The following is a 57,671-nucleotide window of genomic DNA, read 5'->3' as shown; positions in this document are numbered from 1 at the left end:
ATTTCCGAACCGACCATCATTGGACAGCAAGAGGCGCGTATTATGCCTATGTGGAATCTTCGAAGATATTGGGATTGCAACCATTCGAGATGACAGACTTTAATAATGAAATTGTTTCTGAAAATTTCAAGGGCACTTTTTATTCTAAAGCGAATGCCTTAAATGTAAGGCCAGACTATATAGAAGCATTTTTTCCAACATGGAAGGCAGAATATTATCTGATCTATGACTTAGAAAAAGAGGAAAACTCTTTATACGAATATGAGCATCTTCAAAAAAACGATCAATATTCCTTCTTTCTAGACGGTAATCACAGCTTAGTGAAGATTGCATCAAACGTTAATAACGGCAGAAAAATAGCAGTTGTAAAGGATTCTTATGCACATGTCTTTATTCCTTTTCTCGTCAATCATTTTGAAGAAGTACATGTTGTTGATTTGAGGTTTAACCAGAGCAATCTTACTGTTTATCTTGCAGAGAATGAAATAAACAATGTTTTGTTTCTATATAACATCGATCATTTTCTAACTGATAGAAATTTGATTTGGCTGCAACAATAAATGAAAATCTCTTCGTAATAAATAATATTTCTAATACAATATTAAGTGTTTGGACAAGAAGCCGATATAAATTTTGATATGTTTTTTTGGGTTCTTGCAGTTCTTTCTATATTATATATATTCATTTTATGGGAGCAAAATATAATAAGTCTTCTAAAAAGTAACGAACCATTAGCATGATAAATTGGGAGGTTTTGTTTTGTTTTTTAAAAAAGAAGAGAGTAGCAAAGATTCAATGAATTTTCAGGAAGGAATCGGCAGTCTGAGCGTTGCTGCAGAGGGGCTGATCGCGAATCAAATTAAAATGATTCAGCTTACTGAGGAAGATTTGAAAATAGCAAGTAAACTTCAACCACTTATTATTGAGCGAATAGAGGAAATTACAGAGGCATTTTATAATAATTTAATAAATGAGCCTTCTTTGATCGACACAATCAATAAATACAGTTCTGTAGGGAAGCTGAAGCAAACGTTTAAGCAACATATAATCGAGATTTTTGGCGGAAAAATTGATGAAGAATATATTTCTAGAAGGATTAAAATTGCAAAGGTTCATGTAAGGATTGGCTTGCAAACAAAATGGTATATGAGTGCTTTTCAAAAGCTGTTTGAATTAGTAACATCAATTCTTAATCAGAAAATTAAACGAAGAGATGAATTCTTTACAGCAGTATGCGCTATTTCCAAGCTATTCAATTTAGAACAGCAAATCGTTTTGGAAGCCTATCAAGAAGAAGAAGAACGGAAAATCCAGAAGCATGAAGAACAAAAACAATTAATAATTAATGAGGTGTTAAACGAATCGCAAGAGCTTGCAACTATATCGGAAAGCGTTAAGAATTCATTTGACGAGCTTGACCAGAAATCGGATGAAATTTTATCGCATGCATGTAATGGGACGGAATTATCAAATATGGCCGATGAAACAGCAGATGAAGGCAAACATCAAATAATTGTTCAAAATGAAATGATGAATAATATTGTTGTTTCTGTAGATGATGCTTCAAATGAGGTTCAACAATTTTTATCGAACTTAACGGAAATGCAAAGTGTCGTTAATATTGTTACCAATATTGCCAATCAAACCAACTTGTTAGCTTTAAATGCTGCGATTGAAGCTGCACGAGCAGGTGAATATGGAAAAGGATTCTCTGTAGTCGCTTCAGAGGTCCGCTCGCTTTCGGAAGAAACAAAGAAATCTGTTCAAAGCGTTTCAGATTTAATTGACCAAATGAATAAGCAAGTGAAGCAATTGGCTGATTCAATCGAGAAAATTAAAGAAAATGCCCTTTTAGGTAACGAGTCGATGCAAAATGTTGATGCACAGTTTGAACAAATTCTGTCAACTATGAAGAAAAGTAAAATTCAAAATAGTAATATAGAAGAAGAAATGATTGAATTCGTTAAGGTACTTCATCAAATAGGAAACTCATTTGAAGAAGTGGCAGCATCCGCTAAGGATCTATCATTAATTTCAGAAAAAATTCAGCAATAATCTAATGAAAGGTGCTTGAAAAGTTGTATTAGCTTTTTGAGTATCTTTTTTTATGCTTAAATAGAGTATTAACGAATCAACGTCCAGTATCAGTACCAAACACCTATTCCACTTTGGAAACCTCCCATTGATAAGTCAACGCTGAAAATGTGGAATCGGCCTGCAAGTAAGGATCAGTGACTAAGAGCGCTACGTCCTGTACTAACGGTGCTGAGACTCTCGGTCTTATTCAGGTCGCTTTCCGCATGTCTCTTTTTCCATTGAAGTGAATTCAAGAGGCGGATTCAAAAATAAAAAAGGATTGGTGGCGGTTTTTCTTGTTGACTCTAACGTTACGTGATAGTTTATATTGAACATAGAGGGAGGTCGATAGTGATGAAGATAAAGGAAGTTGCTGAATTGGCAGGGGTTAGCGTGCGCACTCTCCATCATTATGACGAAATCGGGCTGTTGAAACCGGATGAAACAACTGAAACCGGATATCGTATTTATACGGAGGCTAATTTAGATACATTGCAGCAAATTTTATTTTTTAAAGAGCTTGGCTTTCCTTTAAAGAAGATTAAAGAGATTATGGGCAAATCGGATTATGACCGACAAAATGCGTTGCAAATGCACAAACAAATGCTGATTGATAAGAGACATCAAATCGACAAGATGCTTTTGACGATTGATAAAACGATTGCTCACACAAAAGGAGAATTGGCGATGACAAATAAGGAAAAGTTTGAAGGCTTTGATTTCAGCAACAATCCATATGAACAGGAGGCGCGTGAACGTTGGGGAAGCGATCAAGTCGATGAGGCAAATGCCAATATAGCAGGTATGTCAGAAAATCAGAAGCAACAGTTTAATGACATATTCCGTAAGCTGGCAGCGATTCGCGATTTGTCACCATCTTCAAAAGAAGCGCAAGAACTCATTAAAGAATGGTATGATATGCTGAATACAATCAGCAAATATTCTCTTGATGCATTCAAAGGTTTGGGGCAATTGTATGTATTGGACGAACGATTCACAAATAATATCGATCAATTCGGCGAAGGATTGGCAGTATTCATGAGTGAAGCGATGGCTTATTATGCTGATGCTAATAAGTAAGAAATAAGTTACCGGTCTTCAGCTATCTACGTTCAAAAATATTCTTTCTTAAGTAGAAAAAAGATCATTGTCTAATGGTAATTTCACTTTTTCATTGCATTCTTACTCTATTTACGAGTATAGTTAAACACAGATTGAAAAAATAGGGGAATGTCTGCATGAGAAAGTTTAAAAAAGTTTATATTGAAATTACGAATATATGCAATTTGAAATGCAATTTCTGTCCGAGTTCCAGCTTGAAAAGAACATTAAAATTCATGAACCTGGAGCAATTTACGCATATAGTCGAGAAAGTGAAACCTCACACGAATCATATATATTTTCATTTAATGGGGGAGCCGTTCTTAAATAAAAATTTAGGAACATTTTTGGACATTAGTGCTGAACATGATTTGAAAGTCAACATTACTACAAATGGAACGCTCATTCAAAAGGTGAAAGAGAAGCTTCTGGATAAAAAGGCACTACGTCAAATTAACATTTCGCTTCACAGTTTTGAAGCGAATGACATTAATAATGATTTAAATACGTACGTGCGAAACATTACAGAATTCATTAAAGAAGCTATGGAAACAACAGATGTCATTTGTGCGATTCGGTTATGGAATATGAGCACGGAAGAATTGAAGGCCAGTAATAAGCTGAATGATGATATTTTGACGATGCTAGAAGAACAGCTTTCTTTAAATATTCGTTTAAGTGAAGAGCTGCAAAACTCGCAAAATATTAAACTGAAAGATCGTGTCTATTTAAATATGGCCGAGAAATTTGAATGGCCGGATATGGATCGCGACGTCATCGATGAGAATGTATTCTGTTACGGATTGCGTGACCAAATCGGTGTATTAGTAGACGGAACGGTCGTACCTTGCTGTCTGGACAGTGAAGGAAACATCCCGCTTGGCAATATTTTTGAGTCGACTGTTCAAGAAATCATCGAGAGTGAGCGTGCTAAAAATATGTACGATGGATTTTCGAGAAGATGCGCCGTAGAAGAATTGTGCAAAAGATGCGGATATGCAAAGCGTCATAAGAAATAGTAAGAAAAACCGTCATCGGTCCTTTTTCATTCTTGATTTCACTCCCTGATATTACTTCAATGAAAAAGGAGACATGCGGGAGGACTAAGACAAACCGAACGAGAAACCCGGTTTTGGTTTCTTGGTCGGGGTGGCTTAGGACCGAGCATGGCAGGTGTAAGGTTAGACAGCTATCCAAGTTCAAAATTTTATATTTTATTAAGAAGTCAAAAAGCGATCTGGCAGCAACATGTAAGTTGCGTCCAGATCGCTTTTTTATGTTATTTCATTTTATTAATTTCCTCGCTCACAATAAAAGCGAGATCATCATTGCCGAATAACGATAGAACGTTTAGTACTGTATCGTTGGCGATTGCACCAGCTTCCTCTTTCGGTACAGTTAATTCGAGTGCTTCTTTTAAAGCAGGATTCGCTGACTGGTGAGGGTAGGCGCGTAAATATAACTCTTCCGGGTTTAAATCATGGTTTACACACCATTGAGCGAAGACCAGAATCATCATCTTTTCATCGCTTTGATAATTTTTAATTATTTGTTGTTCAATTGCATTCTTGTTCATTCTTACTCTCCTTCATTTATGTATAGTGCTATTATATCAGGGTTGCAGAGAAGGAGAATAACCTATTATTTTAAAAGATCGTGATCGACGTACCGCTCGCCATTAAGTTCGCTGATAATGTTGATGGCAACTTTGGCACCATCACCGGCTGTTATTATTGTGTGAACGCTGACCCCGGCGCAAGTGCCGGCTGCCCAAATGCCGGGAATATTCGTTTTTCCGTCTGCATCAACAGCTATAACTGTCTTAATTCGCGGTTCCGTTCCGGCCTTTGTTTCAATGCCGGAAGCTTCAACTGCTTGCAATGATATGCCGGATGCAATTAATACATGCTTAGCCTCGAAATGACCATTGTCGTCAGTTACCACTTGAAAACCATGCTCTATTTTTTCTATTTTCTCGACTGTTGCTTGAATTACCTCAGCGCCGAATTTTAAAGCTTGTTCTTTTCCGATTTCGATTAAATCAGGACCGGAAATTTCCTTAACGCCATAATGGTTTTCAACCCATGCACGTTTTGTCATACTTTTGTCATTATCGATTACTATTGTCTTTTTGCCGGCTTTTGCAGCAAAAATAGCCGCACTTGCACCGGCAGGACCGGCTCCGATGATTATAAGATCATTCATTATTATCATTCCTTTCTTTGTTTCTCATTAGCAAGTATAAGTAATTGTAAGGAAATGTCAAATTATTAACCGCAATATTCTAAATTTTTAAATAAAAAATGTTTTTTAATTGTTGATGTATAATGAATGCAATAGAATATCATATGATTTCGTTGGAGGAATGTTTAAAAATGTACAGCTTTAAGAATGATTATAGTGAAGGGGCACATCCTAATATATTGCATGCTTTGTTGGAAACAAATTTGGTGCAAGAGGAAGGATACGGCTATGACCGTCATACTCGTGATGCCATTCATTATATCAAGCAGAAAATGAACCGCGATGATGTTGATGTTCATTTGCTTTCAGGAGGCACACAAACGAATTTGCTGGCAATCTCTGCTTTTTTAAGACCGCATGAGGCTGTTATTGCACCTAGTACAGGGCATATTTTTGTCAATGAAGCAGGTGCGATTGAAAGCACGGGCCATAAAGTAATAACAGTGCCAGCTTATCAAGGTAAACTGAATGCCGGGCAAGTGGAAGCGGTTTTGAATCTACATAGCGACGAGCATACAGTAAAGCCAAAGCTTGTGTATATCTCGAATCCGACAGAAGTGGGAACTATTTATAATAAGAAAGAATTAATGGAACTAAGAAAAGTATGCGATGACAATCGTATGCTGTTATACGTTGACGGCGCAAGACTGGCATCGGCATTAGCTTCTGAAGCGAACGATTTGTCGCTTGGTGAGTTAAGCAGTTTAGTCGATTGTTTTTATATTGGCGGCACAAAAAATGGAGCCTTGTTGGGAGAAGCGCTTGTTATTTGTAACGATGCCTTAAAAGAAGATTTTCGTTATCTTATAAAGCAAAAGGGTGCACTGTTGGCGAAAAGTCGGTTATTGGGCATTCAATTTTCAGAATTATTCAGAGAAAATCTATATATGGATTTGGCCCAACATGCCAATAAGATGGCAAAGATGCTGAAAAACGGTCTGGTGGAACGCGGAGTATCATTTTTGGCGGAGTCGCCTACTAATCAATTGTTCCCGATTTTTTCAGATGAGGAAATTGAAGAGCTGCAAAAAGATTTTTCTTTTTATGTATGGGAAAGGGTGGATGAAAACCGTTCAGCTATTCGCTTAATTACGTCATGGGCTACACTTGAGTCGGAAGTGCTGAATTTCTTGGCTGCTGTTACTAGAATTTGCGACAGCAAGACTGCTGCTCACCATCTGTAGAACACGGTATAAAATCATACTAATTTGTAAAAAATAATAATGATATTTTATAATATCACCCTGTAATCGAATATCCAATCACATTCATGAAGAGGTGACTTTGCAATGAGTTATATTGATCAGTTAGATCCGCATTCTCAAAAATTTCACCACAATTGGACAAGGCCTAAGCGGCAAAAATCTCAAGTGAACGGTCATACTCAAATGTCTCAAAACAACATTATCTTGAGAAGTAACGCAAAAGCGCATAGGTGGTAAACTGGATATTTGATACGAAAAAAGGTCGGCTAACGCATAATGGCATGCATAGCCGGCCTTTTTCTTATATGTTACACAATACTTTTAGAAAATATTCACTATATTCATATAAATTAAATGATAGAATAGCACAAATGATACTTTTTGAAAAGAGGAAAAGTAATGATTTATGGAATTGTCGATGTCGGTTCGAATACAATTAGATTAACGATATATCAATATGAAAACGGCGAATTATCATCTCTTTTACATAAAAAAACAATGGCCGGATTAGCGGGGTATGTTGAACAAGGAGAGATGTCGCAAAAAGGTATTGAGAAAGCATGCGAAATTGTCTCAGAATATAAGGAGATCTTAAATAATTTCTCAATCTGTAATTTAAATGTTTTCGCTACTGCTTCTTTGCGCAATATTGTTAATACAAATGAGGTAGTGAGGACTATACGGGAGCTGACCGGCGTGCATGTGGATGTCATTTCAGGAGAAGAGGAAGCGCAGCTTGATTTTATTGGCGCTACTCATGTAATAAACATGCAAGATGGTCTTTTGGTGGACATCGGGGGCGGCTCTACCGAATTAGTTTCATACAGAAGGGGGCAAATTGTCACGGCTGTCAGCATGCCGATCGGTTCATTAAGCCTTTTTACAAAGCATGTATCAAAACTGCTCCCAAAAAAGAGCGAAAAGCATGCAATTGTGGAAGAAATCAGATTTGAGCTCGATAAGCTATTCGAATTTGATGAAAATGAGTTATTTCAGGAAATATGCGGTGTCGGAGGAACCATTCGTGCTGCTTGTAAATTGAACAATGATCTACTGGGATCTGAAGCAAGAAATTCAATTGATTGCAAACACCTCGGAAAGATGCTGAAAATTTTAAACAAGCGAAAAAAAGATACATACCGCAGAATTTTACGGGTTGTACCGGATCGAATTCATACAATAATACCGGGCATGCTCATTTTAAATGAAATAGCCACTTATTTCGGCAGTGAGGTTATTCGAATTAGTAACTATGGTGTTCGTGAAGGATATTTGTACAGCAAAGTATTAAAGGATGGTGGGCAAAGTGCCAAAGGGTAAGGTAACGCATGATATTAGTTATACGACAAATAGGGAGCTATCTTGGCTGAAGTTTAATCAGCGTGTGTTGGAGCAAGCTTATGATGAGAATGTTCCTTTATATGAACGATTGAAATTTGTCAGCATTTTTGAAAGCAATTTGGATGAATTTTATATGGTCCGTGTCGGAAGCCTTTATGATCAATCGCTGATAAAAAATAATCGTGTTGATAATAAAAGCGGTTTGACACCTTCAGAGCAATTAAAACGGATATTTAAAGAAACCATCCCTTTGTATAAACAAAAAGATGAGATTTTATCGAAACTGGAAAAACAATTGCGTCTTTATAATATTGAACGTTTAAAAGTGAAAGATTTGTCAGGCGCCGGCCAAAAATATGTGCACCAATATTTTAAAACCAATATTTTGCCGGTGCTTTCGCCGCAAATTGTCGACTATCATCACCCGTTTCCTCACTTGGCAAATAAGTCATTAAATATCATTTTATCGATGGAGAGGGAAGCGGAGGAGTCAATCGGACTTATTCCGGTACCTCAGCTGCTGCCAAACATTTTATATTTGCCCGGAGATGTGCGGTTCATCAATATGGAGAATATCATTTTTGAATATGCTCATGAAGTTTTTGAACTGTTTGAAATTAAACATAAAACAATTGTTTCGGTTACGCGAAACGCTGATATCAGCCCGGAAGATGAATTATTTGATGAAGATGAAGACTATCGCCATCATATGAAAAAAATATTGAAGAAACGAAAGCGTCTTGCGCCTGTCCGTTTAGAAATTCAACATGGCGCGTCTGAACAGCTGATTGATTATTTATGTGATCGTCTAAATATAAAGAAACACCAAGTTTTTGTGAGCGAATCACCGCTTTGCATGTCCTATGTATTTGAATTGCAAAATAAATTCTCAATTGATACGATTCGGCAAATTACATATCCGGCCTTTGAACCGCAGCCTTCACCGCTTGTTGATAGACATGAGAGTGTTCTTTCCCAAGTGACTAAACGTGATATTGTTCTTCATTACCCTTATGAACAGATGGAACCGTTTATTCGTTTGTTAAAAGAGGCCGCTGCTGATCCGACGGTTATGTCTATTAAAATTACAATCTACCGATTAGCGAACAAATCAGACATCGTCAAATACTTAATGGAAGCGGTAGAAAATAATAAAGATGTTACCGTTTTGATGGAACTGCGTGCACGTTTTGATGAAGCTAATAATATTAATTGGGCTGAAGAATTGGAAAGAGCGGGCTGCAATGTCATATACGGATTTGAAAACTATAAAGTTCATTCGAAGATTTGTTTAATTACGAGATTGGAAAACAATCAAGTTCACTATATTACCCAAATCGGCACAGGTAATTATAATGAAAAAACGTCTAAAATATATACTGATTTATGCTTGATGACAGGCAATGAAAAAATCGGCAAGGATGCCGCCAATTTCTTTAAAAATATGGCGATTTCTAACTTGAATGGTCATTATGATTACTTGCTCGTTGCACCGATTAATATGAAGACAACAATCATAAAGCTTATCGATGAGGAGATTGCAAAAGCGGAGGCGGGAGAAACAGGCAAAATCACGATGAAAATGAACTCGTTGACCGATCGTCAAATCATTACGAAACTATCGGAAGCGTCTTGTGCCGGCGTCAAAATACAACTCGTCATTCGAGGGATTTGTTGTCTCGTGCCCGGAATTCCCGGCAAAACGGAAAATATAACAGTCATCAGTATTGTCGGCCGATTTTTAGAGCACTCGCGTATTTTTTGTTTTGGTGAAGGCGCAAATATGAAGATGTATATCGGCTCGGCTGATATTATGACTAGAAACATGGAAAAGCGTGTCGAAATTGCCTGTCCGATTTTTGATGAGAACGTGAAAGAGCAAATCAATGAGATGCTGGAAGTTCAACTGAACGATAACGTCAAAACGAGAGTAATGCAAAATGACGGTTATTATGTGAAGCGCTCAGGAGCTGAATATACAGCAGTCGATGCGCAAAAATTTTTAATGGAAGCTGCTATAAAGCAGGCAGCGATTCCGGTAAACAGACCGTCTGAGTACACAGAACGAAGCGGGTTATTAAGGCAAGCAATTTTGAGGTTGCGTGATCGACTACAAAAAACTGAATAATCGTTTAAAGATTAAAACTGATTAAGTATGTCTCTTCCATCAGGATAGACAGCTTAATCAGTTTTTTTGTCTAACCTTATTCCTGCATTTCTAAATTAAGAGAAACTTAAGATTTACGCTATCTGTTTATTAAGATTTATCCATTAATCTGATAACTGTAAATAGAGATTGGATGCAGGAGGAATTGAAATGATAGAGCTGCGGAATGTAACGAAGAAATATGGAAAGAAAATTATTCTTGATGATTTAACCGTTACTTTTGAAAAAGGGAAAATTACTTGTTTATTAGGATTGAATGGCGTCGGAAAAAGCACAACGATGAAGGCGATCATGAAGCTGATTCCGATTAATAAAGGCGAAATTTTGCTTGAGGGTGAACTGGTAAACGAGAATAATATCGACAAAATCGCCTACTTAGCTGATTGTCCGACACACGACTTGAACTGGACAGTGGAGGAAAATTTGAAGTTTGCCAATATATACTTTGATAGTTTTGATATGGATAAAGCGGAAAGAATGGTGGAGTTTTTTAAATTGCCGAAAGATAAGCGGTTGAAAGATCTCTCAAAAGGGAACTTGGCCCGTTTTACAATCGTTGCGGGACTTTCTCAAAACGCTCCTTACGTCTTAATGGATGAGCCATTCAGCGGAATCGATATTTTTTCGCGTGAAGAGTTCATTGCCGCTCTGAAGTCAGAGTTCATGATTGACAACCAAACAATCATTATTACAACCCATGAAATTGATGAAATTGAAGGAATTGCCGATGACATCATATTAATTGAAGAAGGAAAGATGCTGCAGAAGTTTTCTAAATCAGAGGCAGAGCTGGAAGGCTTAACGGTAGTGGAGAAAATGAGAAAGATTTATCGAGGTGCTTAATTATGAAATTTTCAACTTTTATCGAAACTGATTTACGGAAAATCATCCCTTTTCTAATCGGGTTATATGTACTGGCGACAGCTGGATTTCAAGCAATTTTTATGAAGCTTGTAGGTAATGTGAATGAAGGATTAGTGCAAATGACGTTGCAAAATGGGATGACTATGGAAGAACTTTTGAAAGATATTGATCCGATTAGTTTGACTGCGATTATAGATGAAAATCCTTTTCCGATTCTAGCACTGTTCTTTGTAGGTTTATTGCTAATTATCATCGGTTTTTATTTATGGTATAAAGAGTGGTTTGGTGCATCTAAGCGCATTTATTTATTGTTGAGTATGAAGGGTAGCCGCTTTCGTATTTTTTTCAGTAAACTGATTGTATTTTTATTTGTCTTCTTAGCTTATTACGGCATCATTTTGTTAAATTTAATCATTGGCAGCCAAATCATGAAACTAATGCTACCTGATGGAGCGGTAGCTGAACATCTTGTACAGAGTTTTTTACTGCATTCTCAATTCATTGGTTTTGTTTTGCCTACAAGTCTTTCGGCACTTTTCTATCATATTTGTTTTATTGTAATGATCTTCAGTATTTTGTCAGTGTTTGTTTTAATGGATCGTTCAAAAAGAATTGCAGGTATGTTTTCTGGCTTCCTATATGTATCTGGCAGTATAGCAATATTTATTTATATAAATACGTTAGAGCTGTACACATCTGAAAAAACGATGGCGGATTGGGCTTTTACTTCCGTCTTTATTCTGCTCAGCGCAATGATTAGTCATTATTTGTTGAAACGAAAAGTATCGATTTAGGGGAGAAGAAGATGAAATTTACGAGATTAATTAGTTTTGCTGTCATAGGCGTATTATCTGTCGGAACATTAGTGACGGTTGCTGAGGTGAATAAAGCCCCGGTTGACCGTGTCATGGAAATAGAAGATTTAACAGGGGATCGCAGTGTACTTGATGGAGTAACATTAGAAAATGTTATAAAAACAGATGAGAATGCTTTTGAGAAAGTTTATTTAAAAAATGAAGATGTTGTTTTTGAAAAAACAGAGTTTGATTTAAGACATGGTGTAGGAGAGGAAGTCTTGCGGCATAAGGATTTGTATAGAGGCATGAATAATGCATTAAAGGCAGAAACCGATGCGGTAATATTTATAGCAAGGTTTAATAGCTTATATCCTTATGCTTCAAATGATCCGTTTGTAGAATTAGCAGTTAAAAACAAAAGTACAAATGAAATCATGAAAGAGAAAGTAACAGTGCCAGACCTTAAGATGAGCGAGAGCATCTATAATGAGTCTGTATTAGAGATTGACGGTAAGATTTATTATTGCCTAGCTTTAGGAGACATGAATGGGAACTCCGCGAAACAATCCATTAAAATATATGAGGTCAACCAGAAGACGCTTCAGTTGCAAGTTGTGAATGTCAGTGAACTTTCATTAGACGGTGATTATGCGAATTCGACCAATATTATCGCTCTCGATAACAATATATATACAATCGCTTATAATGACCGGGAGTATAAGCTGGCAATGTTCAATCCTGCAACGAAAGATACGGAGATTATTAATTTGTCATCACTATCAGGGATGTCGGGTTATATTCAATTTTTCGATATGAATGAACAAACAATTTTCCTTCAAACAGAAGAAAAAATGCTGATTATCGATCGTGACACAGATGCTATAGTAAACGAGGATGATGATTTCCCTAGCTTTGCCGGCGATTATGAGTATGTCTACAGTACAGAACATATAATGAACGACAAACTAATATATGTGTTATATGGAACTTACACAGGAGGGCTTCCGTCAGATCAATTATTGGTTGCTTATGATGTGAAGGATGGAAGCCTTATATATGGAGGTAAGTTGCCTTCGATGGCTGACCGCGGTGTCGGGATCAACTATTCTTTTTATAATAATTAATGATATAAGCTGCCGGCAAAATTGTGCCGGCGGTTTTTCTGTTTAATTTGCCGGGTAAAAATATCATTGTGAAGATTTAGACTGTTCCATATGTATCGATAACTTTTAAAAAAAACAAATAAAAAGGTGAGGAAATAAATATGAGCATTTCAATATGTGACGTTGATTGTGATAAATGTGAGTTAAAATACACTTGCAGCGGATGTGCCGCAACAAACGGCCGCCCATTTAATGGTGATTGTGTTATTGCGCTATGTTGTCATAGTAAGGGAAGAGATTATTGCAGCGAATGTTCTGATATGCCTTGCAAGCTAAAGGAAAAGTTAATCACTGAGCTTAACCAGCTCGGCATTGAGGATATGGAAGAAGTCACTAGTCTTAATGCGCTCAAAGGTTCCTATATTAATTTGGAATACACACTCTCAAGCGGGCAAGTCGTTAAATTCCTTGATGATAATAAAATATACTTGGGAAATCAAATGTGTAAAATAGGAAGCCGCAGATGCTATGGCATCGCTGCTGATGAAAAAAACCTCATGGTATGCGAATACGGTGAGGGCGGTTGTAATGCTGAGGTAGTTGTTTTTAAGCGTTGGAATAATAATGGTTTTTATTTTTAAAATAGTGGGTCATAAAGTTACAATATATATGAATGGTTTTGAGATAACAAAAAAAGGAGTGGTGTACCTTGTTAAATAAAGCAGCAGAATTAATGAAACAGTCTCGGTATATAGTTGCGCTGACGGGTGCAGGAATGTCGACTGAAAGCGGATTGCCGGATTTTCGCTCAAACGGCGGATTGTGGGCCGGCAAAAAGCCCGAGGAAATAGCCCATATCACAGCAGTCGGCTCGGAAGCTTTCAAAACCTTTTATTCGATGCGCATGAAGGACTTGGCAGCTCATCAGCCGAATAAAGGTCACCGAATTTTAGCCGAGTGGGAAAATGGCAACATTGTAAAAGCCATCGTCACACAGAATGTTGACGGCTATCATCAGCAAGCAGGAAGCAAACGAGTCATTGAAATGCACGGGCATTTGCGCAGCCTATATTGCGATGAATGTTACAGGGAGTATTCTGTTGATAAATATATGAAAAATCATGATGATTGCTGTGAAACACCCGGATGCAACGGAACCGTTCGCCCTCCGATCATCTTATTCGGAGAAGCTTTGCCTGAAGGGGCTTGGGAGCAAGCAACTGAAGAAATCAGCAAGGCAGATTTAGTGCTGGTCGTCGGGACATCCTTAAATGTCTTCCCGGTAAATACGTTAGTGGAAGCGGCTAAGCAGTCCGGTGCGCATATTATTTTAATGACGAAAAGCGACACGCCATATGACTATTTGGCAGATGTGCGCATTCATGAATCGATTGGAGAAACGCTGACGGAACTTGATCGTCTGCTAACCAACAAAAAGGAGTAATAATGAAAATAGTAACAGTAAGCGATATACATCTGGATATGAATTCAAAATATGCAGGCGTCGATTTGCTTCCTGTCTTTATCCAATGTTTGAAAAGTCAGGAAGCAAATTTAATTATCATTGCGGGAGATTTGTGCGATAACGCCGATGATACAATTCAAGTGTTAGACAGATTAGAAGCAGAATTGGAAGTTAAGGTTCTGTTTATCCCCGGCAATCATGACATTTGGGTTAAACAGAAAGACCGTACTTCTTGGGAAAGCTATCATCTATTGCAACAACATCCATCCTCGTTGCTAGACAAGCCATATGACTTGAAAAATGGTTATGTTGTTATTGGTGAGATGGGCTGGTATGATTATTCATTTGTGAAAGAGACTATCCCTTACCAAACTATGATTGAGCATTTGGAGCAATGGGGAGATTATAAATGGACCGAATGGCAAATGGATGATCAGCAACTGAATGCGAAAATGTTAAGCCAAATGCAAAATCAGTTAAATAGATACAAAGATAAAAAGATTATTCTCGTTCATCACTTTGTGCCGTATAAAGATTTCCTTTCTGATCGTACAAAATACATGGATTGGGATTTGTATAATGCCTTTATGGGTTCGCAGTCTGCCGGTGACCTGATTAATACATACAGCAATATCGAATATGTCATCTTTGGGCACACTCATGATCGGTTTGGTATAGTGAACAATTTTTATGGTAAAACAGTCATCTGTAGCCCTCTCGGTTATATAGCTGAACCAAGCGAAACATTTTTTAAGAAAGAATTGTTGCAATCAATTACGATAATTGAGTTGGAAGATTAATCGTTTCCAAGATACTAAAAATTACGATAATTGACACCTTTTATCCATAAAACCTGTATAAAAGGTATTGTAAAATATCTTTATAGGAAAAAGGAAGGTTGGTGTGCAACATGTTGAGTCATAAAGATTTTGTGGAAAAAGTATATCAATATCAAAACCTGGCAAGAGAAACTGATATTGTCGAAAACGAAATAAAAAGTTATATCTTGAAAGATATTGAATTAGGCTCTGAAGTAGAATCCGAAGTATTAAGAGAGGTTCACTCTTTTTTGAGAGAAGCGGCTGTTTCGAGTGATTCTGAACTATGCATCGCCAGATTGGATTTGATTATTGCGCAATTGCGCGTAAAAAGATTATCCGCTAAATCTCAAGATTTAAATGCGGACAATGTATTTGTCTTTGAGGAACTAAGACAAACTGAATAGTTTTTAGTCATTATAAAAACAGAAGGCACCTGAGATTTACGGGTGCTTTTTTTTACTTTATTAGAAAGCATAAAATCTTTGAACCTGTATAGCTTTCTAACCTTATACCAGCCATGCTCAGTCTTAAGCTTCTCCTTTTTCGTTGAAGTGAATTCAGGAGGCTGATTTTAAAATGAAAAAGGACCGGTATTGATTTTTGGAAAAAATGTAAATTTAAGAAGGAGGAAACGGATGTTTGGGCGAATGATTTTAATATATAAAACGAAAGCAGGGGATCAAAATGGATTATATGATCAACGAATTAAAGCAAATCTGCCATATGGAACCATTGCGTGAGAAAATTTTGATTGCTGATTCGTATTATATCGGAAATCAAATTGTAGAAGCCTACATGGAAAAAGAACGTTTCGTCGTAAACCTGCATGTTAAAACAGTTCATGAATTAGCAGTTGAAATTCTGTCTTCTCAAAAGATCTTTTTAGGGACGATTGCCGACAAAGTTATAACGGAATACTTCATTTATGAGACGGTAATGAATTTGAAAAAGAAGAGTCAGTTGTATTACTTTAACAGCATTGAGATAACCTCGTCTTTTTGCAAGTCTATTCATAATACAATTATGCAATTGCGTCTTGCGGGCTATGATGAAAATAATATCGATGAAACGAATTTTTTATCAAGCAATAAAGGGAACGATTTTAAAAAGATTCTTGCACATTATAAGCAAATGCTCGACAGCAATCAGCTTGTCGATTCGGCAGAAGTTCTTCAGCAAGCGTTACAGATTGTGTCGGAAAATAATAAGAGCTTATACATTTTACAGCCGAACTTGCAACTGACAAATCTGGAGCTTCAGTTTTTACAAAAGCTTCTGCCAGAGAAAAAATATAAGCTATCACTCGCGAAAGTTTACGGTGTCAACCTTCCGGAAAATCCTTCTATAGAGACGATAAAATGGGGCCCACCTGTGCCGTTAAGTTATATATACTGCCCGAACAACTATACAAAGCCTATAGAAACAATAGATGTACATATCGCTAAAACAGTAGAGCTTGAAGTAAAGGCAGTCCTGCAGTCTCTTAAACAGAAAAAAGCACCTCTCGATCAATCTACTATCTTCTACACGAGCTCTGAACCCTATATTTCAGCCATTTATCACTTAAGCCAAAAGCTAAATATTCCCGTTACTTTCTCTGAAGGTCTTCCTATTTTATATAGTAGACCGGGCAAATTAGCCGGTGGTTTATTGAAATGGCTTCAATCCGACTATCATATCCATACATTTCTCCCATTATTACGAGATGGATTAATTTTATTTAAAGGAACTGCTGCACCAACTAATTCGCAGGCGATTAAACTTTTGAAGGACTTGCAAATCGGTTGGGGAAAGGAACGTTACCTTTCACTGTTTGACAAAACAATAAACGCATTGGAAGAACAAGAACGAGACTCTGAGCATAAAGAGCGGGTCGGGAAACTGGAAAGCTTACGTTACATGAAAAACTGGTTTCGGAATGCTTTGGAAAGCCTTTCTATTGATAAAGGGAAAATTTCCTATAAGAGCTTGTTGACCGGTATTCGTTCAATCTTAAGCAATCAATCTGCAGTCATAACAGAGTTGGATTATGCGGCGAATAAAGAATTAATGGGTAAAATCGAAGCTATTTTACCATATTTGAAAGAGGAAACATTGGCCATTTATGATGCTGTGCAACGAGCTTCAGAATTACTCCTTGCCGGTCGCATTTTTGCATCAGATCCAAAACCGGGATGTTTACATGCAGCAAACTATGAAGACGGTATTTATAATCGACGAAAGTTTACTTACTTTGTTGGATTGGATAATCAGAGTTTCCCGGGAAAAATAATGGAAGACCCGCTCCTGCTTGACAATGAGAGGGCCCGTTTAAGGCTGCAAATGCCGTTATTGAAGGAGCAAGCGGAGAAAAGATTATATACAATTCTGCAGGCGCTTGCGCAATGCAACGGGCATATAACTGCGAGTTATTGCAATTTTGATGTGACAAATAACCGGATATTAAATCCATCCTATTTGTTTTTGCAATTGTATCGGGCTGCCAACGGGAACAGTTTAGCTGATTTTAAGGAAATCAATGATGTTCAAACCCGGATTTTCAGTGAAAAGGCTATAGAAGAGTATGATGTTTGGGCGCTACAATTTGCCGGCGGACAAAGCTATAGTCCGCAAAGTGGTTTGTTTGAGGCGCATCCGAATGTTATGAATGGTTTAATAGCGGAGCAAATGCGTCATACAGAATTGTTTACTGATTATGACGGTAAAGTCAATATTGAAGGGACGGAGGCTAGCGCTTTATACAAACATAAGACACTTTCAGCCAGTAAGCTGGAAATGCTGGCGACCTGTCCGTATGCGTATTTTCTCAGTGAGGTGCTGAAACTTAAACCTGCTGAATCGAAAGAATATGATGCTAATAGATGGCTTGATGCAAAAACGAGGGGAATATTGCTGCATAAAATATTTGAGCTTTTTTTGAAACGCCTAAAGGAACAATGTGAAAAACCGAACTATGTGAAACATAGAACGTTAATGATGGAGTTGGCGCAACAGATTATAGATGAGGAGAAACAAAGGGTAACGCCACCGAACAATAGTGTGTTCCAAGCGGAATCAGCTGACATTTTATATTGCTGTGATATTTTTCTGAAAGAAGAGGAAGTTTTTTGCGAAATATATGAACCGTATGAATTTGAGTATACGTTCGGATTGAATGGTATAGAGCCGGCTGTGTTGTCATTGGATGATGAGGAATACATTCTCGTTTCGGGGAAAAGCGACCGTGTCGACTTTGATCAATCCGGGAAAATGCACATTATTGACTATAAGACAGGGAGTGCATACAAATTTAACGAACGGAATGTATTCAATGGAGGGAGACAATTACAGCATTTCATATATGCGTTGGCTATTGAACAGCATATGGGATTGGAAGCCGGCACAGTTATCGAGAGTTCGTACTATTTTCCTTCCGCGAAAGGATTTGGAGAAAGAATTGTCAGAAAGCAAACTGCTGATGCAAGAAAATCGGGCACTGTCATATTGACAGATTTGATTAACATCATTAAACAAGGTGATTTTATGATGACGGATGATTTGGAAGACTGCCGATACTGTGATTACAAATCTGTCTGCCGCAGGGCATCATATGATTCAGTTACTTATCATAAAAAACTGACTGATGAAAGGTATAGCGGTTTAGCAAGCCTTAAGGAGGTAAGAGGATATGACTGAGAGGATTATCGATCAAGATGCTCGAGAAAAAATCGTAAGCCAATTGGAAAAGAATTTTCTCGTTGAGGCAGGAGCAGGATCAGGAAAAACAACGAGTTTAGTGGAGCGAATCATTAATATCATTATAACGGGCAAAGGGAAAATCAATGAAATTACGGCGATTACTTTTACACGAAAAGCAGCGGATGATCTGAAATTGCGTTTTTTAGGTAAACTCGAAGAAAAGTGGAAGCAAGAACAGAATGCTAAAAGAAAGCTAAGGTTAGAAGAAGCGATGAAAAACATCGATTCTTGTTTTCTCGGCACGGTTCATGCTTTTTGTTCAAGAATGCTTCGCGAGCGTCCGGTTGAAGCCGGGCTTGATCCTAATTTTACAGAGTTAGAGGAAGAAGATGATCGGCAAATTATGCTTGAAGCTTGGCAATTATATTTAACCGTTCTTCCGTCACAAAATCCGAAACTGCTTGAACAAATGAATGAAATTGGAATTCATACTGAACAGATACAGACGTTTTTGCTTGATTCCAAGGACGATCCTGATGTCGATTGGATTGTTCATCACTCCGATAAACCTTTAATTCTCTCTGCTTATGGTGAATTTATCGACTTGCTAAAGGAAGCGGAAAGCTACCTGCCTGCTGCAGAGCCTGATGGAGGATATGATACACTGCAGCAGTTAATTATTAAAGTATTGAAAAAAGCGAAACATATTGATGAGAAGAATGACAGCAAAATCATCGAAATATTTGAAATGGCCAATAAAACGATAAAAGTAAAATTAAAAAATTGGCCAAACAAAGAATTGGGCCGCCATTACGAAGACAAAGTTAAAGATTTCATAAACGTAACATTGAAGCCGTTGCTACAGCAATGGAAGGAATATTGCCACCCGATAATTGTCGATATTTTAAAAGGCGGATTGGAGCAGTATGAACGATTAAAGAAAAGTCGTTCATTAGTGAACTTTCAAGATCTATTAATAGTGACGACTAATTTGCTGAAAGACAATTCGGAAGTTAGGCAATATTTTCAGCAAAAGTATCGATTTCTCATGATTGATGAATACCAAGACAGCGATCCTCTTCAAGCAGAGCTGATGTTTTTACTAACGGCAGCCAACCCGGAAGAAAAAGAGTGGACGAAATGCAAACCGAAGCCGGGTTCCTTATTTATCGTCGGTGATCCGAAACAAGCCATTTATCGTTTTCGCCGAGCCGATATTGATACATACAATCGGGTGAAGCATCTAATTTGTGAGCATGATGGAGAAGTGCTTCAGTTAACGATGAATTTCCGTACTATAGGTGGCATAACGAAAGTATTAAATGCTGTATTTGAAAAAGAGTTGCCCGAAAAGGAAACGAAGTACCAGGCTGCTTATCGTCCGTTACATTCATATTTTAACAACAGCGGTAAATGCTTGGAAGGAATTAAAACATTGACTGTCCCGGGTGAATATACGAAAAAAGATGATATTATTCGGAAAGATGCCGATAATATAGCACGCTGTGTACGGCATTTAATGAATAAAGGGCATGAAGCGAAGGATTTCATGATTTTAAGCCGTTATTCGGAATCCATTCCCGTATATGCAGAAGCCTTAGAAAGACTTCATATACCGGTAAATATTAGCGGTGAAGTCATTCTTGGCGATCATAAAGAAATTAAGGAATTAAAGTTACTCTTGCAATTCTTATCCGACCCGGGCGACGAATTGACGTTAGTTGCGGTTTTGAGGGGAATCTTTTTTGGAGTCAGCGATCAAGATTTATATGAGTGGAAACGCAGCGGAGGCAAGTTTTCTATTTACCGTCATGCCTATATATCAGACATCAATGAAAACGCAAAAGAAAAAATTATTGCCAGCCTTGAAATGCTGAGAAAATATGATGATTGGGTACGTTTGTTTACTCCTGCCGTTGCACTTGAAAAAATTATGACTGATATCGGACTTTATCCGCTGTTTCTAATTAACAGTCATTCTAAGCAGTTATTTAAAAGTTTGCTGCAAATAATTGAAATGTTGAAGAAACAAGAATCTGCAGGGACCGGAACGTTTTTTGAGTTATTTGCTAATTTCTCGAAAATGGTTGAAGAAAAGACTACGGTAGCTAATTTTGAGAGCGGAGGGAATGCGGTAGCTATTATGAATGTTCATAAATCAAAAGGGCTTGAGGCGAAAATTGTATTTTTGGCTAATCCGGTCAAAAAAGTCGACCCTGCTCCGATGATTACGAAGCACATCAACAGAGAAGACCATGGTTCAATAGGACATATCGCATTTTTATCTAAAAAAGGATTTCAAAAAGCATCAGTCGGTTTGCCGTTGAATTGGGAAATGCATAAGGCTGAAGAGTATGCATATTTATTGGAAGAAGAGAAGCGAATCTTATATGTGGCCGTCACTCGAGCTGAAGAAGCATTGATTATAAGTTTAAGTGAGAAATCGAATAAAAATAATCCGTGGGAACGTTTTTTGCATATTGAGAAAATAGAGGAGATGTCTCTGCCAGATATGGTTGAATCATCGCCGGAAAGGGAAGCTGCTGTCTCGTTCTCTGCAGAATTTTCAGCGGATATTAGCTCTATGCGTTTTTGGCTCGATAATAGCCAAGAGAGCTCCTATGTGAAATGGAGCCCGACAGAGGAAAAGGATTATACAGAAATTGCTGATTTAGAGCGGGATCATGGGGGGAGTATGAAGTGGGGAAGCTTCATTCATGATATATTAGAAAAACTAGTAAATAATCAAGATATGGATATTTATATGGCACAGGCCATGTTTAAACATCAAATACCGTATTCAAAAATTGAGGAAGTCAATGATTATATTAAGACTGTGAAGAGGTCCTTCATATGGGGCGATTTGAAAATAGCGGATGAAGTATACACTGAAGTCCCGATTCATTTAGTGGTTGATCAACAAAGTTCTTTGCGTCCCTATATTGATAATGATACTGCAAGTGAGAAAGTGTTTGTAAAGGGCGTTATCGACCTTGTGTATCGGATTAATGATAATTGGATGATTATTGATTATAAAACAGATCGACTGCACAATTGGCAGGAGGAAGATAAACTTCACGCATTTTATCAAAAACAGCTTACTTTTTACCGGGAAGTATGGAAGCAGATTGTTAATAGCCAATCCGTTCAAGCAGAGCTGTTTTTCTTAGAAAAAGAGAAGAGTGGTTTTTATTGACAGAATTGTTAAAATTATATATCCTTTTCTAGTGCCTTGTGCAACTTGAAGTTGCCGGTGAAAGGGGAGGGATACACTTGTCAGCGGAACAGCGTAAGAAGATTGTTATTTTAATGGTGAACATGTTTATAGCGCTTGCCAGCTTTGGGATCATCATTCCAATTTTGCCCCAATATTTAGAATCAATCGGTCAAGGGGGGAAAGCGGCAGGTCTCATAATAGCAATATTTGCCGCTGCTCAATTTTTGATGTCGCCGATTGCGGGAAAATGGGCTGACCAATACGGTCGCAGGAAAATGATCATTTTCGGTCTTGCAGGATTGGCATTATCAATGTTTATTTTTTACTTGTCTGATTCAATTTGGGTATTATATGGATCTCGTATTATCGGAGGAATAGGTGCCGCTCTGTTAATACCGGCGATCTTTGCTTATATAGCGGATATTACGACAATTGACCAAAGAGCGAAAGGTAATAGTCTTGTCTCAGCCGCGATGTCATTAGGGATTGTTATTGGACCGGGAGTTGGCGGTTTTATTGCCGATTTCGGCTTGAAAGTTCCTTTATTGGTATCAGCTATCGTGGCAGTCGCTGCGGTCATATTTTCAATTGTGATGCTTAAGGAAAGCAAAGAGGATTTAGGGGATGCGATTGCAGTTCCAAATGAAGCGATGATCGTAAAAATCTTCAAGTCAGTAAAGACGCCATACTTTATTTTGTTGATCATATCGCTTGTGATGAGCTTCGGGTTAATGGCGTATGAATCGGTGCTTGGACTTTTTGTCGATTATGAGTTCAGTGCAACACCGCAAGACATTGCGCTTATGGTTACATCTACAGGAGTTATTAGTGTAATTGTACAATTATTTGTTGTCGATCGTCTCGTTCGCAAGTTTGGAGAAAGTGCCATTCTTTCTTTTTTTATCGGTTTGACAACGGTAGGGTTTTTATTTTCAATAGTGGCCAACAATTATTTTCTGTTTTTTGGCATTACTTTGCTGATTTTCTTGGCAACATCAATCTTAAGACCAGTTCTTAATACATTAATTTCGAAGTTGGCAGGAAACGAGCAAGGTTTTGCGATGGGGATGAATAATGCTTATATGAGTATAGGAAGTATTTTAGGCCCGACATTAGCAGGCTCATTATTCGATGTAAATATCATCTATCCCTTTGTACTCGGTTTTTTCATTTTAGCGATTACGTTTGTCATTTCGTTTATATGGAAGCAGAAAGCTAACGGCAAAATGGCAAAAGCAAGCTGAAATAGGTGAATTGTAACGAAATTGTATGCACAGGCATTTTGCTGCTGTCCGAAAGGCAGGGAGGCTATGTCTGTGCTCTTTGTTTTGTCGATAAAATTCTTAGGTATATTATAAGCAAGAAGAGGTGATTTAGATGAGATGAGGGAATTTTGGAAAGGCTGGACGTTATTTGAAATCATTTGGTTAGTAATATTTATGGCCAAAAATGTCCAAAGCGGCAGTTATAAATGAAGACAAGGAAGTGGCTATTAATGGGTAAAACAGTTGGATTTTACGGCGGGAAGTTTACGCCTCTTCATAACGGGCATGTATATGCGATGTTAATGGCTTCTGTAATGGTCGATGAATTGCATGTTATCGTCTGTTATGACGAAGATTCGGAAAAGAATGAACTTCACAAAGATTCACTAGCTCCATATTTTTCTTATCAAATTCGCGCAAGATGGTGGAAAGAAATTACAAAGCATATGCCGCATGTTCAAGTACATACGGTCTACAATCCCAATACGATGAATATTAAAGATTGGCAAATAGGAGCGGAGGAGATAAAAAGAGTCATCGGAAAGCCAATTTCGCATGTATTCTCTTCTGACTCCAGCTATGATGTCTTTTTTGAAACACTTTATCCTGAAGCAAATCATATTGTCTTAGATGAAAAGAGAGAAAGATTTCCGATATCATCTACTGTCATAAGAAGGGATGGCGTTTTTGCTCATTGGGATATGATTCCGAAAGCAGTGCAAAGATATTTTGTTAAAAAAGTAGTTGTGATTGGCAGTGAAAGCTGCGGGAAATCTACCTTAGTGAAAAACTTGGCACTCATATATGGAACAAATTATGCAGAAGAACAAGGGCGGACTTACTATGAAGAATTAAATGACTATGATTACTTTTCTGATGAAGATTTAATAAGAATTGCTTATCGACAAAAATACTTCGAAGAAAAAGCTGTTTATCAGTCTAACAAACTGTTGTTTTGTGATACTGAAGCAACTGTCACAAGACGATTTTATAATGAATATTTAGGGAAAGATCATGACTTGCTTCGAGAAATTGCTATACAGCAACATTATGACTTATGGCTGTTTCTCGAAGATGATGTATCTTTTGTTGATGATGGGACTAGAGGTTATGTTGGAGATCGAACTTATAGTAGTCAATTATTAAAAAGGTTATTGTCAGAGCAAAATATTTCTTACACGATACTTCAGGGGAGCTACGAAGAACGATTGAAAAAAGCAATAATAGAAATAGACAAATTGTTGATTTAAGATTCTCGCTCATTCGGGCAAGAGTCTTTTTTCTTAGTTTTGGAAGAGAACGATAGAAAATTATATAATTTTGATTTTATTTTATTATCGAGATAAAATGACAGATGTTAAAAATTGCTATAAAGAGTTTGGTATAATGAGAACTATCTTTATAAATTTGTGGTATCTAAATATTATTATATTTTAACTATAAAATGCAGTCAGCAAAGACAGGAGGTCATTCACGTGAGTAAAAAAGTAGGATTGGTTCTTGAAGGTGGAGGGATGAGAGGGATTTATACGGTTGGCGTTCTTGATCTGCTGTTGGACTATCAAATACATACAGACTACGTGATCGGAGTTTCGGCAGGAGCTTGTCATGGTATTTCTTATGTATCGAATCAGCGTGGGAGAAGTTTTAAAATCAATACAGGTTATTTGGACGACCCACGCTATTTAAGTTTCAAAAATTATTTGAAAACAAAATCGATTTTTGGAATGGATTTTATTTTTGATGAAATACCGAATAAACTGGATTTGTTTGATTATGACCAGTTCAAATCATCTAATTGCGAATTTGTGGCGGGAGTGACAGATGTCCAAACGGGCAAGCCGGTTTATTTCGGGAAAGAGCATTTTGATAGGGATACAACCATTTTGCGGGCGTCCTCATCAATCCCCGTTTTTGCTCCGATTGTTGAGTATCACGGTGGGAAATATTTAGATGGAGGAACATCTGACCCTATCCCTGTGAGAAAAGCGATGGAGGACGGTTGCGATCAAGTAATTGTCGTATTGACAAGGGATCGAAGCTATGTAAAAAAACCGGAATCATTTCGGATGGTTTATAAACGGGTATTTAAAAAATATCCTGAAATGGTCCGTTTGCTTGATGAACGTCAAAAAATTTATAATGAAACGCTTCGGTACATATGGAAACTGGAGGAAGAAAATAAAGCGATTGTTGTTGCTCCAACACAGCCAATTAATATAAGCCGTTTCGAAAAAAATATTGATGTATTAAAAGGTCTTTACGATCTGGGAATGCGCGATGCTTCTGCACTTTTACCTGTTATCAGCAAAACAATGAATTAAAATGTGTAAAAGATAGTTGAAAAACATATATTAATTAAAATGTTAAACTGTTATTATTAGTATGATTTTATGCTTTTGTAAAATGCAGCAATTATATATTATTTCATGTTAAAACAGGAAAATGTGTTGGAGGAGACATGTAGTGAAAAATAAATATCGTGATGACAGCTATGCATTGCATACGGACTTATATCAAATCAATATGGCTGAAACATATTGGGAAGACGGCATCCATGATAAAAAAGCAGTTTTCGAAGTGTATTTCCGAAAACTGCCGTTCAATAACGGATATGCGATGTTTGCAGGATTAGAAAGAATTATTGATTATTTGAAGAACTTTCATTTTTCCGAGACTGACATCGAGTATTTGAGTGAAATAGGTTATAAGGATGATTTTCTTGATTACCTGAAGGAAATGCGATTTACAGGAACAGTACGGGCGATGCGTGAGGGAGAATTGGTATTCGGCAATGAACCGATGCTCCGTATTGAAGCACCGCTGGCGGAAGCGCAAATTATTGAGACTGCCCTATTAAACATTGTGAACTATCAAACATTGATTGCTACAAAAGCATCCCGCATTAAGCAAGTAATCGGTGATGATGTGGCGATGGAATTCGGTACAAGACGCGCGCAAGAATTTTCTGCAGCTATATGGGGTACGCGTGCGGCATATATCGGCGGTTTTTCAGCGACATCCAATGTGCGCGCAGGGAAGATGTTCGGCATCCCGGTGTCCGGTACGCATGCGCATGCGTTAGTTCAAGCATACCGTGATGAATATACTGCTTTCCATAAATATGCGCGTCGCCATAAAGATTGCGTATTTCTAGTCGATACGTACGATACATTGAAATCAGGTGTGCCGACAGCCATCAAAGTAGCGAAGGAATTAGGTGATTCCATCAATTTCTTAGGCATCCGATTAGACAGCGGAGATTTGGCTTACTTGTCTAAAAAAGCAAGAAAGATGCTGGATGACGCAGGTTTTCCTGATGCTAAAATCATTGCTTCTAATGACCTGGATGAAGAGACAATTCAGCATCTGAAAATGCAAGGAGCTAAAATTGACAGTTGGGGAATTGGAACGAAACTGATTACTTCCTATGATCAGCCGGCTCTAGGCGCTGTCTATAAAATGGTTGCAATTGAAGATGAGAACGGGGAAATGATCGATACAATCAAAATTAGCGGTAATCCGGAAAAGGTAACGACTCCGGGCTTGAAGAAAGTATATCGTATCATCAGCAACTATACCGGCAAAGCAGAAGGCGACTATATTGCTTTGGAAAATGAACAGCCGGAAGAACAGGAATTCCTGAAGATGTTCCACCCGGTTCACACATATTTAGTGAAATTCGTTACAAACTTTAAAGCAATTGATTTACATCATGACATTTTCAAAAACGGTGAGCTTGTATATGAATGTCCGGATTTGAAGGAGATACAGGCATTTGCGAAAGAAAACTTGAACGTGCTTTGGGATGAATATAAGCGTACTTTATATGCGGAAGAATACCCGGTTGATTTGAGCCAAGCGTGTTGGGATAACAAAATGGAGCAAATTAATAAAGTAAAAAACCAATACGAATAATGGAATAAACATATTAATTGAAAGATAGTTTTTAATTGACATTCATTACTTTCATGTTCATAATAAGTAACAATAATATTGAACGTTAACGAAGGAATAGTATTTGGATGATGATGTGAAACAGAGAATGGAGCATATCGCTGGAAGCTCCTTCACATCATGCCAATGAACCTGCCTTCTGAGTCCTATGCAAAACATAGGCGCCTAGCTGAGCGTTAACAGTAGAGTGGAATGCAGAAGATTGCATTCAATGAAGGTGGTACCACGGAAAGATTGCCCTTTTCGTCCTTGTTTTAAGGATGAGAAGGGCTTTTTTACGTTTGAAAAGAAAGTATATAATTTTGAACTTAGTTAGTTGTCTAACCTTATACCTGCCATGCTCGGGCCTAAACTGCCTCGCCCAAGAAACCAAAACCGGGTTTCTCGTGCGATTCATCTTAGTCCTGCCTAGCTGCAGCGGCCAGCCCCTCGAGGTCATAAGCCAAATCACTCCGGAAATTTGTCAATTTCCTGCATGATTCGTCTTATGCAGGTTGGAGGTTCTCAGGACGAGAGTCACAGCGACGAAGATATGCGGACGTAGCGTCCTTAGTCGCTGTTCCTTACTTGCGGGCCGCTTCCGCATTTCGGTTCCCGCATGGCTCCTTTTTCATCGAGGCGAATTCAAGTAGCATATTCATGATGAAAAAGGACCGGTAACGGTTTTTCTTAAAAACAGGAGGAAGCATAATGGAAAAGAAGAGAATTGTCATAAAAATCGGAAGCAGTTCCTTAACAGATGCTAAAGGAGGAATTGATCAAGAAAAGTTCAATGACCATATCGAGGCGATAGCAGCTTTAAGACAATCAGGACATGAAGTAGTTCTCGTTTCTTCTGGTGCAGTCGCGGCAGGCTTTGCGAAATTAGGATATCCGTCAAGACCTGTTACGTTAAAAGGAAAGCAAGCGGCAGCGGCAGTCGGTCAGAGTTTGCTCATTCAATCGTATATGGAAAAACTGAGCAAATTCAATATCATTCCGGCGCAAATTTTATTGACAAGAAACGACTTTTCTAAAAAGGATCGTTATCGCAATGCATATGCGACAATAACAGAACTACTTAGCAGAGGAATACTGCCAATCATCAATGAAAATGATACGGTTTCAGTTGAAGAATTGACATTCGGCGATAACGATATGCTTTCGGCTTTAGTAAGCGGGCTGGTGCACGCTGACCATTTAGTCATTCTAACAGATATAAATGGCTTTTATAGTGAAAATCCGAAGAAAAATCCTAATGCGAAGCGCATCGATTTTATTGAAGAGATTACGGAGGATATGCTTGCGAATGCGGGAGACGCCGGTTCTTCAGTTGGTACGGGAGGCATGTTGTCTAAATTATTGGCTGCCAAAACGGCATTATCTTTAGGTGTTCAAGTGTTTATCGGCAGCGGTAAAGGAAGCGAAAAGCTTAATGTCATTGTAGAAGGAAAAGGTGACGGAACGTACTTAGGCAATGAAAGTATGCGGGCTGTTACGAATAATAAGCAATGGATTGCATTGCATTCTGATGTTTCTGGTAAAATTTATATAGATGAAGGCGCAGAAGAAGCGCTGCTGTTGAATGGAAGCAGCTTGTTGCCTGCTGGTGTATATCGGATAGAAGGTTCTTTTGAAAAAGGTGATGTTGTAGAAGTACACAGTTCACAAGGCTTGCTCGGCAAGGGCGAAGTTTTATGTTCTTCTGATAATCTGCAGCAAATGATGGGGAAAAGAAGTAAGGAACTTAATCAGCAATCATTTATGAAAATAGAAGTGATTCATCGAAATCAATGGGTGAAAGCGGAATAAAGGGAGGAATCGAAAATGAGTGAATTAACGATTAAAGGTAAAGCGGCAAAAGCAGCCAGTTTTGAAATGGTCAGCAAAACAACAAGCGAGAAAAATGAAGCACTTTTGAAAATTGCTGAGCAGTTGATTATCGATCAAGAACAGCTGATTGCAGAAAACAAAAAGGATCTGCAAAAAGGTGAAGAAGCAGGATTGCCGGCTTCGACTTTGGACCGAATCATGCTGAATGAGAAAAGAATTCACGATATGGCCGATGCGTTACGCCTTTTAGTCGATTTAAAGGATCCAATTGGCGAGACACTTGAAACAATTACGAAAGACAATGGACTTGTCATCGAGAAGAAGCGTGTTCCTTTAGGTGTAATCGGGATGATTTACGAAGCCCGTCCAAATGTAACAATTGATGCCGCGACATTGTCTCTGAAAACGGGCAATTGCGTTATTTTGAAAGGCAGCACATCGGCGAAATATTCTAATGAAGCGCTTGTTGCATCCATTCATAGAGCATTAGAGCAAACGACAATTCCAAAAGAGGCTGTACAATTAATCGAAGATACGAGCAGAGAAGCGACAAAAGAACTGTTCCGATTAAATGACTATCTGGATGTGCTGATTCCCCGCGGTGGAAAAAATTTGATTGATACTGTTGTAAGAGAATCAACAGTGCCAGTGCTTGAGACCGGAGCAGGCAATTGCCATCTTTATATTGATAAAACAGCGGAACTTGAAATGGCATTGAAAGTCGCATTGAATGCTAAAACACAGCGTCCTAGCGTATGCAATGCGATCGAAACATTGCTGCTGCAAAAAGATTGGTTCGACAAACATGGAAAAATGATTTTATCTTCATTACATGACGCAGGAGTCGAAATCTATGGCGACTCTTATGTGAATGAAGCAGCTTCATTTGTTTTAGAAGCAACAGAGGAAGATTGGCATACTGAATATGTTGATCTGAAAATCACTGTCGGGGTCGTTAACGATGTAAAAGAAGCAATTTCACATATTAATAAATACGGAACGAAACACTCTGAATCAATTATTACAGAAAGTAAAGAGAATGCCGAATTATTTTTACAGTTAGTTGATGCGGCTGCGGTTTATCACAATGCGTCGACTCGTTTTACAGACGGATTTGAATTCGGATACGGAGCGGAAATCGGCATCAGCACTCAAAAACTTCATGCAAGAGGGCCGATGGGGCTGCAGGCGATGACATCAAGCAAATATTTCATTTACGGAACAGGACAAACAAGAGGTTAAACAAAGTATACGCAATTGCTAAAAATTTTAGGTTTGTCGGGAGTGGTCTTTCATGATATCGGTTGAGAATCTGTCTGTTTTTAGAAATAAAAAGCCGCTTATACAAAAAATCAATTGGCAGATTAATAGCGGAGAGCACTGGTGCATTTTAGGCTTGAACGGATCGGGTAAAACAACTTTGCTTAATATCATCAACGGATATATGTTCCCGTCAGAAGGAAAAGTCGAAGTTTTAGGGAAGAAATTCGGCGAGACAAATTTGCCTGAACTAAGAAAAGAAATCGGTTGGGTGAGCTCATCAATTCAGCAGCAAATTCCGGAAAATGAATCAGTACTTCGAATTGTGTTAAGCGGAAAATTTGCCTCGGTCGGACTTTATGAAGCGGTAGAGGAAGAAGATTTACATCTGGCTGCCCATTATATGAAGCTATTAAAATGCGAGCATCTGCAAAACGAAAGTTACGGAGTTCTCTCTCAAGGGGAGCGACAACGCGCATTGATTGCGCGAGCGCTTATGGCGCAGCCGAAACTTCTGATTTTAGACGAGCCTTGTACAGGTTTGGACATGATTGCTAGAGAAGAATTGCTGCAATTCATTGAAAAACTTGCTCTTGAACCGGCTGGACCGACGCTCATTTTTGTCACACATCATGTTGAGGAAATCTTGCCTTGCTTTTCTCACACATTATTGTTAAGACAGGGAGAGGTATATAATCAAGGTCCTACGAAAGAGCTTTTGACACAATCAGTTTTAACATCATTCTTTGATTGTCCTCTTACGGTGCAAACCGAACAAAATCGTACATGGATTGCGTTAAAAACATAAAATATATGAGAATAAGCTGCCGGGAAGGCAGCTTATTTTGTGTAATATTATTTTTCTACACCTTTAATTTCGATATGATGAGTGCTGCCTATTTCAGCTTTTGGCACGCTAATATAAAGCATACCGTTTTTATTTTCGGCAGTAATGCTTTTTACATTAATGTTGGCAGGCAAAGTAAAAGAACGGTAGAAAGAACCGTAGCTATGTTCAACTATGCGCATTTTATCACCTTTGCCGTTTTTCTCTTCATGTTTTGTTTTTTCGCCCTTAATTGTCATCACGTTTCCATTTAATTCAATGTCGACATCTTTAGGGTCTACACCCGGAACCTCTACTTCAAATAAGTAGGAGTTATCTCTTTCCTCGATATTCATTGCCGGTACAAGCGCTTCTGATTTAAATAAATCACTGCCGGAAGAAAGCGGAGTGTCTTCAAAGAAGTTATCGAACACTTCGTTTAATTCGTTTCTGAATTGTTGTAATGGTAATAGTTCTGAGCTGCTCCAACGATTATTTCTTTTCATAACCAATCAATCCTCCATGATTATATTTTTGGTACGGTTAGTGTATACCCGTCTAATAAAATACAAAACATTTTGTATACTTTTTAGTTCGTCCATTATTCAAAGACGTATTGTTTTCTGAGCACACGGAAGAATTGTTGAATATTAAAGATGAGAACAGCGAAATCATTCCGGATGAAAAGCGGCTGTGCTACGATCTCTACTTTGAAAATGAACGAGATGCATTACGATTGAATTGGATAAGCGGGAAAACCGCTGACTTTCCATTCGATCAGCTTACTCCTTTCGAGAGAACCATCCTCTCCCTTCATGACGATAAAGGATATACATACGAAAAGATTGGCTGCCAATCGGGTTATCATCGAGACACTATTTGGGGCAAGAGAAAGCAAATAAAAAATAAATTGTAGCTGCTATTATAGCGCTCCATTTATTTTTAGAGGGATATCGCTTTCACATTGCCACCATATAATGAATATTGTAAGAAATGGGTTCTACCATTTATATATCAAATAGTAAGGAAAGGTGATTTTGTGAGCACTAGCGATAATAACTCGAAGAAGCGCAAACAGAAGCATCGCCGTCTCAAATCTTCTGAACAGAAGAAAAGGAGTTGCCAATGCGAATCCTGCCGAAATGGAAACAGTGAAGAGTTTTTTATCATCTTGAATAGAACTATTGGAATTCCCGGGCCAGCAGGACCGAGAGGACCCGCTGGAGCAACCGGAGCAACCGGGCCACAAGGACCGGCAGGACCCACCGGAGCAACCGGGCCAGCAGGACCGGCAGGACCCACAGGGGCAACCGGACCAACCGGACCAACCGGACCAACCGGACCAACGGGCGCAGCGGGAGATCCGGGAGCTATAACGGAAGTTGCTATTGGAACAAATGGCGGTATAAGCTTTCCGGTCACGCTCCCTGTTAGCACGGATGAAACGCTGTTAGCTGTTGTGGAAGTTATTGTACCGAATGCAGATGATATCGTCCGTATAACCGCCACAATCAATTCGCAAACATCCAATTCTAGTGTCAGAAGCAGTCCGCTTGTTGGCAATCTGCTTCGCTATGAGATACAGCGGGTCAATCCGAGTACCACAATTGGAACATTTGGCGATACCGATTTTGACGAAATAACTACTACGTTTAACGTTCTCGATCAGCCGGGAGTCGGAACATGGGTCTATACATTACAAGGCTCTCTGCCTTCATCGACAGTTGCAACCTCCTCCGAAGAAATCATAAATTCAGCCGTACTGATAGCGGAAGTCCTAGCGTGAACATTAGTAGGGCAACCAATCAACCTTTATTTTGTATATGTTGCCCTACTAAACTAAAGAAACAGATTCTATTGTAATGTTTCTTTTCTATTTAATCGGAATGTGAGATATAGATATTTTATTGCTCTTCAAATTAATATGCGATATAGTAGTTTTAATTTAGAAATAACACAATTTACAGCAGAAATTGGTAGAAAATAATTGGTTAATGCTTGGAGAATGGATTATTTTGTTGAATGAGGTGTTAAGTATGAAACCAATTATTTTAGGAATATGCTCCGCCTTCTTTTTTGCGTTTACATTTGTCCTGAATTCGGCGATGGAATTGTCAGGGGGGAGTTGGATTTGGAGCGCCTCGTTAAGATACATATTTATGGTTCCGTTTTTACTGATGATTGTCTTGTTGAGGAGCAATTTGCGGCAGCTGCTACAAGAAATGAAGAGCAATCCATTATCGTGGATAGGGTGGAGTTTTGTCGGCTTCGGTTTGTTTTATGCACCTTTATGCTATGCGACGGTATATTCACCCGGATGGCTCATTGCCGGCACTTGGCAAATCACAATTATATCCGGCACGCTATTGGCGCCTTTGTTTTATGAAACAATCCGTACCCATAAAGGTCCGGTCACAGTCAGGGGCACGATACCTATTAAGGGATTACTGATGTCATCCATTATATTGCTCGGCATTTTGCTGATGCAAGTCGAGCATACAAAAAGCATTGCGTTTTCCAATGTATTATTAGGTGTTGTGCCTGTAATCGTCGCTTCTTTTGCTTATCCTTTAGGCAATCGGAAAATGATGCAGCTCACGCAAGGAAGATTGGATGCGTTTCAACGTGTTCTCGGCATGACATTAGCAAGCTTGCCATTTTGGTTTTTACTGTCCGGATACGGTTATTTCACAGTTGGATTGCCGACTGTTGAACAAAGCTTCCAAGCCTTTCTTGTAGCCATCAGCTCAGGGGTTATTGCGACTGTTTTATTTTTCAAGGCGACTGATTTAGTGAGCGGCGATATGCAAAAATTGGCTTCTGTAGAAGCTACGCAATCGATCGAGGTGCTGTTTGCGTTACTGGGAGAAATGATTTTTCTGTCTATCGCTGTTCCGTCAGCTTTATCGTGGCTTGGGATCGTTGTTGTGATCGCAGGAATGACATTGCACAGTTTTGCTTCGTATAAAACAACAGAGTTGATTGCTGATAAGAAAAAAATTGCAGCAAAGTAGAAAGTATATTGGAAGCGTATTTTATCGCATCATAGTAAAATAGCAAGAGAAGACAGTCATGAAAGGTGAAGCAGAATGAATAAAAAAATAGGATTTATCGGTTGCGGCAACATGGGTAGAGCGATGGTCGGTGCTTTAGCGGAAAGTCCCATGATAGAAAACCATCAGATTATGGTATCAACCAAGTCAGAACAGTCATTGAGTGAAATACAAAATATGTGGGATGTTCGCACGACATTAGTCAATCAAGAAGTAGCGACATTTGCAGATATCATTGTTATTGCAGTTAAACCGACAGATCATAAAAAAGTAATTATGGAAATTAAAGATATCATTTCAGAGGAACAAATCATTGTGTTGATTGCAGCAGGAATCACTTTGGAGCAGGCGGATGAATGGTTCGGCAAAGAAGTGAAGCTGGTCAGAACAATGCCGAATACTCCGGTTTTGGTGAATGCCGGCATGTCCGCTATTTGTCCGAATTCACATATAGAAGAAGCAGAGCTGCACGACATTTGCCAAATCTTTAAGGTGTTTGGAGAATATGAGCTGTTGGATGAGAATGATTTCCATGCGTTTATTGCCTTATGCGGCTCATCGCCGGCATACATATTTATGCTGATTGAAGCGATGGCGGATGCAGCTGTGAAGCTTGGATTGCCAAGAGCCAAAGCTTATAAAATGGCGGAGCAAAGCATTTTAGGCTCAGCAAAAATGGCGCTTAATACCGGGTTGCACCCGGCGCAATTGAAAGATATGGTATGTTCGCCGGGCGGATCAACAATCGAGGCAGTTGCCGAGCTTGAGAAGAAAGGATTCCGCTCAGCAATGATTAGTGCAATGGAAGTTTGTGCAGAAAAATCAAAGAGCATGCAGGAAGACTCCAAATAAGTATAAGGGCATTTCGATAAGTCTTATAAGACAGCCGGAATGCCCTTTTCAATAATATTAAGCAAAAAACATGAATACATTTAGAAAAGAGGGGGTGTTGGCTATTCAACGGCAATTGGTACAAAAGAATCTACATGACAGATGCAATCGATTATCCACTCGCCAAAGTGAGGAAGGCAGCTGGCAATTTAATTTTGAAGGACCGATTTTAACTGACTGTTTCATGATAATCGTGCTTCGAAGTTTAAATATGGAAACGGAAATGATAAGAAAACTGTTAAAAAGACTGGTCTCTTTGCAAAATGAGAATGGCAGCTGGAGTATTTACAGCGATGAGAAAAATGGCAATTTATCCGCTACTATACAAGCCTATACAGCAATGCTCATTTCCGACGAATACGACCGGAGTCACAAATCTATGAAAAAAGCAGAAACGTTTATTTCAGCTAATGGAGGATTAAAGAAGGCTCACTTTATGACAAAAATGATTTTAGCTGTAAACGGTCTGTATGCATATCCTTCATATTTTTATTTTCCGATGACGTATTTTTTAATTCCGCCGTTTATTCCGCTGAATATGTATAATTGCAGCAATTATGCGAGAGTTCATATGACTCCGATAATCATCGCTATGAACAAAAAATTTTCCATTAAGCATGATGTCGATACAAGTTTCTATACGCAACAGCCAAATGAGAGTTGGTTTCGGGAAGACCGGGATTACTGGACCAATTATTTTATTGATACGATGAAATCAATTGCTCTTACGCCGCTTCATTTGCACAAGGCCGGCTATAAAAGTGCCGAGAAACTGATGCTTGACCGTATCGAAAAAAACGGCACCTTATATAGCTATGCTTCTGCAAGCTTCTATATGATATATGCATTAATGGCATTAGGTTATGAAAAACAACATCCAATCTTTCAAAAGGCGATAAAAGGAATCCTCGATTATGCCACAGATACGAGAAACGGAATTCATATTCAAAATTCCCCATCTACAGTTTGGGATACGGCTTTGCTCTCTTATGCACTGCAGGAAGCCGGTATGTCCATCAACCATCCGACAATCATTAAAGCTAATCAATATTTATTGCGCAAACAGCAAAGACAAAGAGGGGATTGGATTGTCAATGCGCCGGAAGCGAATGTAGGCGGGTGGGGATTTTCCGACAGCAATCACTACATCCCTGACAATGATGATACCGGTGCGGCTCTGCGTGCACTCAGCAAACAAAGAAAGACACATGAAACCGTAAGAAATGCCTGGAGAAAGGGATTAGCGTATTTACTGGCTATGCAGAACCGTGACGGAGGATGGGGGGCATTTGAAAAAAATGCCTATCATCCGATTTTAGCTTATGTTCCGATTGAAAATGCCAAGGATGCATTAATTGATGATTCAACAGCGGATTTGACAGGAAGGGTACTTGAGTTGCTCGGCAATTATGGTCATTATCGCATAGAAGAACCGATTATAAAAAGGGCGGCCGATTGGCTTATCCATCAGCAGCGAGAAGACGGCAGCTGGTACGGTAAATGGGGCATCTGTTATATTTATGGTACTTGGGCAGCGGTGACTGGTCTTTTGGCAATCGGTTTGAGTAAGGAGCATCCGGCCATTCAAAAAGCGATAAAATGGCTGCAATCCGTACAGCAAAAGGATGGAGGTTGGGGGGAATCGTGCGAGAGTGCAGAACGGGAAAGATATATTCCTTTACGGGTAAGCACTTCAAGCCAAACAGCTTGGGCGTTAGATACGCTGTTAACAGTTCTCGACCCTCGCGAAGAAACGATTCAGAGAGCTGTGCATTTTTTGCTGAATAAAGACGGCAGTAATGATGAAGCAACTTATTATCCTACCGGGCTCGGATTAAGAGGGGGATTTTATATTTATTATGAAAGCTATAATGAGATTTTTCCATTGTTAGCGTTAGGACATTACTTAAAAAAACTCGGGCAAATAGAAGCTTGAACACTAATGGCCTGAAAAGTCGGTTGCTACTGACTTTTCAGGCCATTTATTAATGACGTGACGAACTATTAGAGCGGATACAATGTTCTTCTGTATGCTTGGTGGCATCTGTTATGATTTTGCATGATCCATCTTCTAAAGTGCAATCTTTCTCAGCAACCTGGACAACATTGTAGTTTTCTTTAGAAACACTGTAGTAGTAGGCAATATCCGGTTCGTCCTTGAAGACGACCATATATTGACCCTCACAATAATCGAAGTCATCCAGATTGCTTTTATGCACATAATGAGCCTCTAATAAATCGTCCTCAGAATATCCGTTATTTTGCAAATGAGCGGCCGCTGCTTTATTAATGACATACATATCAAACGGATGCCCATCGCTGATAATAAAAATTCCTGCGACTGGTACTGCTATAACAATAAGAATAACGATACAAATCAGAAAGAGTGCCGGTTTGTTGCTAGTATTCTTTCCCATAATAATCCCCGCCGTTTTTATTATATTTATTGCACTAAAACAGTCCGGGTAAACTCTTTACAGGATTTTTATGTTTATATTAGACTTGTTATTTTTAATCTGTTTAGTTGTTGCAGATTGTTTTTTGATCAAACTTATAGCCTACGTACGCTCTAAGCGATAAAGTAGTGATTGACATTGTTAGAAAAATCAATCCGAGCTGTACAGAAAAAATCATTAGCCCGAAAGAAATGCTCAGCAGCAATAGAGAATAGAAATCAACAATTTTCATACGCTTCTTTGCCATTTTATTAACTCCTCCATTCAAAGTATTTTCCTTATCTCTAACTATAGCAAATAAATATTAACAAATTATTACCGAATTAGAACAATTTAAAGAAAATTTTAAAAAAATCAGAATTAAAGGAAAGCTGTACCCCTAAATGTGATAGGTACAGCCTGCTGAATGGGAGAACTAAAAATTATCCTTGAGAAACATCACTTTTGACAACTGCAATTTCTTCTGGAGTCGCTTGTTGAGCCGGTTTATAATAACCTTTTTCCTTTGCTTTTAAAAACCAAGCATATTGTCTTGCTTCATCTTGATTGCGCATTTGAATGAAAGTCTGGCGCAGCTGTTCGTTTTCAGCCTGACTGATTGCGCTGGCATAAGTCGATAAACTGCTGTTTAAGCATGATAGATAATCGTTTACAATATCTTTTTCTTCCATCAAAAATCCTCCTTTATTGTAAGTAGCCCATTAAGTTTTGTTTACTTGTTCTAGCATCTTGAGCGTCTTTTCGGAACATCTCTGCAATCGTTTGATCCGAACATTGCTGTGCGTAATAATCTAATTTTTTGGCGATTGTGTCATGGGCACCGATCATGTGCCGTAAATTTTGCAATTCGACTTGGTTAATATTTGCCATTAACAAACAACTCCTATCCTAATTACTTCATTCTTACTTTCTGCAAAAAGAGAAAAGATATGAATAAAGAATACATCTTCCACATATTTACATGTTTTAGTTAGTGAATATGCTTTTCATAATGGAAGTAATTTAACCATAGGAGGGGTCCAGCTTTTGTATTGTATGTGAGGGAGCCAGAATGAAGAGATACTTGTATTTTAAAGGTTAAAGAGGAAAGATTTCTTTTTAAGGGCCATTCATGCAAGAAAAAAAGCGTATCCGAACTCAAGATGTCGGATACGCTCTTGTTAATGTATATATTTAGAATTTCTTTTTGAGAATAAGTCTATAGTTTTTACTAGACCGTATCCTGCGAATAAAATGAATGCTGGAATAATAAAGTAACGGTATCTTGTTTGAATTTCTATCAATAAATGTACCAATATATATCCCACAATAAGCAATATATATAAACTATATGGATATTCCTTTTGTTTTTCTATCAATAGGAATACAAAGCCAATTAAAGAGAAAAATATAATAAGCACGTATACAACTTGGTCAGTTTTATTAAGTAGATTCATTAACTCATGGCGATCAATGTTGAAAATAGTATTTGAGTCAACTTCCCCTAAGCTCCAGTATATGGATGCATCATTGCCACCCCACATCGCCCCGAATTTATTAACAAATAATCTAGATAGCTGTGATTTATCTTCCAAACGTTCCATTATTATCTGTTTCGATATTTCATCACGTTCTTCACCTAGAGGTAAAGACATTATTAATTCTGCATCACTAACTGAATAGCCGCCATTTGTTTCATGATTAAAACCTAAAACGAATTTCCAATAAGGGTCGCGATTTTCAAGAGGATAATCTGTCAATCCACCTGCTATAAATGCAGCACTTATTAGTTTTCCAACAAGAATAAAAGTAGCCAAAATACCGATGATATTTTTAGCGGCGCATAATGATTTTTCTTTAACTGAAATCTGATTTTTAGTAAGAATATACAACACGAAATAAATTATTATAGCGATTATAACAACAGGAGCTAGCGGTCTCATAAGATTAGCTAACGCAAGCATAATACCGATATATAACCAAGCGATCCGACTAGTCCGGGAATTTTTAATCAATAAGTAAAATGATAAGTAGAAAATAAATGTCGCGATATGCTGATTAGTCAACACTGATGTATATAAAATATTTGGTATGTAAAGCGCATATAATATGGCACCAATTCTGCCAACAGTTTCATTAAATAGTTGTTTACCGGTAAAGTAAATGCAAACGATTATGCCGAGACTAAATAGTATGTTAAATATTTTTAATGCGAATACACTATGGTTAAAAACGAAAAGGATGACAGCTTGGTAAAATGTAAAACCTAGCTGGTATGTCCAGGTTGTGAAGTATGGACTAGAAGAAAAATCATAAACTCGATTAGTAATGTCCATTGCTGCATTGTACATTACGAGAAAGTCAGACGTGATAGGGGTGTCAACGTTTAAAACCCAAATTAGACGTATAGCAAATGCAACCAAAAGCAAAATAGCCAGAAACCAAATTTGCTTAATTGATTTGCTACATAATTTAGTGATACCCAGTAATAATAAACCTGCAATTATCATCTGAAAAATAGTTACTATGTAATTGTTGGAATTATTATAATATAACGTTTCTGTAGACATGATAAATGCAAAAAAACTAATGATTAATCCTAAAAAGATTAATGACTTTGATAAAAAATTATTAAACATGTTTCCTCCGTATCCATTAAAATTTCATCTAAATATCATTTCTGTATAATTATATACCATCTTTTGGGCTTTGAATACATTAAAAACATACAACATGTTATTGATTAGCTAATGGTTCGTCCAATTCCGTTGCCCACTTGTATCAGAAAAAGTGTTAATGGATTATATTGAACGCTAATTTCCATTTCACCCGATTTTCTGTTCGCGGACTGTTGAAGGTTGAAAACGAAATGGGCTTAGCATTATTGGCCGCGAATTTCCGTAAATTCATGGTCAGTAGCTAAGGATTTATAGAGAAGAACGGAAAAAAAGGGAAATGGACCAGTTCCATTTCCCTTTTTTCGTTATTTGAAGCTAGTTATGTCCAAGCCTCATTTGTTAACTTATATATTTTTTAGAACTTTTTTTTGAGAAATAGTCTACAGTTTTTACTAAACCGTATCCTGCAAATAAAATGAAAGCTGGCATAATAAAATACCGGTATCTCGTTTGGATTTCAATCAAAAAGTGAACCAATATATATCCTACAATAAGCAATATATATAAACTATAAGGATATTCCTTTTGTTTTTTTATCAATAAGAATACAAAACCAATAAAAGAGAATAGCATAATGAGCAAGTATACAATTCGATCTAATTTGTAAAGATTATTCATTAATTCAAGACGATCAATGCTGAATACAGTATCTTTTTCAAGTCCGTCAAGACTCCAAAAAATTGATGAATCATTGCTTCCCCACATCAAAATAAATTTATCTTTGAATAATTGAGGCAACTGCGATTTATCTTCCAAACGTTCCATTATTAACTGTTTCGACAATTCATCTCGTTCTTTTCCTACAGGCAATGGTATTAATTCCACATCGCTTTTTGACCATTGACCGGTTGTTTCGTGATTAAAGCCCACAAGGAACTTCCAGTACGGATCGCGATTTTCAAGAGGGTATTCTGCCAATCCGCCTGCTATAAATGCAGCGCTTATGAGTTTTCCAACAAGAAAATAAACAGCCATAATACCGATAATATTTTTGGCGGCATAAGAAGTTTTTTCTTTAATTGAAATCTGTTTATTGGTCAGATACAACACGAAATAAATAATAATAGCGATTAAAATAACGGGAGCTAATGGTCGCATAAGATTTGCTACTGCAAGCAAAACTCCTATATATAACCAAGCGATGCGACTTGTTTTAGCCTTTGTAACTATTAGATAGAATGATAAATAGAAAAGAAATGTTGCGATATGTTGATTAGTTAACACAGATGTATACAGAATATTTGGCAGGTAAAGTGTATACATAATGGCCCCAATTCTGCCGACAGTTTCATTGAATAGTTGTTTGCCGGTAAAGTAGATGCAAACGATTATGCCGAGACTAAACAGTATGTTAAATATTTTTAATGCCAATAAATTATGGTTAAAAACGAAAAGCACGACTGCTTGGTAAAATGTAAAACCTAGTTGGTATACCCAGGTTGTGAAGTATTGACTCGAAGAAAAATCATATACTCCATTAGTAATGTCAATTGCCGCATTATACATTTCGAGAAAGTCAGAAATTATAGGGGTGTCAACGTTTAGAATCCAAATTAGACGTATGGCGAATGCGACTATAAGCAAACTAAACAAAAACCAAGTTTGTTTGAATGATTTATTGCATAATTTAGTAATTGCCAGTAAAACTAGGCCAGCAATGATTACTAAAAGCAACAAGAGTATGTAATGGTTAGAAAAATCATTAGATATACTTTTTGCAGTTACAATAAAAGTAAAAAAACTAATGATCAATCCGAAAAATATTAAAGTTTTTGATGATACTTTATTAATCATATAACCTCCGAAATTTAATTTTTCACCGAAATTATTTCAGTATTATTATATACTATCTCCATTTGATTGAATACATGAAAAGATGAGTATTTGAATTATATTGTGAAAGATGTTTAAAGTAAAAAAGACTGCCTTTATGGCAGCCTTTGATTATTTTAAATTGTAGTGGAAGGTTGCTTTAATCTTACTTTTCTCATGGAAAATAGATTTGGTTTTTTTATAGTAACTGTTCTCTTTTCTCGTCGCTCCCCGAGATTATTAGCTTATCTGTTTTACTTAACTTGTGCTTATTGCGGAAGTAGTAATCTAAGCACGTATTTTTCAAATCATTGACTTGCACATTCAGTTACTGTATTTACCAGTGTCACATAACATCTTACATGAGCTCTCCTGCTAAAAAGATACTCATTATTGTAAGCAACCGTCCACTTTGTAAAGCTTTGACGAGTTGTTTTATTTCCTCGTCACTTATATATACCCGGTTACACAAACTTTACACATTTATTTTAAATTATTTTAAATTTTTTATGACCAATACCAAGGGGAGTGAGCAGGAAAAGGATGATGACGGTTTGTTAAGTTTTCTTTTTGTTCGCATTCTTTATATGGCCCAATATAGGTCGTTGCTTTAATCGGTGCGACTGCTTGCTTCCACTGGTCTTCATTGATGCAATACGTATGGGACATAATGTTTGCGGGAGTGAATTTTAAAATGTCTGACCCTAAAATCACATCCGGTGTCGACGCATTAAAAATCGCTAACAAGTGAGTATGATCCGAAGAAGCAACTTCATAGTGCCACCAGCCTTGCGGAACATTTGCCACTTGTCCAGGAGTAATCGGGTAATGAAGCATTTGTTTCGTATACGGATTTAACATTGATACCGTCGCGGCTCCTGAAATGCAGTAGACAAGCTCAGCTGCATTTTGGTGATAATGAGGTTCGACAACGTTATTTTTGCTGAGAAAAATATCGAGCAAAGATACATTGTCAAGCGTATTCAATTGTTTAGAACCTAAAATATTTATATAGTTTTGACGGTCTTTTATAAATAAGGGACTTTGATTGACATCAAAGCGGAACTGGGCAGCCGGAGACGTATAGTCCATGTAATCACCTCTAATTATTAGGCATAAATCTATTTACTTATGTTATGCAAGATGATTTTTCTTGTGTGGAAATTATTGTATTTAAACTCCTGGGTATGTAATAATTTGATTATTATGAAAATAAAAGGAGTAATGATAAATGAAGCTGCGCGTTTCTGCTGTTCAATACAAACTGCATGATATTGCGTCTTTTGCTGAATTTGCCCATCAATGCGGGCATTATATAAAAAATGCCCAAGAATATGGAGCTGAATTTGTTTTATTCCCCGAGTTTTTTACAACACAGTTGCTTTCGATCAAAAAAGATGGCAAACCTCTTACCATTAATGAACTTCCGGATTTCACAGACCAATATAAAGAATTATTTACAACGTTCGCTAAAGAAACAAACATACATATTATAGCCGGGACGCATGTCATAAGCAAAGACGGCAAACTTTACAATGTCGCTCATTTATTTTACCCGGATGGTCGCATTGAGGAGCAGGCAAAACTGCATATTACGCCTACAGAGGTTGAGGAATGGAATATGCACGCCGGAGATTACTTGCAGACTTTCGATACCGATAAAGGAAAAATCGCGATTTTGACTTGCTATGATATTGAATTTCCTGAGATTGTGAGAATGGCTAAGGCTGAAGGGGCAGATGTCATTTTCTGTCCGTCTTGTACAGATGACCGTCACGGTTTTCATCGTGTCCGTTATACGAGCCATGCGCGAGCAATCGAAAATCAAGTATATGTCGTATTGACAGGAACAGTCGGTTCTCTGACGAATGTCGATTTTATGCGTGCTAACTTTGGGCAGGCTGCTATCATTACACCGAATGATATTCCATTTCCGCCAAAAGGTTTAATGGCAGAAGGAGAAATTAATGCAGATATGCTCATTACTGCTGACTTGGATTTGACATTGCTTCACGAAGTGAGAGAGAAAGGGTCTGTTACAACATGGCGCGATCGTAGAACAGATTTGTATGTCGATTGGGAAAAATCCGAATAAAAGGGTGGTTTTATGGCATATGAAAGCGAGTTTTATTGTATGAGTGACGGCAAGCCTTTACCTGTTGTTATCCTTAATTATACAGAAGCTGATTTTGAAGAGCTGATAGCCATCCAATCGGAATGCTTTCCGCCACCATTCCCGGAAGAGCTTTGGTGGAATAGGCAACAGCTGTCCAATCATGTCACCTTATTTCCGGAAGGAGCTATTTGTATTGAAGTCGACGGCAAACTAGTGGGATCGATGACTGGTGTATGTGTGCAGTTTGATCCGCTCCATCCGAAACACCGATGGGAAGAAATCACCGATAACGGATATATCGGCAATCACGATTACAATGGCAACACCCTTTATATTGTCGATATTAGTGTGCGGCCGTCTTATCGCAAACTTGGTCTCGGCAAGCTGATGATGCAGACGATGTATCAAACTGTCATCTACCTTGGGCTTGAACGGTTGCTTGGAGGCGGAAGAATTCCCGGATATCATAAAAAAGCGAATGAATTGTCAGTGGAGAAGTATGTCGGGGCTATTATGGACGGAACGATTAAGGATCCGGTCATTAACTTTCTGTTAAGTTGCGGCAGAACGCCGACTACTATTATTGAAAACTATTTGGATGATGAGGAATCTCATCACTACGCCTTATTAATGGAATGGAGAAATCCGTTTAAATAGGAGGAGAAGCATGGATTACATTCGAATTACCAATATTGAAGACCCTTTGTTTACGAAACTGCATCGTTTATTAGGAGAAGTCTTTCCTCCTGAGGAAGTTTTGGAATACGCCTTGTGGAAGGAACCGCTTGAAGATCCGAGTATTCGTGTTTATGTTGCCGCCTATGAAGAAGAAGTTGTTGGAGCGACAGAATATCGCTATTACCCTATATGGAATATTGCTATGACTGACTTCACAATTATCGGGAGACCAGGACTCGGGATTGGCCGATTTTTGGCCGCTAATCGCCAAAGCGATTTAAATCGCCTAGCTGAAGAAAATGGAAAGCAACTTTTTGGCATGTTTGCGGAAATTTATGACCCATATAAAAAGGAAGACTTCGCTTTCGGTTGTATTGCCCCGATGAACCCGTTTGTCCGCCGTGAGGTATTGTCTCATCTTGGCTATAAACGCTTGGATTTAGCTTATGTGCATCCATCATGGAAAAATGATGGAGAAGCCGTTAGCGGACTTGATTTTTGTTTTATGCCAACGAATGAAAGAATTGAAGAAATATCTGCAAGTTTGGTAGTTGATTTTCTGACAGACTATTATTCTGTCTTACCGAATAAACCGGAAAGTTGGCTTCAGATGATTGCACAACTGACAAAGAGTAATTATGTGAAATTGCTGCCTTTATAGTGTATATTGGACAAGACCGGTGGGGGAACATCCCACCGGTCTTTCTTAAACAAAACTAAAAATGAGGTGGGAAAATGGATTTGAAAATCATTTCACCAAAACAGTTGCAACAAAAAATCCGGGAAGAGCAACAAGTACTTATATTGGATGTTCGAGCAACTGAAAAGTATGAAAAAAATCATATTCAAGGCGGCAATATTAAGAGTATTAACATCCCGAAAGACTTCATTTTTAACTTGAATGAAGACTTCTTGAAAGATTTGCCGAAAACTCAAGAAATCGTCGTCACTTGTACAACAGGAAATTCTGCTAAAAAGTGTGCTGCGATATTGAAGGAAAAGCAATATGATGTAACGGTTTTGGAAGGCGGGATTACCACTTGGAATACATCTGATGAATAGAAAATATGATCATTACCGCAATTCTTAGCTGAAGAGTTGCGGTTTTTAAGTAACGAGAGATTCCAGATTAGGTGAAAGAGTAGCTAAAGTAGCGACAGCATTTAAAGTTACTAAAACCTTTGGATAGAAAAAGAAGCGAGCAAGGATAAAAAAATCCTTACTCGCTTCTTTTTATCGTGCAAGCTCCTGCTCTTTTGCTCGTAATTCGACTCTTCTGATTTTGCCTGATGTTGTCTTAGGCAATTCTTTAGTAAATTCGATAAGACGAGGGTACTTGTAAGGAGCTGTCAGCAATTTAACATGTTCTTGCAATTCTTGAATTAACTGAGTTTCATTTTCTACGGTATACGAAGCTTTTAAAACAATGTATGCTTTTACGACACTGCCTCTCGTTTCATGAGGGGAGGCTACAACCGCACATTCCTGAACAGCTTCGTGTTTGTTAAGCGCGTCCTCTACTTCAAACGGTCCGATAGTATAGCCTGAAGAGATGATAATGTCATCATTTCGACCTTCATACCAGAAATAACCGTCTTCATCAGCTCTTGCCTGGTCGCCGGTAATATACCAATCGCCACGGAAAGCAGCTTGTGTGCGTTCGTGATCTTTATAGTAACCTTTGAATAAAGCAGGACAAGACTTATGCACTGCGATATCTCCAACTTCACCAATCGGTGCTTCGTTTCCGAAATTATCAATGATTTTCACGATATTGCCGGGAGTCGGTTTCCCCATAGAACCCGGACGTTGTTCTATACCCTCGAGTGTTCCAACTAATAAAGTATTTTCTGTTTGACCATATCCGTCACGCACTTTTATATTAAAGTATTTCAAGAAAGTATCAATCACAGGGCGGTTTAAAGGTTCGCCGGCAGAAACAGCACTTCTTAAAGAAGACAAATCGAAGCGGTCAATCTTTTCTGTTTTAGCCATAATTCGATATTCTGTCGGCGTACAACATAGGACATTAATCTTCTCGTCTTGAATTAAAGATAAATATTTTTCGGCATTGAAAGGTCCATGATATACAAATGCTGTTGCACCAAGCATAATCGTTGATAAAAAAGGACTCCATATCCATTTTTGCCAGCCTGGTGCAGCTGTAGCCCAAACAAGGTCGCCTTCTTTTACACCGAGCCATTTTGTTGAAGCGGTCCGAATATGGGCATATCCCCAACTATGCGCATGCATAGCTGCCTTCGGTTTTCCAGTTGTTCCGGATGTATAGGATAAAAAGGCGATGTCATCTTTCGAAGTATCGGCTGCTTCGAACGTAAGCGCTTGTATTCCGGCTGATGTATCAAGTCGAATCCAATCATCTTGATCTTGGCCAATAATCAATTTGCATTTTAAGGCATCGTACGAAGAAGTGATTTTTTCGAATTCTTCTGTCAAACCTTTATAAACAATAACAGCCTTCGCTTCTGAATGATTGATCCGATATTCAATATCTGATGCTCTTAACATTTCGGAGCAGGCAATGGGCACAATACCTGCTTTGATACACGCCAAATATACTTTGTAAGCTTCCGGTACACGAGGCACCATTATTAAAACGCGATCTCCTTTACTCAATCCGAAAGAAACAAGTGCATTTGCATATTGATTCATTTGCTCAATCAAATGTTTATATGTAAGTGTTTGACGATTGCCGTTTGCATCAATCCAGCGTATTGCGCTTCGTTGCTCTTCATCCTTAAATTTTTCAATTTCATGAGTAATATTGTATTTTTTGGGTGCAATCAAGCTTTGTGTGTCCATCTAATCTCCTCCTTACAATTATAAAATCATCAGAATTAAAACCACCTTAATTAATACCAGATACTAAATGCAACTACTAGTTTCGTTAAACAATAAGAGATGTTGAACAATAAGTAAAGATAAATTTAAAAATTGTCACTATTCAGACACAATTTGCGAATGTTAAAGACAAGTGACTGAAAAGAAAGGTACTTGTTTTGAATTCTATATTTTTGGGGAAAATCCTTTAAACTCTTATAGACTATTTTCTATGCAAGCATAAACTGTTTCGTTCTTTAGAGATTGACTTCTGTTTTCTAAATGAATGATTATAAATTCATCGCCTCTTGCAAATATAGTATGTTACCGTTACTTTAATTGTAATAAGTGTGCGCTTATAGCGCAGGCAAGATTACAGATTGCGGGGAAAGGGTAATAGTAAAAGAAGCAGTTTGTCAGATAATGAAGAGGGAGTGGTAAAGATGGAAGCGGTGTTGGCCGAAACGAAAAACCTCACGAAGAAGTTTGGAGAGCAAATCGCAGTCAATAAAGTTTGCCTACATTTGAAGAAGGGGCGTACTTACGGTCTTATTGGCAGAAACGGTTCCGGCAAAACTACTATTATGAAAATGATTCTAGGATTGACGAAAAAAACTGATGGAGAAATTACTCTTTTTGGTCAGTCAATGGACAGCTATCGTAAAGATATTTATAGCAAGATTGGAAGTTTGATCGAGTCTCCGGGTTTTTATCCGAATATGACCGGCACGGAAAACTTGGAGTATTTTGCAAGATTGCGAGGGGAAATTCAACATGATGCAATTGAAAAATCTTTATTTATAGCAGGCCTCCCTTATAAAGATGACAAAAAATTTTCTGGTTATTCGGTCGGAATGAAGCAGCGCCTTGGAATCGCCAATGCTATTGTGCATAATCCTGAATTTCTAATATTAGATGAGCCGACTAACGGGCTTGACCCGATTGGGATCGCTGAAGTTCGGACATTAATTAAAAGACTGCGCGATGACCATAACACTACCATCCTTATTTCTAGTCACCAATTATCAGAGATGGAACAGCTTGTTGATGATATAGGCATTATACATAATGGTGAGCTCATTGAAGAATGCACATATGCCGATTTAATAAAAAGAGAAAGTGCAGCAGTTTATATTCATGTTTCTAATCCGGAAAGAGCCGTACAGATTTTACAGAAACAATGCTCGATAACAAATTTGGCATCAGAGGGTCAGCATATTATTAAAATAATCGATGAAATCGAAGATACTTCTATAATAAACCGGGAACTTATGAAATCCGGGATTGATGTGTTCGAGATATATGTGAAGCGAAGCAGCCTTGAGGATTACTTTAAGCAAATTACCGGGGGTGAGAGTCTTGATTGATATATTACAGGCAGAATTTCTAAAACAGAAAAAGAGCACATTTGCTTTACTTTGTACGATAATGGTCTTAAGTGTGCAAATTGTGTTGATTGCAAAGGATATGATGATTGGTTCTGTCCCGGATGATACCGAATGGATTTATACGCTAATATTGATGAATTCTCTTATACTGTCGATTATGAGCGGATTTTTTATTACATTTTTAATGCAGCGGGAATACCAGGACCGTACTTTGATTAATATATTGAACGCTCCTGTTTCCAGAGTTTCATTTATTGTCGCAAAGCTCCTTGTTTGGGCGATGTGGTATATTATAACGGCATGTTTAGTTGCGGTTGTGATTGTGATCGGCTATCGATTGGTTTATCCGGCTTCATTTGGCTGGTCGGGCGTACAATTGATTTTTCTGTTAGTAGCTAAAAATAGCGGCTTTCTCTTTGTCGCATCATTGCCGGTATTATGGATAACTGTTTTGCAGCGGACATTATTTTATCCATCACTGCTCGTCACGTTTATCTTTACTGTCATTGCCATAGCAGGGACGCAAACCTCAATGGGCATGCTGAAACTGGCTATTGCCGTACCTTGGTCAGCAGCTTCGATTGCAAGCCTCATGTCGGCATCGAGTATCTATTTTTGGATAGCGGTATTGTCTGTTTTTTTAAGCGGCATAATCGGAACAGTTTTGACAATCTATTCCTTTGTGCGTCAGGATCAGTAAGTACCATTTCAATCTTATTTATAGAAAAATTTCAAAAAATCGTTATCCTCTTATATAAAGGGGGATTTTTTTATGTTTGAAAGTTTAAAACCATTCGTCGATATTGATTTTACCGTGATAACGGAATATGTCATATCACTTGGGACAACTTCATTAGCAACTTATTTAGCGATTAAAGTAATCGGCTATTTGCTGAACCAATTTTTCAAGCGTTCTCGTTTGCTAGAAGAAAAGAAAGAAGAGACGATTAAAAGTTTATATAAAAACACTTCTAACTATGTATTGGCGATTATAATTTTAATTGCGGCAATCAAACCGTTTTTTGCAGATTTAAGTGAAGTCATTCTTGCCGGGGGGATTATCGCCGCTGTAATCGGTTTTGGTGCGCAAAAAGTTGTAAATGATATTATAAGCGGCATATTTATGGTGTTTGAAGGAACGATAAAGGCCGGTGATTTTATCCATTTGAACGGAGAGATTGAAGGAGGAACGGTAGAGGAAATTGGTTTTCGAATTACAAAAATACGGTTGCTGAACGGAAAACTATTGACGATTTCTAATGGTGAGATACGGAAAATGGTGAACGGTTCAGTATATAAAAGACGTATTTTCGAAAGTGTCATCTTTTCTTTCCATGAAGATCCGATCCGTGTAAAGGAGATTTTCATAAACGTTTGCGATGAGTTGAATTTAAAGCACCATGCTTATTTAAAAAGAAACGAAAAAACAGATGAATTTGAAGAAAAGTACCAAGTGTACGGCTTTCATTCGATGGACAGCAGCCCGTTAGGCTATAAAATATCGATTGTAGCGACTGTCAACGATACCGACTACATAACAGCTGTTCTTGAAGCGAAAGAATTGTTGGCGAAAACGATTTATCGGGAAAAAATCAAGATGGCGGAAACGTATGTGAATGTGGAAAACAGCTCGCAAAAACAGCATCTTTCTTCATAAGTCAGCTAGAGCACCTAATTGTAAGGTGCTCATTTTTTACGGAAAAGTTTCAAGGTGTGGAAATAATTTCTTTATATTGCATATCAATATGATATAATAGTGATATCACATTGATATAAGGAGGGCTTAAATTGAGTGAAAAGTCGGTATTTAAGTTGAATGGTTACCTTGGTATTCTTGCTGCTGTTATACTGATTGTTATTGCCGCATATATCATTGTTTTAACGGATTTTAATGCTGTAACGCTTGCGGTTGCTGTTTTGTCCGGGTTAATTGGTATTGTTGCTTTGACCGGTTTGACGATCGTACAGCCGAATGAAGCAAAGGTTGTCACGTTTTTCGGAACGTACATTGGTGTCATTAGAGAGCAGGGGCTTTGGTTAACAGTTCCTTTAACAATGCGTTCAACGGTGTCGCTCCGAGTTGTGAACTTTAACAGCGACAAGTTGAAAGTAAACGATTTAGAAGGGAACCCAATCGAGATAGCAGCTGTTGTTGTGTACAAAGTTGAAGATTCTGCAAAAGCAACATTCGATGTAGAAGGCTATAAAAATTTTGTGCAAATTCAAAGTGAAACAGGTATTCGTCATATTGCCAGCCAATATGCCTACGACCATTTTGAGAAAGATAACGAAATGTCATTGCGCAAAAACAGCGACGAAATTGCCGCATTTTTGGCAAAAGATTTGCAAACCAGATTAGCGGTTGCCGGCGTTGAAGTCATTGAAGCACGCATCATGCATCTTGCTTATTCTTCAGAAATCGCATCGGCTATGCTTCAAAGGCAGCAGGCACAGGCTGTATTATCAGCACGAAAAGTGATTGTCGACGGTGCGGTTGGTATGGTAAAAAGCGCGATTGAGCAATTGGCGGAACAAAATGTTGTAGATTTAGATGATGATAAGAAAGCGCAAATGGTTAATAACTTGATGGTCGCCATTGTTTCTGATCAAGGAACACAGCCGGTTATTAACAGCGGCACCATCCATTAAGGATTGAGAGTACATGGCTAAAAGAAAAGCTTACCCGCTAAGAATCGATCCGAAGCTTTACGATGCACTGGAGAAATGGGCAGAAGATGAATTGCGGAGCGTTAATGCGCAAATTGAGATTTTATTGAAGGATGCTGTGAAAAAAGCAGGACGTTGGAAAAAGGATGAGGAATAACTTAAAAAGCAGTTTATTGCATTATGTGCAGTAAAACTGCTTTTTTGTATTTATTTAAAATTAGTAAAAATTCTCAGTTAATATCGCAGGCAGAGGGGTATTTAAAGATTAGGCAAAGATTTAGTCTTTGTTTTGCATTACATACTGCAAACTAAACGATATTGGAGGAATTAAAATGATTGAAAAAATCTTAACGGTGTCTACAGCTAATATTTCTAAACAAACAGCGGAATGGCTAGAGGAACAAGCGAAATTATCTGACAAAGGAACAATGGATGTCAGCGTTTATGAAAAATCCGGAGATGGTTGGTTTATTCCGGTAAATGAACGAGTATTTACTGATGAAATTAAAAGCGGCCAATCAATCCCGGTTGAATTTTTCGATGTGTACAATTATGCGGTAACTCATCATTGCCCATGGATGATGATTGCCCGTGAAGCAGATGTTATTGAAGAATTACCTCAATATGAATGGTAATCTATTTTTTCTAATAGAATAATCATTTTAAGAAAGGACCGGTTATAGTGCCGGTTCTTTTTTACTTTAAAATCAAATCACAGTTATAAACAATTAATGGAGCGAATATTAAGAGCAGCAAATGGATTAAAGTATGCAGGAATTGAAAAAGACAGCAATGTAGCGCTTATGATGATCAACAGTCCGCAATATATTATTTCTTATTATGCGCTTTTAGCTATCGGAGCAACGGTTGTTCCAATCAACCCTACATTTAAAGAAAAAGAATTAACTTATGTTTTGAATGATGCGCAGTGCAGTGCGATTTTGTATGATTTTGTAGGAGCAGAGGTTGTTGAGAAGGCGAAAGCAGATTTGAGAACGACAGAAATTTTTATCGCATCAAGCGGACCCGGCAAGGAAAATTGTCAATGGATGGGGTTGCTTCAGTTTGAGCCGATTACGAATCTGACGGAAAGAAGCGAAGACGATACAGCGCAAATTTTATACACGTCAGGAACGACCGGGCAGCCGAAAGGGGCAATGATTACACATGATAATATTGCCTGGATGACGGATGCTATGACGGCGACAAATGGAACAGTTGAGTCCGACAAAGTTGCAGTTGTTTTGCCGCTTTTTCATGCAATGGCTAAAATGGCGGGCATGTGGTGCCCATTTTATAAAGGAGCAACGATTTATTTGGAAGTGAGGTTTGTTCCCGAAGCTATTTTAGAAATGATTGAAAGAGAGAGAATAACTGTCTTTATCGGTGTGCCGACAATGTTTACGATGTTTGTTCATTCTCCTAAATTGAAAGAATATGATTATTCGTCACTTCGTATTTTCGGTTCGGGAGGTGCAAGCATTCCGGTAGAGATTATAGATAGAATACGAAAAAATATCGGTGTGGAAATATTGGAGGCTTACGGCCAGACGGAAGCTACAATCATGATTACGAGTCAGCCGGTAGACGGCGAGAAGGTTGTCGGATCAGTAGGACCGCCTATAGAAGGGGTTGAGCTGCGAATCGTCACGGCTGATAATCGCGATGTTCCGCGAGGAGAAGTGGGAGAGATTATTTTTAGGGGAAGAAATGTGATGAAGGGTTATTACGGAAAACCGGAAGAAACAGCTGCAACCATTCGGGAAGGCTGGGTATATACAGGAGATCTCGGATACCAGGATCAGCAAGGGAATGTATTTATCGTCGACCGAAAAAAAGATATGATTATACGGGGTGGTTATAATGTTTATCCGAGAGAAATTGAAGAAGTGCTGTACAGTCATCCGGATGTAGTTGAATGCGCAGTAATCGGGGAGCCGGATGATCTTTTCGGTGAAGAAATTGTTGCGTATGTTGTCGTGAAGAATGAGCTGGAAGAACAGGTATTATCTGATTATTGTCGTGAGAAAATAGCCAGCTACAAAACACCGAGAATATATCGATTTATTGATAGTTTGCCTAAGACAGCTACCGGAAAGATATTAAAAGGACCATTAAGGCAAAAGCATACAACTAAAAGATAGAAAAAAGAGCTTAACGGGTTCTCTTTTGAGGGAGAAAAACAGAAATAACAAGCCGTATAACACAAAAATTAACAATGTAAATCGCACCGAAATATCGGTGCGGTTTCTCTTTGATATAAAAAGATTTATATGAAAACAACGCCTCTTTTGCTTTATTAATTGGCATAGAAATTAGCTTGTTTTTTAACACCGTGACAATAGCTATTGTCAGTTTGCAAATTGGCTTGTGAAAACCATAGATGATTAAACGAAAAGGAATACGAAGGAACATAATAAAATATTTAATAAGGTTAAATCCTGTCTAAGCTTATTCAACTAAAGGGCAGGTTAGTAGAATAACAAATATCGGAATGAGTGTTATAATATAGAAAACTTTATACAGGAGAATAGATTATGGGTCTTTTCACAGAACAATTGCTACTAATATCATTATTTATACTTATTATTCATTCTATAGAAACACTTGCATATGCAGTCAGGCTATCTGGTGCCAGAGTAAGGTTATTAGCTTCAGCCTTATCGTTATTTAATATAATGGTTATGGTTTCTAGATTAGCGAATATGATGCAACAACCTTTTACAGGGAGTCTAATTGATAATGCACCTAATGAAAATACTTTGGAGTTTGTAGAAAGCCAATATAGGGTTATTATTGGTTCTGCTACTATTGGAACAATATTTGGAATATTTTTACTTCCAACTTTTATTGCGTTATTTTCAAGGGCTATCATTCATTTATCTGAAGAAAGAGGTTCTATACCATCTTTGATTAAAAAAGGATTAACTTTCGAATATATGAAGCGTGGAGTAAAACACATTCATTTCCCGAAATGGTCTTATTTGCAGGATATTAACTGGCGAGACATTCCAATAAAGTTATTCTTAATTAATACGATAATAACAGCGATCTATACAATTGGCGTATTATCTGCTTTATATGCTGCTTTAATCGTACCTGAAAGAGCAACAACTGCTGTAATGGCTTCAGGTCTTGTAAATGGGATAGCTACAATCTTACTAATTATTTTTATTGATCCAAAGGTTTCTATTCTTGCAGATGATGTGATAAATCAAAAAGGGAGTTATCAAAAACTAAAGAGTGTATCACTAATGATGATTACCTCTCGATTCTTAGGAACGATATTAGCACAATTATTCTTTATTCCCGGAGCTAAATACATCGCTTGGTTCACTAAATTTATTGTTTAATAATTTAAGTTATTCTTGTTGCACAAAATGGGGCGTTGAACCAAGAAGGATTAACGCTTTTTTGCTTAAGTCTTTATCCCACAAACAGGGCAGTTTAGTTATATAATAGGGAGGTTTCGTGGTGTCTGATACCTTATTTTTCTTTAGTTCACTCGGTATTTGGGTATTCATTGGCGTTTTCTTTATTCTGTATCGAATTAAAAGTAGAAGGTCAAAAAATTTTATCTTCTTTCTGCTACTAAACACGGTCATTTTTCTCGTATATTCTTATTTATGGTTTTTCCATATAGCCGTTGATGGAATTAGTCAGGTGGCGGGAACCCTTTTGTATGGTATCATCGCCCTTATTCTGATTATCATCCAAACAATAATATGCAATGTGAAAGGTTCATCACAACGTAATAATAGAAATAAGTAAAAACAACACAGCGAATACTTGAAACATAACTTACCGATTTAAAATAATTAGGGTTCGCCGATTCCCATAGCTAATAATAAGAAAAAAGTAAAAACTAAAACCAATAAATTGGCTATTAGCCCGACCAAACCAATTAATAATTTGCTTTTGTGTTCTTTTGACATCCATAAATAGATTATAGAAAGTATCGAAAGTAGAATACCTATAATTGATAAAACACTGAAAATGGTTATTATAGCGTAAATATCAGCATTTGGACCTCTTTCTATAAAGAAAAAATTTATACTTATTATCAGAGGCAAGATAGATAAAATCCCTAAAGTTGTTCCTACTTTAGGCTTATTCAAAAGCCATCGCCCCTTTATAAAGCTGTTTCTCTATTAATTCTATGGTGTGGTTCATATATCCTTTTTCATTATTAAACAAATCCGATACCTCCGATTAAATCGTTGAAGGAGGATTTGGCCATTGAAACCGATCACATTGTCTTTATGAATGGCTCTTGTTATCCTAGTTAGGAAGATATATTCCAATACCAGAGACCTTTTGTAGGTGTTGTTTTTCCAGGGCGTGCACTACAAAGGTTTTTTTGTTGTTAGAGATGTGTATAGTGCAAAATAATAGTTGACCACTTTAGTAATGTAAATGCTAGAATAAAAATAACAGTTAATGCTTGATGAGATTTTACATGATATTTTCCTGTGTCTGTCACCAGAGATTCGTACAATATAGAAGGGAGAAGCTAAATGAATTTATTAGGTATTCATCATATCGCCATTATTTGTTCGGATTATGAGAAATCGAAAAAGTTTTATACCGATGTACTTGGTTTGAAGCCGGTTCGAGAAGTTTATCGGGAAGAAAGGGATTCCTATAAGTTGGATTTAGAGGTGAATGGAAACTACCAAATAGAATTGTTCTCTTTCCCAGATCCAACTGTACGTCCAAGTAACCCCGAAGCAGCAGGGTTAAGGCATCTGGCCTTTGCTGTGCCGGATATACAAGAAGCTGTGTCCTATTTGGAACAACAAGCTGTATCCGTAGAGGAGATTCGAATTGATCCGTTTACGGATAAGAAGTTTACGTTTTTTGCTGACCCAGATGGTTTGCCAATCGAACTATATGAGAGTTGATAGAGCGTTTTATGTGCCTGTCACCACCCGTTTTTTCTCGTTTCATAGGATGTTCCACAATGACTGGCAGGATTGTATGGGTAAAGGCTTCTTTTAGGTAAGGGGCCTTTTCCTATGTTGGTCAAAGAATTTTGAGTTTCTCGTGCACGCACCATCCGGTTTTCTTGTTTAACTTATTTTACAATTGAGCAGTTTCAAGCATAGCTTGATACCCCACTTCTCTAAAAGAGCCAAACAGAAATGACTACTTACGAATTTGATTGTAAAAAGAGCAATTGAACAAGAAATCAACAAGATATAATCTGATTTAATATGTCCATAGGGGCGTTGATCCAGAAAGGATTAACGCCTTTTTATGTGAACTGTAATACAAAGGGCTGTAGATCAGCTCTTTTTTGTTATGCAGCTATCGGGCCAGTGTTGCGGAAGAAGGATTTTAACATAATGTGTCGAAAAATAATTATGATGTACTGACAGACAATATATATTCGAAAGGGCGTGTATCTTTGGAAATCCAAACTGCTGTACCAAAGAAATATGGCATTCTTAGTTATATTTCTCTAATCGTTGGGGTAATTTGCTTCTTTATTGTTTTTGTACCAGCGACAAGAATAGCAAATATCGGGAATTCGGCTGGGGATTATGTGACAATGCTTCTTACGGGTATAGGTATCTTTTTATCTTTATTGGGGATATCGAAAAAAACTGAGAAAAAGGCCATTTCCATCATATCTCTAATCCTTTCTTCGTCTTTCTTTATATTCTGGATAATAGCGATTATCTTATTGTTTACTGGTCAAACCGAATTTGCTCCGTAGTTTGAAAATTTTGAGTTTGCAGGGGCATTGTTCCAATAAGGGATGATACCTTTTTATGTTGAACATCTTATTGAACTAAAGGGGCAGCATTCCTGTAATGAATGAATACGAGGTTTGAGCACAAAAAGACCTCTTGATATGATAAAAGTGTCCTAAATGGCTGGCCAGCTTAAAAGGACAATACATCAGTA

54 protein-coding genes and 1 pseudogene (1 of these 55 running past the window's edge) are annotated in these 57,671 nt (G+C 37.8%); 43 read left to right on the top strand and 12 right to left on the bottom strand.

Going from position 1 to position 57,671, the window contains the following annotated elements; translation table 11 throughout:
- From IEO70_RS08810 to IEO70_RS08795, 4 genes are all read left to right on the top strand, one after another.
- Nucleotides 1-560 carry the 3' portion of a DHHW family protein gene (locus tag IEO70_RS08810; RefSeq protein WP_190998007.1) on the top strand. The gene continues 556 nt to the left of window position 1, outside the view, so 560 of the gene's 1,116 nt are visible here — the last part of the coding sequence; its start codon lies beyond the left edge, outside the window; it ends in the stop codon at nt 558-560.
- Nucleotides 561-759: 199 nt separating this feature from the next.
- Nucleotides 760-2,055, top strand: coding sequence for a globin-coupled sensor protein (locus tag IEO70_RS08805; protein WP_235973557.1), 1,296 nt, complete (start codon nt 760-762; stop codon nt 2,053-2,055).
- Nucleotides 2,056-2,424: 369 nt separating this feature from the next.
- The gene (locus IEO70_RS08800) at nt 2,425-3,156 is read left to right on the top strand and encodes a MerR family transcriptional regulator (protein ID WP_190998021.1); all 732 of its coding nucleotides are present in this window, start codon (nt 2,425-2,427) and stop codon (nt 3,154-3,156) included.
- A gap of 158 nt (nt 3,157-3,314) precedes the next feature.
- Entirely contained in the window at nt 3,315-4,196 is an 882-nt protein-coding gene (locus IEO70_RS08795) for a radical SAM/SPASM domain-containing protein (RefSeq protein ID WP_190998006.1), read from the top strand.
- Between the two features lie 260 nt (nt 4,197-4,456).
- On the opposite strand, the gene IEO70_RS08790 is transcribed toward IEO70_RS08795, so the two are convergent.
- Both IEO70_RS08790 and IEO70_RS08785 read right to left on the bottom strand, forming a co-directional pair.
- Nucleotides 4,457-4,753, bottom strand: coding sequence for a hypothetical protein (locus tag IEO70_RS08790; protein ID WP_190998005.1), 297 nt, complete (start codon nt 4,751-4,753; stop codon nt 4,457-4,459).
- Nucleotides 4,754-4,818: 65 nt separating this feature from the next.
- Entirely contained in the window at nt 4,819-5,382 is a 564-nt protein-coding gene (locus tag IEO70_RS08785; protein WP_190998004.1) for an FAD-dependent oxidoreductase, read from the bottom strand.
- Between the two features lie 170 nt (nt 5,383-5,552).
- Here IEO70_RS08785 and IEO70_RS08780 point away from each other — a divergent pair, with 170 nt between their 5' ends.
- The 20 genes from IEO70_RS08780 (at nt 5,553) to IEO70_RS08685 (ending at nt 31,181) form a co-directional block, all read left to right on the top strand.
- Nucleotides 5,553-6,605 carry a threonine aldolase family protein gene (locus tag IEO70_RS08780; protein WP_190998003.1) on the top strand — a complete coding sequence of 351 codons (1,053 nt, stop codon included), beginning with the start codon at nt 5,553-5,555 and terminating at the stop codon, nt 6,603-6,605.
- A 105-nt stretch (nt 6,606-6,710) separates the two neighbouring features.
- On the top strand, nt 6,711-6,863 hold the full coding sequence (locus IEO70_RS08775; RefSeq protein ID WP_190998002.1) for a YpzG family protein: 153 nt from the start codon (nt 6,711-6,713) through the stop codon (nt 6,861-6,863).
- 162 nt (nt 6,864-7,025) lie between these two features.
- Nucleotides 7,026-7,946 (top strand): Ppx/GppA phosphatase family protein, encoded by a 921-nt coding sequence (locus tag IEO70_RS08770; RefSeq protein ID WP_190998001.1) that lies wholly within the window; start codon nt 7,026-7,028, stop codon nt 7,944-7,946.
- The gene (ppk1, locus tag IEO70_RS08765; RefSeq protein WP_328820896.1) at nt 7,933-10,095 is read left to right on the top strand and encodes a polyphosphate kinase 1; all 2,163 of its coding nucleotides are present in this window, start codon (nt 7,933-7,935) and stop codon (nt 10,093-10,095) included. Before IEO70_RS08770 ends, ppk1 begins: the two co-directional genes overlap by 14 nt.
- 189 nt (nt 10,096-10,284) lie before the next feature.
- Nucleotides 10,285-10,977 (top strand): ABC transporter ATP-binding protein, encoded by a 693-nt coding sequence (locus IEO70_RS08760; protein ID WP_190997999.1) that lies wholly within the window; start codon nt 10,285-10,287, stop codon nt 10,975-10,977.
- A gap of 2 nt (nt 10,978-10,979) precedes the next feature.
- Nucleotides 10,980-11,792: a hypothetical protein gene (locus tag IEO70_RS08755; protein WP_190997998.1), complete on the top strand. Its 813-nt coding sequence runs from the start codon at nt 10,980-10,982 to the stop codon at nt 11,790-11,792.
- An 11-nt stretch (nt 11,793-11,803) separates the two neighbouring features.
- Nucleotides 11,804-12,919: a hypothetical protein gene (locus IEO70_RS08750; RefSeq protein ID WP_190997997.1), complete on the top strand. Its 1,116-nt coding sequence runs from the start codon at nt 11,804-11,806 to the stop codon at nt 12,917-12,919.
- Between the two features lie 140 nt (nt 12,920-13,059).
- On the top strand, nt 13,060-13,539 hold the full coding sequence (locus IEO70_RS08745; protein ID WP_190997996.1) for a DUF3795 domain-containing protein: 480 nt from the start codon (nt 13,060-13,062) through the stop codon (nt 13,537-13,539).
- A gap of 68 nt (nt 13,540-13,607) precedes the next feature.
- Complete coding sequence (locus IEO70_RS08740) at nt 13,608-14,342, top strand: NAD-dependent deacylase (protein ID WP_190997995.1); 735 nt, start codon at nt 13,608-13,610, stop codon at nt 14,340-14,342.
- 2 nt (nt 14,343-14,344) lie between these two features.
- Nucleotides 14,345-15,163, top strand: coding sequence for a metallophosphoesterase (locus tag IEO70_RS08735; RefSeq protein ID WP_190997994.1), 819 nt, complete (start codon nt 14,345-14,347; stop codon nt 15,161-15,163).
- A 110-nt stretch (nt 15,164-15,273) separates the two neighbouring features.
- On the top strand, nt 15,274-15,588 hold the full coding sequence (locus tag IEO70_RS08730; RefSeq protein ID WP_190997993.1) for a hypothetical protein: 315 nt from the start codon (nt 15,274-15,276) through the stop codon (nt 15,586-15,588).
- Between the two features lie 280 nt (nt 15,589-15,868).
- Complete coding sequence (locus IEO70_RS08725; RefSeq protein WP_190997992.1) at nt 15,869-18,859, top strand: PD-(D/E)XK nuclease family protein; 2,991 nt, start codon at nt 15,869-15,871, stop codon at nt 18,857-18,859.
- Nucleotides 18,852-22,058 (top strand): UvrD-helicase domain-containing protein, encoded by a 3,207-nt coding sequence (locus tag IEO70_RS08720; protein WP_190997991.1) that lies wholly within the window; start codon nt 18,852-18,854, stop codon nt 22,056-22,058. Before IEO70_RS08725 ends, IEO70_RS08720 begins: the two co-directional genes overlap by 8 nt.
- 77 nt (nt 22,059-22,135) lie before the next feature.
- Entirely contained in the window at nt 22,136-23,323 is a 1,188-nt protein-coding gene (locus IEO70_RS08715; protein WP_190997990.1) for an MFS transporter, read from the top strand.
- Nucleotides 23,324-23,574: 251 nt separating this feature from the next.
- A complete protein-coding gene (locus IEO70_RS08710; protein WP_190997989.1) occupies nt 23,575-24,594 on the top strand; it encodes an AAA family ATPase in 1,020 nt (339 codons plus the stop codon).
- 225 nt (nt 24,595-24,819) lie between these two features.
- Nucleotides 24,820-25,668, top strand: a complete 849-nt coding sequence (locus IEO70_RS08705) for a patatin-like phospholipase family protein (protein WP_190997988.1) — start codon at nt 24,820-24,822, stop codon at nt 25,666-25,668.
- A 142-nt stretch (nt 25,669-25,810) separates the two neighbouring features.
- Nucleotides 25,811-27,262, top strand: a complete 1,452-nt coding sequence (locus IEO70_RS08700; RefSeq protein WP_190997987.1) for a nicotinate phosphoribosyltransferase — start codon at nt 25,811-25,813, stop codon at nt 27,260-27,262.
- A gap of 729 nt (nt 27,263-27,991) precedes the next feature.
- Nucleotides 27,992-29,092 carry a glutamate 5-kinase gene (gene proB / locus IEO70_RS08695; RefSeq protein WP_190997986.1) on the top strand — a complete coding sequence of 367 codons (1,101 nt, stop codon included), beginning with the start codon at nt 27,992-27,994 and terminating at the stop codon, nt 29,090-29,092.
- Nucleotides 29,093-29,107: 15 nt separating this feature from the next.
- Nucleotides 29,108-30,355 (top strand): glutamate-5-semialdehyde dehydrogenase, encoded by a 1,248-nt coding sequence (locus IEO70_RS08690; RefSeq protein ID WP_190997985.1) that lies wholly within the window; start codon nt 29,108-29,110, stop codon nt 30,353-30,355.
- A 52-nt stretch (nt 30,356-30,407) separates the two neighbouring features.
- Nucleotides 30,408-31,181, top strand: a complete 774-nt coding sequence (locus tag IEO70_RS08685) for an ABC transporter ATP-binding protein (RefSeq protein ID WP_190997984.1) — start codon at nt 30,408-30,410, stop codon at nt 31,179-31,181.
- 47 nt (nt 31,182-31,228) lie between these two features.
- On the opposite strand, the gene IEO70_RS08680 is transcribed toward IEO70_RS08685, so the two are convergent.
- Nucleotides 31,229-31,705, bottom strand: coding sequence for an Hsp20/alpha crystallin family protein (locus IEO70_RS08680; RefSeq protein WP_190997983.1), 477 nt, complete (start codon nt 31,703-31,705; stop codon nt 31,229-31,231).
- Between the two features lie 137 nt (nt 31,706-31,842).
- Between IEO70_RS08680 and IEO70_RS08675 the strand changes: the two genes are divergently transcribed.
- The 5 genes from IEO70_RS08675 to IEO70_RS08655 all read left to right on the top strand — a co-directional run bounded on the left by IEO70_RS08675 (nt 31,843) and on the right by IEO70_RS08655 (nt 37,079).
- Nucleotides 31,843-32,115, top strand: coding sequence for a hypothetical protein (locus tag IEO70_RS08675; RefSeq protein WP_190997982.1), 273 nt, complete (start codon nt 31,843-31,845; stop codon nt 32,113-32,115).
- Between the two features lie 255 nt (nt 32,116-32,370).
- Entirely contained in the window at nt 32,371-32,985 is a 615-nt protein-coding gene (locus IEO70_RS08670; protein ID WP_235973556.1) for a collagen-like triple helix repeat-containing protein, read from the top strand.
- Between the two features lie 250 nt (nt 32,986-33,235).
- The gene (locus IEO70_RS08665; RefSeq protein WP_190997981.1) at nt 33,236-34,213 is read left to right on the top strand and encodes a DMT family transporter; all 978 of its coding nucleotides are present in this window, start codon (nt 33,236-33,238) and stop codon (nt 34,211-34,213) included.
- 75 nt (nt 34,214-34,288) lie between these two features.
- A complete protein-coding gene (gene proC / locus IEO70_RS08660) occupies nt 34,289-35,104 on the top strand; it encodes a pyrroline-5-carboxylate reductase (RefSeq protein WP_190997980.1) in 816 nt (271 codons plus the stop codon).
- Nucleotides 35,105-35,198: 94 nt separating this feature from the next.
- A complete protein-coding gene (locus IEO70_RS08655) occupies nt 35,199-37,079 on the top strand; it encodes a terpene cyclase/mutase family protein (protein WP_407948921.1) in 1,881 nt (626 codons plus the stop codon).
- 49 nt (nt 37,080-37,128) lie between these two features.
- Here the strand turns inward: IEO70_RS08655 and IEO70_RS08650 are convergent, their stop codons facing one another.
- From IEO70_RS08650 to IEO70_RS08620, 7 genes are all read right to left on the bottom strand, one after another.
- Complete coding sequence (locus IEO70_RS08650) at nt 37,129-37,560, bottom strand: DUF3139 domain-containing protein (protein WP_190997978.1); 432 nt, start codon at nt 37,558-37,560, stop codon at nt 37,129-37,131.
- A gap of 103 nt (nt 37,561-37,663) precedes the next feature.
- Nucleotides 37,664-37,846: a hypothetical protein gene (locus IEO70_RS08645; protein ID WP_190997977.1), complete on the bottom strand. Its 183-nt coding sequence runs from the start codon at nt 37,844-37,846 to the stop codon at nt 37,664-37,666.
- Between the two features lie 175 nt (nt 37,847-38,021).
- The gene (locus IEO70_RS08640) at nt 38,022-38,270 is read right to left on the bottom strand and encodes a spore coat protein (protein WP_190997976.1); all 249 of its coding nucleotides are present in this window, start codon (nt 38,268-38,270) and stop codon (nt 38,022-38,024) included.
- Nucleotides 38,271-38,283: 13 nt separating this feature from the next.
- Nucleotides 38,284-38,469 carry a hypothetical protein gene (locus IEO70_RS08635; RefSeq protein WP_190997975.1) on the bottom strand — a complete coding sequence of 62 codons (186 nt, stop codon included), beginning with the start codon at nt 38,467-38,469 and terminating at the stop codon, nt 38,284-38,286.
- A 290-nt stretch (nt 38,470-38,759) separates the two neighbouring features.
- On the bottom strand, nt 38,760-40,217 hold the full coding sequence (locus tag IEO70_RS08630; protein WP_190997974.1) for an ArnT family glycosyltransferase: 1,458 nt from the start codon (nt 40,215-40,217) through the stop codon (nt 38,760-38,762).
- Nucleotides 40,218-40,595: 378 nt separating this feature from the next.
- The gene (locus tag IEO70_RS08625; RefSeq protein ID WP_190997973.1) at nt 40,596-42,050 is read right to left on the bottom strand and encodes a glycosyltransferase family 39 protein; all 1,455 of its coding nucleotides are present in this window, start codon (nt 42,048-42,050) and stop codon (nt 40,596-40,598) included.
- 525 nt (nt 42,051-42,575) lie between these two features.
- Nucleotides 42,576-43,160: a cupin domain-containing protein gene (locus IEO70_RS08620; protein WP_190997972.1), complete on the bottom strand. Its 585-nt coding sequence runs from the start codon at nt 43,158-43,160 to the stop codon at nt 42,576-42,578.
- A gap of 139 nt (nt 43,161-43,299) precedes the next feature.
- On the opposite strand from IEO70_RS08620, the gene IEO70_RS08615 reads away from it, so the two are divergent.
- The 4 genes from IEO70_RS08615 to IEO70_RS08600 all read left to right on the top strand — a co-directional run bounded on the left by IEO70_RS08615 (nt 43,300) and on the right by IEO70_RS08600 (nt 45,924).
- Complete coding sequence (locus IEO70_RS08615) at nt 43,300-44,163, top strand: carbon-nitrogen hydrolase family protein (protein ID WP_190997971.1); 864 nt, start codon at nt 43,300-43,302, stop codon at nt 44,161-44,163.
- 12 nt (nt 44,164-44,175) lie between these two features.
- Entirely contained in the window at nt 44,176-44,841 is a 666-nt protein-coding gene (locus IEO70_RS08610; protein WP_190997970.1) for a GNAT family N-acetyltransferase, read from the top strand.
- Nucleotides 44,842-44,851: 10 nt separating this feature from the next.
- Entirely contained in the window at nt 44,852-45,523 is a 672-nt protein-coding gene (locus IEO70_RS08605; RefSeq protein WP_190997969.1) for a GNAT family N-acetyltransferase, read from the top strand.
- Nucleotides 45,524-45,597: 74 nt separating this feature from the next.
- Entirely contained in the window at nt 45,598-45,924 is a 327-nt protein-coding gene (locus tag IEO70_RS08600) for a rhodanese-like domain-containing protein (protein ID WP_190997968.1), read from the top strand.
- Nucleotides 45,925-46,095: 171 nt separating this feature from the next.
- Here IEO70_RS08600 and mbcS read toward each other — a convergent pair whose 3' ends face one another.
- A complete protein-coding gene (gene mbcS / locus IEO70_RS08595; RefSeq protein WP_190997967.1) occupies nt 46,096-47,685 on the bottom strand; it encodes an acyl-CoA synthetase MbcS in 1,590 nt (529 codons plus the stop codon).
- Between the two features lie 461 nt (nt 47,686-48,146).
- On the opposite strand from mbcS, the gene IEO70_RS08590 reads away from it, so the two are divergent.
- From IEO70_RS08590 to IEO70_RS08555, 8 genes and pseudogenes are all read left to right on the top strand, one after another.
- A complete protein-coding gene (locus IEO70_RS08590; RefSeq protein ID WP_190997966.1) occupies nt 48,147-49,070 on the top strand; it encodes an ABC transporter ATP-binding protein in 924 nt (307 codons plus the stop codon).
- Complete coding sequence (locus IEO70_RS08585) at nt 49,063-49,791, top strand: ABC transporter permease (protein ID WP_190997965.1); 729 nt, start codon at nt 49,063-49,065, stop codon at nt 49,789-49,791. The genes IEO70_RS08590 and IEO70_RS08585 overlap by 8 nt, the downstream gene beginning before the upstream one ends.
- 72 nt (nt 49,792-49,863) lie before the next feature.
- Nucleotides 49,864-50,748, top strand: a complete 885-nt coding sequence (locus IEO70_RS08580; protein ID WP_190997964.1) for a mechanosensitive ion channel family protein — start codon at nt 49,864-49,866, stop codon at nt 50,746-50,748.
- Between the two features lie 131 nt (nt 50,749-50,879).
- On the top strand, nt 50,880-51,740 hold the full coding sequence (locus IEO70_RS08575; RefSeq protein WP_190997963.1) for an SPFH domain-containing protein: 861 nt from the start codon (nt 50,880-50,882) through the stop codon (nt 51,738-51,740).
- 13 nt (nt 51,741-51,753) lie between these two features.
- The gene (locus IEO70_RS08570) at nt 51,754-51,915 is read left to right on the top strand and encodes a hypothetical protein (RefSeq protein ID WP_190997962.1); all 162 of its coding nucleotides are present in this window, start codon (nt 51,754-51,756) and stop codon (nt 51,913-51,915) included.
- Nucleotides 51,916-52,090: 175 nt separating this feature from the next.
- A complete protein-coding gene (locus IEO70_RS08565) occupies nt 52,091-52,393 on the top strand; it encodes a DUF5983 family protein (RefSeq protein WP_190997961.1) in 303 nt (100 codons plus the stop codon).
- Nucleotides 52,394-52,471: 78 nt separating this feature from the next.
- Nucleotides 52,472-53,902: pseudogene (locus IEO70_RS08560) on the top strand (class I adenylate-forming enzyme family protein); the annotation flags it as partial.
- Nucleotides 53,903-54,295: 393 nt separating this feature from the next.
- A complete protein-coding gene (locus IEO70_RS08555; RefSeq protein ID WP_190997959.1) occupies nt 54,296-55,111 on the top strand; it encodes a lipid II flippase Amj family protein in 816 nt (271 codons plus the stop codon).
- A 465-nt stretch (nt 55,112-55,576) separates the two neighbouring features.
- Here the strand turns inward: IEO70_RS08555 and IEO70_RS08550 are convergent, their stop codons facing one another.
- Nucleotides 55,577-55,876 carry a hypothetical protein gene (locus IEO70_RS08550; RefSeq protein ID WP_190997958.1) on the bottom strand — a complete coding sequence of 100 codons (300 nt, stop codon included), beginning with the start codon at nt 55,874-55,876 and terminating at the stop codon, nt 55,577-55,579.
- Between the two features lie 399 nt (nt 55,877-56,275).
- On the opposite strand from IEO70_RS08550, the gene gloA2 reads away from it, so the two are divergent.
- Nucleotides 56,276-56,662, top strand: a complete 387-nt coding sequence (gloA2, locus tag IEO70_RS08545; RefSeq protein ID WP_190997957.1) for an SMU1112c/YaeR family gloxylase I-like metalloprotein — start codon at nt 56,276-56,278, stop codon at nt 56,660-56,662.
- A 506-nt stretch (nt 56,663-57,168) separates the two neighbouring features.
- Nucleotides 57,169-57,480, top strand: coding sequence for a hypothetical protein (locus tag IEO70_RS08540; RefSeq protein WP_190998019.1), 312 nt, complete (start codon nt 57,169-57,171; stop codon nt 57,478-57,480).
- Nucleotides 57,481-57,671 lie beyond the last annotated feature (191 nt).

It is taken from the genome of Peribacillus faecalis, from assembly GCF_014712675.1.
GTDB lineage: Bacteria > Bacillota > Bacilli > Bacillales > DSM-1321 > Bacillus_AD > Bacillus_AD faecalis.
Note: the sequence above shows the minus strand (reverse complement) of the source record. Positions and strands in the feature narration are given on the sequence as shown.

Bases quoted from the DNA above. Each gene is read 5' to 3' on its own strand.
- IEO70_RS08795 (WP_190998006.1), top strand. From the start codon at position 3,315: ATGAGAAAGTTTAAAAAAGTTTATATTGAAATTACGAATATATGCAAT.
- IEO70_RS08790 (WP_190998005.1), bottom strand. From the start codon at position 4,753: ATGAACAAGAATGCAATTGAACAACAAATAATTAAAAATTATCAAAGC.
- IEO70_RS08785 (WP_190998004.1), bottom strand. From the start codon at position 5,382: ATGAATGATCTTATAATCATCGGAGCCGGTCCTGCCGGTGCAAGTGCG.
- IEO70_RS08780 (WP_190998003.1), top strand. From the start codon at position 5,553: ATGTACAGCTTTAAGAATGATTATAGTGAAGGGGCACATCCTAATATA.
- IEO70_RS08775 (WP_190998002.1), top strand. From the start codon at position 6,711: ATGAGTTATATTGATCAGTTAGATCCGCATTCTCAAAAATTTCACCAC.
- IEO70_RS08770 (WP_190998001.1), top strand. From the start codon at position 7,026: ATGATTTATGGAATTGTCGATGTCGGTTCGAATACAATTAGATTAACG.
- IEO70_RS08760 (WP_190997999.1), top strand. From the start codon at position 10,285: ATGATAGAGCTGCGGAATGTAACGAAGAAATATGGAAAGAAAATTATT.
- IEO70_RS08755 (WP_190997998.1), top strand. From the start codon at position 10,980: ATGAAATTTTCAACTTTTATCGAAACTGATTTACGGAAAATCATCCCT.
- IEO70_RS08750 (WP_190997997.1), top strand. From the start codon at position 11,804: ATGAAATTTACGAGATTAATTAGTTTTGCTGTCATAGGCGTATTATCT.
- IEO70_RS08745 (WP_190997996.1), top strand. From the start codon at position 13,060: ATGAGCATTTCAATATGTGACGTTGATTGTGATAAATGTGAGTTAAAA.
- IEO70_RS08735 (WP_190997994.1), top strand. From the start codon at position 14,345: ATGAAAATAGTAACAGTAAGCGATATACATCTGGATATGAATTCAAAA.
- IEO70_RS08730 (WP_190997993.1), top strand. From the start codon at position 15,274: ATGTTGAGTCATAAAGATTTTGTGGAAAAAGTATATCAATATCAAAAC.
- IEO70_RS08725 (WP_190997992.1), top strand. From the start codon at position 15,869: ATGGATTATATGATCAACGAATTAAAGCAAATCTGCCATATGGAACCA.
- IEO70_RS08720 (WP_190997991.1), top strand. From the start codon at position 18,852: ATGACTGAGAGGATTATCGATCAAGATGCTCGAGAAAAAATCGTAAGC.
- IEO70_RS08710 (WP_190997989.1), top strand. From the start codon at position 23,575: ATGGGTAAAACAGTTGGATTTTACGGCGGGAAGTTTACGCCTCTTCAT.
- proB (WP_190997986.1), top strand. From the start codon at position 27,992: ATGGAAAAGAAGAGAATTGTCATAAAAATCGGAAGCAGTTCCTTAACA.
- IEO70_RS08690 (WP_190997985.1), top strand. From the start codon at position 29,108: ATGAGTGAATTAACGATTAAAGGTAAAGCGGCAAAAGCAGCCAGTTTT.
- IEO70_RS08685 (WP_190997984.1), top strand. From the start codon at position 30,408: ATGATATCGGTTGAGAATCTGTCTGTTTTTAGAAATAAAAAGCCGCTT.
- IEO70_RS08680 (WP_190997983.1), bottom strand. From the start codon at position 31,705: ATGAAAAGAAATAATCGTTGGAGCAGCTCAGAACTATTACCATTACAA.
- IEO70_RS08665 (WP_190997981.1), top strand. From the start codon at position 33,236: ATGAAACCAATTATTTTAGGAATATGCTCCGCCTTCTTTTTTGCGTTT.
- proC (WP_190997980.1), top strand. From the start codon at position 34,289: ATGAATAAAAAAATAGGATTTATCGGTTGCGGCAACATGGGTAGAGCG.
- IEO70_RS08650 (WP_190997978.1), bottom strand. From the start codon at position 37,560: ATGGGAAAGAATACTAGCAACAAACCGGCACTCTTTCTGATTTGTATC.
- IEO70_RS08645 (WP_190997977.1), bottom strand. From the start codon at position 37,846: ATGGCAAAGAAGCGTATGAAAATTGTTGATTTCTATTCTCTATTGCTG.
- IEO70_RS08640 (WP_190997976.1), bottom strand. From the start codon at position 38,270: ATGGAAGAAAAAGATATTGTAAACGATTATCTATCATGCTTAAACAGC.
- IEO70_RS08635 (WP_190997975.1), bottom strand. From the start codon at position 38,469: ATGGCAAATATTAACCAAGTCGAATTGCAAAATTTACGGCACATGATC.
- IEO70_RS08630 (WP_190997974.1), bottom strand. From the start codon at position 40,217: ATGTTTAATAATTTTTTATCAAAGTCATTAATCTTTTTAGGATTAATC.
- IEO70_RS08625 (WP_190997973.1), bottom strand. From the start codon at position 42,050: ATGATTAATAAAGTATCATCAAAAACTTTAATATTTTTCGGATTGATC.
- IEO70_RS08620 (WP_190997972.1), bottom strand. From the start codon at position 43,160: ATGGACTATACGTCTCCGGCTGCCCAGTTCCGCTTTGATGTCAATCAA.
- IEO70_RS08615 (WP_190997971.1), top strand. From the start codon at position 43,300: ATGAAGCTGCGCGTTTCTGCTGTTCAATACAAACTGCATGATATTGCG.
- IEO70_RS08610 (WP_190997970.1), top strand. From the start codon at position 44,176: ATGGCATATGAAAGCGAGTTTTATTGTATGAGTGACGGCAAGCCTTTA.
- IEO70_RS08605 (WP_190997969.1), top strand. From the start codon at position 44,852: ATGGATTACATTCGAATTACCAATATTGAAGACCCTTTGTTTACGAAA.
- IEO70_RS08600 (WP_190997968.1), top strand. From the start codon at position 45,598: ATGGATTTGAAAATCATTTCACCAAAACAGTTGCAACAAAAAATCCGG.
- mbcS (WP_190997967.1), bottom strand. From the start codon at position 47,685: ATGGACACACAAAGCTTGATTGCACCCAAAAAATACAATATTACTCAT.
- IEO70_RS08590 (WP_190997966.1), top strand. From the start codon at position 48,147: ATGGAAGCGGTGTTGGCCGAAACGAAAAACCTCACGAAGAAGTTTGGA.
- IEO70_RS08580 (WP_190997964.1), top strand. From the start codon at position 49,864: ATGTTTGAAAGTTTAAAACCATTCGTCGATATTGATTTTACCGTGATA.
- IEO70_RS08570 (WP_190997962.1), top strand. From the start codon at position 51,754: ATGGCTAAAAGAAAAGCTTACCCGCTAAGAATCGATCCGAAGCTTTAC.
- IEO70_RS08565 (WP_190997961.1), top strand. From the start codon at position 52,091: ATGATTGAAAAAATCTTAACGGTGTCTACAGCTAATATTTCTAAACAA.
- IEO70_RS08555 (WP_190997959.1), top strand. From the start codon at position 54,296: ATGGGTCTTTTCACAGAACAATTGCTACTAATATCATTATTTATACTT.
- gloA2 (WP_190997957.1), top strand. From the start codon at position 56,276: ATGAATTTATTAGGTATTCATCATATCGCCATTATTTGTTCGGATTAT.